This window comes from Ruegeria sp. BI11, from assembly GCF_056538005.1.
In genome coordinates, this window is the sequence record NZ_JBQFSM010000011.1 from 55,999 (window position 1) to 110,711 (window position 54,713).

General features: G+C 58.8%; 63 protein-coding genes (2 of these 63 only partly in view). 27 read left to right on the forward strand and 36 right to left on the reverse strand.

Going from position 1 to position 54,713, the window contains the following annotated elements; all coding sequences use genetic code 11:
- The 7 genes from ACR0DT_RS19610 to ACR0DT_RS19640 form a co-directional block, all read left to right on the forward strand.
- Positions 1-139: the 3' end of a helix-turn-helix domain-containing protein gene (locus ACR0DT_RS19610; protein WP_480712373.1), read on the forward strand. The gene continues 428 nt to the left of window position 1, outside the view; only the last 139 of its 567 coding nucleotides appear in the window; the start codon falls outside the window, past its left edge; its stop codon occupies positions 137-139.
- A gap of 78 nt (positions 140-217) precedes the next feature.
- Positions 218-868, forward strand: coding sequence for a sulfotransferase family protein (locus ACR0DT_RS19615; RefSeq protein ID WP_480712374.1), 651 nt, complete (start codon positions 218-220; stop codon positions 866-868).
- A gap of 123 nt (positions 869-991) precedes the next feature.
- Entirely contained in the window at positions 992-2,176 is a 1,185-nt protein-coding gene (locus tag ACR0DT_RS19620) for a glycine C-acetyltransferase (RefSeq protein WP_480712375.1), read from the forward strand.
- Between the two features lie 14 nt (positions 2,177-2,190).
- Positions 2,191-3,219 (forward strand): L-threonine 3-dehydrogenase, encoded by a 1,029-nt coding sequence (tdh, locus tag ACR0DT_RS19625; protein ID WP_480712471.1) that lies wholly within the window; start codon positions 2,191-2,193, stop codon positions 3,217-3,219.
- Between the two features lie 63 nt (positions 3,220-3,282).
- Positions 3,283-4,164, forward strand: coding sequence for a tryptophan 2,3-dioxygenase (locus ACR0DT_RS19630; RefSeq protein WP_480712376.1), 882 nt, complete (start codon positions 3,283-3,285; stop codon positions 4,162-4,164).
- Between the two features lie 3 nt (positions 4,165-4,167).
- On the forward strand, positions 4,168-4,995 hold the full coding sequence (locus tag ACR0DT_RS19635; RefSeq protein ID WP_480712377.1) for an alpha/beta hydrolase: 828 nt from the start codon (positions 4,168-4,170) through the stop codon (positions 4,993-4,995).
- A 454-nt stretch (positions 4,996-5,449) separates the two neighbouring features.
- On the forward strand, positions 5,450-5,854 hold the full coding sequence (locus ACR0DT_RS19640; protein ID WP_480712378.1) for a hypothetical protein: 405 nt from the start codon (positions 5,450-5,452) through the stop codon (positions 5,852-5,854).
- 160 nt (positions 5,855-6,014) lie between these two features.
- Here ACR0DT_RS19640 and infB read toward each other — a convergent pair whose 3' ends face one another.
- The 6 genes from infB to pip form a co-directional block, all read right to left on the reverse strand.
- On the reverse strand, positions 6,015-8,489 hold the full coding sequence (infB, locus tag ACR0DT_RS19645; RefSeq protein WP_480712379.1) for a translation initiation factor IF-2: 2,475 nt from the start codon (positions 8,487-8,489) through the stop codon (positions 6,015-6,017).
- 8 nt (positions 8,490-8,497) lie between these two features.
- Complete coding sequence (locus ACR0DT_RS19650) at positions 8,498-9,121, reverse strand: RNA-binding protein (protein WP_480712380.1); 624 nt, start codon at positions 9,119-9,121, stop codon at positions 8,498-8,500.
- Positions 9,122-9,144: 23 nt separating this feature from the next.
- The gene (gene nusA / locus ACR0DT_RS19655; RefSeq protein WP_480712381.1) at positions 9,145-10,758 is read right to left on the reverse strand and encodes a transcription termination factor NusA; all 1,614 of its coding nucleotides are present in this window, start codon (positions 10,756-10,758) and stop codon (positions 9,145-9,147) included.
- Positions 10,758-11,348 (reverse strand): ribosome maturation factor RimP, encoded by a 591-nt coding sequence (gene rimP, locus ACR0DT_RS19660; protein ID WP_480712382.1) that lies wholly within the window; start codon positions 11,346-11,348, stop codon positions 10,758-10,760. Before rimP ends, nusA begins: the two co-directional genes overlap by 1 nt.
- A gap of 158 nt (positions 11,349-11,506) precedes the next feature.
- On the reverse strand, positions 11,507-12,328 hold the full coding sequence (locus ACR0DT_RS19665) for an ABC transporter substrate-binding protein (RefSeq protein ID WP_480712383.1): 822 nt from the start codon (positions 12,326-12,328) through the stop codon (positions 11,507-11,509).
- The gene (gene pip, locus ACR0DT_RS19670) at positions 12,325-13,302 is read right to left on the reverse strand and encodes a prolyl aminopeptidase (RefSeq protein WP_480712384.1); all 978 of its coding nucleotides are present in this window, start codon (positions 13,300-13,302) and stop codon (positions 12,325-12,327) included. The genes ACR0DT_RS19665 and pip overlap by 4 nt, the downstream gene beginning before the upstream one ends.
- Before the next feature lie 48 nt (positions 13,303-13,350).
- On the opposite strand from pip, the gene ubiG reads away from it, so the two are divergent.
- Positions 13,351-14,097 carry a bifunctional 2-polyprenyl-6-hydroxyphenol methylase/3-demethylubiquinol 3-O-methyltransferase UbiG gene (ubiG, locus tag ACR0DT_RS19675; RefSeq protein WP_480712385.1) on the forward strand — a complete coding sequence of 249 codons (747 nt, stop codon included), beginning with the start codon at positions 13,351-13,353 and terminating at the stop codon, positions 14,095-14,097.
- A gap of 128 nt (positions 14,098-14,225) precedes the next feature.
- Positions 14,226-14,396, forward strand: a complete 171-nt coding sequence (locus ACR0DT_RS19680; protein ID WP_480712386.1) for a YciI family protein — start codon at positions 14,226-14,228, stop codon at positions 14,394-14,396.
- Position 14,397: 1 nt separating this feature from the next.
- Here the strand turns inward: ACR0DT_RS19680 and ACR0DT_RS19685 are convergent, their stop codons facing one another.
- The 4 genes from ACR0DT_RS19685 to ACR0DT_RS19700 are packed head-to-tail and all read right to left on the reverse strand — an operon-like array spanning position 14,398 to position 16,706.
- On the reverse strand, positions 14,398-14,838 hold the full coding sequence (locus tag ACR0DT_RS19685; RefSeq protein WP_480712387.1) for a MarR family winged helix-turn-helix transcriptional regulator: 441 nt from the start codon (positions 14,836-14,838) through the stop codon (positions 14,398-14,400).
- Positions 14,839-14,852: 14 nt separating this feature from the next.
- The gene (locus tag ACR0DT_RS19690) at positions 14,853-15,683 is read right to left on the reverse strand and encodes a carbon-nitrogen hydrolase family protein (RefSeq protein WP_480712388.1); all 831 of its coding nucleotides are present in this window, start codon (positions 15,681-15,683) and stop codon (positions 14,853-14,855) included.
- Entirely contained in the window at positions 15,683-15,940 is a 258-nt protein-coding gene (gene grxC, locus ACR0DT_RS19695; protein WP_480712389.1) for a glutaredoxin 3, read from the reverse strand. The genes ACR0DT_RS19690 and grxC overlap by 1 nt, the downstream gene beginning before the upstream one ends.
- Positions 15,941-15,977: 37 nt before the next feature.
- Entirely contained in the window at positions 15,978-16,706 is a 729-nt protein-coding gene (locus tag ACR0DT_RS19700) for a double zinc ribbon domain-containing protein (protein ID WP_480712390.1), read from the reverse strand.
- A 16-nt stretch (positions 16,707-16,722) separates the two neighbouring features.
- On the opposite strand from ACR0DT_RS19700, the gene ACR0DT_RS19705 reads away from it, so the two are divergent.
- Both ACR0DT_RS19705 and hemH read left to right on the forward strand, forming a co-directional pair.
- Complete coding sequence (locus ACR0DT_RS19705) at positions 16,723-17,553, forward strand: methyltransferase domain-containing protein (RefSeq protein ID WP_480712391.1); 831 nt, start codon at positions 16,723-16,725, stop codon at positions 17,551-17,553.
- 57 nt (positions 17,554-17,610) lie between these two features.
- Positions 17,611-18,660, forward strand: a complete 1,050-nt coding sequence (gene hemH, locus ACR0DT_RS19710; RefSeq protein WP_480712392.1) for a ferrochelatase — start codon at positions 17,611-17,613, stop codon at positions 18,658-18,660.
- Between the two features lie 76 nt (positions 18,661-18,736).
- Here hemH and ACR0DT_RS19715 read toward each other — a convergent pair whose 3' ends face one another.
- Both ACR0DT_RS19715 and ACR0DT_RS19720 read right to left on the reverse strand, forming a co-directional pair.
- A complete protein-coding gene (locus ACR0DT_RS19715) occupies positions 18,737-18,919 on the reverse strand; it encodes a hypothetical protein (RefSeq protein WP_010442520.1) in 183 nt (60 codons plus the stop codon).
- 139 nt (positions 18,920-19,058) lie between these two features.
- Positions 19,059-19,658 carry a L,D-transpeptidase gene (locus ACR0DT_RS19720; protein WP_480712393.1) on the reverse strand — a complete coding sequence of 200 codons (600 nt, stop codon included), beginning with the start codon at positions 19,656-19,658 and terminating at the stop codon, positions 19,059-19,061.
- Between the two features lie 169 nt (positions 19,659-19,827).
- On the opposite strand from ACR0DT_RS19720, the gene dalA reads away from it, so the two are divergent.
- On the forward strand, positions 19,828-20,343 hold the full coding sequence (gene dalA / locus ACR0DT_RS19725; protein WP_480712394.1) for a divisome-associated lipoprotein DalA: 516 nt from the start codon (positions 19,828-19,830) through the stop codon (positions 20,341-20,343).
- Positions 20,344-20,409: 66 nt separating this feature from the next.
- Here the strand turns inward: dalA and ACR0DT_RS19730 are convergent, their stop codons facing one another.
- The 7 genes from ACR0DT_RS19730 to ACR0DT_RS19760 form a co-directional block, all read right to left on the reverse strand.
- Positions 20,410-20,874 (reverse strand): PTS sugar transporter subunit IIA, encoded by a 465-nt coding sequence (locus ACR0DT_RS19730; protein WP_480712395.1) that lies wholly within the window; start codon positions 20,872-20,874, stop codon positions 20,410-20,412.
- A gap of 62 nt (positions 20,875-20,936) precedes the next feature.
- Positions 20,937-21,500 (reverse strand): ribosome hibernation-promoting factor, HPF/YfiA family, encoded by a 564-nt coding sequence (hpf, locus tag ACR0DT_RS19735; protein WP_366553769.1) that lies wholly within the window; start codon positions 21,498-21,500, stop codon positions 20,937-20,939.
- 256 nt (positions 21,501-21,756) lie between these two features.
- A complete protein-coding gene (gene lptB, locus ACR0DT_RS19740) occupies positions 21,757-22,515 on the reverse strand; it encodes an LPS export ABC transporter ATP-binding protein (protein WP_480712396.1) in 759 nt (252 codons plus the stop codon).
- Entirely contained in the window at positions 22,515-23,006 is a 492-nt protein-coding gene (locus tag ACR0DT_RS19745) for an LptA/OstA family protein (RefSeq protein WP_480712397.1), read from the reverse strand. The genes lptB and ACR0DT_RS19745 overlap by 1 nt, the downstream gene beginning before the upstream one ends.
- 3 nt (positions 23,007-23,009) lie before the next feature.
- Positions 23,010-23,591, reverse strand: a complete 582-nt coding sequence (gene lptC / locus ACR0DT_RS19750) for an LPS export ABC transporter periplasmic protein LptC (protein WP_480712398.1) — start codon at positions 23,589-23,591, stop codon at positions 23,010-23,012.
- A 33-nt stretch (positions 23,592-23,624) separates the two neighbouring features.
- Entirely contained in the window at positions 23,625-24,587 is a 963-nt protein-coding gene (locus tag ACR0DT_RS19755; protein ID WP_480712399.1) for a KpsF/GutQ family sugar-phosphate isomerase, read from the reverse strand.
- Positions 24,584-25,198, reverse strand: coding sequence for a ribonuclease D (locus ACR0DT_RS19760; RefSeq protein ID WP_480712400.1), 615 nt, complete (start codon positions 25,196-25,198; stop codon positions 24,584-24,586). The genes ACR0DT_RS19755 and ACR0DT_RS19760 overlap by 4 nt, the downstream gene beginning before the upstream one ends.
- Before the next feature lie 198 nt (positions 25,199-25,396).
- Between ACR0DT_RS19760 and ACR0DT_RS19765 the strand changes: the two genes are divergently transcribed.
- The 7 genes from ACR0DT_RS19765 (at position 25,397) to ACR0DT_RS19795 (ending at position 32,197) form a co-directional block, all read left to right on the forward strand.
- Entirely contained in the window at positions 25,397-26,629 is a 1,233-nt protein-coding gene (locus ACR0DT_RS19765) for an MFS transporter (protein WP_480712401.1), read from the forward strand.
- Complete coding sequence (locus ACR0DT_RS19770; RefSeq protein ID WP_480712402.1) at positions 26,626-27,093, forward strand: Lrp/AsnC family transcriptional regulator; 468 nt, start codon at positions 26,626-26,628, stop codon at positions 27,091-27,093. The genes ACR0DT_RS19765 and ACR0DT_RS19770 overlap by 4 nt, the downstream gene beginning before the upstream one ends.
- A 73-nt stretch (positions 27,094-27,166) precedes the next feature.
- A complete protein-coding gene (locus tag ACR0DT_RS19775) occupies positions 27,167-27,862 on the forward strand; it encodes a lytic transglycosylase domain-containing protein (RefSeq protein ID WP_480712403.1) in 696 nt (231 codons plus the stop codon).
- A 69-nt stretch (positions 27,863-27,931) separates the two neighbouring features.
- Complete coding sequence (flhA, locus tag ACR0DT_RS19780; protein ID WP_480712472.1) at positions 27,932-29,959, forward strand: flagellar biosynthesis protein FlhA; 2,028 nt, start codon at positions 27,932-27,934, stop codon at positions 29,957-29,959.
- Positions 29,956-30,729 (forward strand): flagellar biosynthetic protein FliR, encoded by a 774-nt coding sequence (locus ACR0DT_RS19785; protein ID WP_480712404.1) that lies wholly within the window; start codon positions 29,956-29,958, stop codon positions 30,727-30,729. The genes flhA and ACR0DT_RS19785 overlap by 4 nt, the downstream gene beginning before the upstream one ends.
- Complete coding sequence (gene flhB, locus ACR0DT_RS19790) at positions 30,726-31,814, forward strand: flagellar type III secretion system protein FlhB (protein WP_480712405.1); 1,089 nt, start codon at positions 30,726-30,728, stop codon at positions 31,812-31,814. The genes ACR0DT_RS19785 and flhB overlap by 4 nt, the downstream gene beginning before the upstream one ends.
- Positions 31,811-32,197, forward strand: a complete 387-nt coding sequence (locus ACR0DT_RS19795) for a hypothetical protein (protein WP_480712406.1) — start codon at positions 31,811-31,813, stop codon at positions 32,195-32,197. The genes flhB and ACR0DT_RS19795 overlap by 4 nt, the downstream gene beginning before the upstream one ends.
- Before the next feature lie 21 nt (positions 32,198-32,218).
- On the opposite strand, the gene ACR0DT_RS19800 is transcribed toward ACR0DT_RS19795, so the two are convergent.
- From ACR0DT_RS19800 to ACR0DT_RS19840, 9 genes are read right to left on the reverse strand one after another with little or no spacing between them, the layout of a single operon-like run.
- Complete coding sequence (locus ACR0DT_RS19800; protein ID WP_480712407.1) at positions 32,219-32,734, reverse strand: flagellar basal body-associated protein FliL; 516 nt, start codon at positions 32,732-32,734, stop codon at positions 32,219-32,221.
- A gap of 12 nt (positions 32,735-32,746) precedes the next feature.
- Positions 32,747-33,478 (reverse strand): flagellar basal body L-ring protein FlgH, encoded by a 732-nt coding sequence (flgH, locus tag ACR0DT_RS19805; protein WP_480712473.1) that lies wholly within the window; start codon positions 33,476-33,478, stop codon positions 32,747-32,749.
- Positions 33,478-33,894 carry a flagellar basal body P-ring formation chaperone FlgA gene (gene flgA / locus ACR0DT_RS19810; RefSeq protein ID WP_480712408.1) on the reverse strand — a complete coding sequence of 139 codons (417 nt, stop codon included), beginning with the start codon at positions 33,892-33,894 and terminating at the stop codon, positions 33,478-33,480. The genes flgH and flgA overlap by 1 nt, the downstream gene beginning before the upstream one ends.
- Entirely contained in the window at positions 33,894-34,679 is a 786-nt protein-coding gene (flgG, locus tag ACR0DT_RS19815; protein ID WP_480712409.1) for a flagellar basal-body rod protein FlgG, read from the reverse strand. Before flgG ends, flgA begins: the two co-directional genes overlap by 1 nt.
- Positions 34,680-34,701: 22 nt before the next feature.
- Positions 34,702-35,412 (reverse strand): flagellar hook-basal body complex protein, encoded by a 711-nt coding sequence (locus tag ACR0DT_RS19820; RefSeq protein ID WP_480712410.1) that lies wholly within the window; start codon positions 35,410-35,412, stop codon positions 34,702-34,704.
- Positions 35,412-35,684: a flagellar biosynthetic protein FliQ gene (locus ACR0DT_RS19825; RefSeq protein ID WP_480712411.1), complete on the reverse strand. Its 273-nt coding sequence runs from the start codon at positions 35,682-35,684 to the stop codon at positions 35,412-35,414. The genes ACR0DT_RS19820 and ACR0DT_RS19825 overlap by 1 nt, the downstream gene beginning before the upstream one ends.
- 4 nt (positions 35,685-35,688) lie before the next feature.
- Positions 35,689-35,979 (reverse strand): flagellar hook-basal body complex protein FliE, encoded by a 291-nt coding sequence (gene fliE / locus ACR0DT_RS19830; RefSeq protein ID WP_480712412.1) that lies wholly within the window; start codon positions 35,977-35,979, stop codon positions 35,689-35,691.
- 11 nt (positions 35,980-35,990) lie between these two features.
- The gene (gene flgC, locus ACR0DT_RS19835) at positions 35,991-36,377 is read right to left on the reverse strand and encodes a flagellar basal body rod protein FlgC (RefSeq protein ID WP_480712413.1); all 387 of its coding nucleotides are present in this window, start codon (positions 36,375-36,377) and stop codon (positions 35,991-35,993) included.
- Positions 36,378-36,389: 12 nt separating this feature from the next.
- A complete protein-coding gene (locus tag ACR0DT_RS19840; RefSeq protein ID WP_480712414.1) occupies positions 36,390-36,776 on the reverse strand; it encodes a FlgB family protein in 387 nt (128 codons plus the stop codon).
- A 105-nt stretch (positions 36,777-36,881) separates the two neighbouring features.
- On the opposite strand from ACR0DT_RS19840, the gene ACR0DT_RS19845 reads away from it, so the two are divergent.
- From ACR0DT_RS19845 to ACR0DT_RS19870, 6 genes are all read left to right on the forward strand, one after another.
- Positions 36,882-38,201 carry a FliI/YscN family ATPase gene (locus tag ACR0DT_RS19845; RefSeq protein WP_480712474.1) on the forward strand — a complete coding sequence of 440 codons (1,320 nt, stop codon included), beginning with the start codon at positions 36,882-36,884 and terminating at the stop codon, positions 38,199-38,201.
- Between the two features lie 85 nt (positions 38,202-38,286).
- Positions 38,287-39,123, forward strand: a complete 837-nt coding sequence (locus tag ACR0DT_RS19850) for a flagellar motor protein MotB (RefSeq protein ID WP_480712415.1) — start codon at positions 38,287-38,289, stop codon at positions 39,121-39,123.
- A 98-nt stretch (positions 39,124-39,221) separates the two neighbouring features.
- On the forward strand, positions 39,222-40,517 hold the full coding sequence (locus tag ACR0DT_RS19855; protein ID WP_480712416.1) for a flagellar hook protein FlgE: 1,296 nt from the start codon (positions 39,222-39,224) through the stop codon (positions 40,515-40,517).
- A 33-nt stretch (positions 40,518-40,550) separates the two neighbouring features.
- The gene (flgK, locus tag ACR0DT_RS19860; protein ID WP_480712417.1) at positions 40,551-42,002 is read left to right on the forward strand and encodes a flagellar hook-associated protein FlgK; all 1,452 of its coding nucleotides are present in this window, start codon (positions 40,551-40,553) and stop codon (positions 42,000-42,002) included.
- Positions 42,002-43,012, forward strand: coding sequence for a flagellin (locus tag ACR0DT_RS19865; protein ID WP_480712418.1), 1,011 nt, complete (start codon positions 42,002-42,004; stop codon positions 43,010-43,012). Before flgK ends, ACR0DT_RS19865 begins: the two co-directional genes overlap by 1 nt.
- Positions 43,009-44,103: a flagellar basal body P-ring protein FlgI gene (locus tag ACR0DT_RS19870; RefSeq protein ID WP_480712419.1), complete on the forward strand. Its 1,095-nt coding sequence runs from the start codon at positions 43,009-43,011 to the stop codon at positions 44,101-44,103. Before ACR0DT_RS19865 ends, ACR0DT_RS19870 begins: the two co-directional genes overlap by 4 nt.
- A 44-nt stretch (positions 44,104-44,147) precedes the next feature.
- On the opposite strand, the gene ACR0DT_RS19875 is transcribed toward ACR0DT_RS19870, so the two are convergent.
- The 8 genes from ACR0DT_RS19875 to ACR0DT_RS19910 are packed head-to-tail and all read right to left on the reverse strand — an operon-like array spanning position 44,148 to position 51,862.
- Complete coding sequence (locus tag ACR0DT_RS19875; RefSeq protein ID WP_480712420.1) at positions 44,148-44,795, reverse strand: DUF1523 family protein; 648 nt, start codon at positions 44,793-44,795, stop codon at positions 44,148-44,150.
- Positions 44,796-44,806: 11 nt separating this feature from the next.
- The gene (locus ACR0DT_RS19880; RefSeq protein WP_480712421.1) at positions 44,807-45,073 is read right to left on the reverse strand and encodes a hypothetical protein; all 267 of its coding nucleotides are present in this window, start codon (positions 45,071-45,073) and stop codon (positions 44,807-44,809) included.
- A complete protein-coding gene (locus tag ACR0DT_RS19885) occupies positions 45,074-46,411 on the reverse strand; it encodes a DUF6638 family protein (RefSeq protein WP_480712422.1) in 1,338 nt (445 codons plus the stop codon).
- A 30-nt stretch (positions 46,412-46,441) separates the two neighbouring features.
- Positions 46,442-47,362, reverse strand: a complete 921-nt coding sequence (locus ACR0DT_RS19890) for a restriction endonuclease (RefSeq protein WP_480712423.1) — start codon at positions 47,360-47,362, stop codon at positions 46,442-46,444.
- Entirely contained in the window at positions 47,355-49,292 is a 1,938-nt protein-coding gene (locus ACR0DT_RS19895) for an AAA family ATPase (RefSeq protein ID WP_480712424.1), read from the reverse strand. Before ACR0DT_RS19895 ends, ACR0DT_RS19890 begins: the two co-directional genes overlap by 8 nt.
- Before the next feature lie 22 nt (positions 49,293-49,314).
- Positions 49,315-50,439, reverse strand: a complete 1,125-nt coding sequence (locus ACR0DT_RS19900) for a hypothetical protein (protein ID WP_480712425.1) — start codon at positions 50,437-50,439, stop codon at positions 49,315-49,317.
- Positions 50,426-50,782 carry a hypothetical protein gene (locus tag ACR0DT_RS19905; protein WP_480712426.1) on the reverse strand — a complete coding sequence of 119 codons (357 nt, stop codon included), beginning with the start codon at positions 50,780-50,782 and terminating at the stop codon, positions 50,426-50,428. The genes ACR0DT_RS19900 and ACR0DT_RS19905 overlap by 14 nt, the downstream gene beginning before the upstream one ends.
- Complete coding sequence (locus tag ACR0DT_RS19910) at positions 50,783-51,862, reverse strand: hypothetical protein (protein ID WP_480712427.1); 1,080 nt, start codon at positions 51,860-51,862, stop codon at positions 50,783-50,785.
- A 249-nt stretch (positions 51,863-52,111) separates the two neighbouring features.
- Between ACR0DT_RS19910 and ACR0DT_RS19915 the strand changes: the two genes are divergently transcribed.
- Positions 52,112-53,587: an NAD-dependent succinate-semialdehyde dehydrogenase gene (locus ACR0DT_RS19915; protein ID WP_480712428.1), complete on the forward strand. Its 1,476-nt coding sequence runs from the start codon at positions 52,112-52,114 to the stop codon at positions 53,585-53,587.
- Between the two features lie 101 nt (positions 53,588-53,688).
- Positions 53,689-54,713, forward strand: partial view of an Hsp70 family protein gene (locus ACR0DT_RS19920; RefSeq protein ID WP_480712429.1) — the 5' portion only. The gene runs 226 nt beyond the window's last position; the window shows 1,025 of its 1,251 coding nt (coding positions 1-1,025); it begins with the start codon at positions 53,689-53,691; its stop codon lies beyond the right edge, outside the window.

The window sequence follows — 54,713 nt, forward strand, 5'->3', positions numbered from 1 at the left end:
GTCGGTTCACGTCACATCGGGATCAGCTTCAATGGACCTAAACCAAGGCGATACAGCGCGGTATCCGGCAGACGTTTTGCACTCGATCGCATCGCCCAATGGTCCTGCCCGGGTCTTCCTGATTGTTAAAAACGCCTGATCCCGCCTGGGTGCTGTTTGGGGGATACCCGAGTGTTGTGCTAAATTATGGCATTTACACGAATTGGAGTTACCCAAAATGGCTTTAGAAGTGATTGGGGCCGGATTTGGCCGTACAGGGACGAATTCGCTGAAACTTGCTTTGGAAAAGCTGAATTTCGGGCCCTGTCACCACATGTTCGAAGTACGTGATAATCCCGAACAACTGCCAGCATGGGAGCGCGCCGCGAACGGTGAACCTGCCGACTGGGATGCAATGTTTCAAGGCTATCGTGCGCAAGTCGACTGGCCGGGGGCCGCGTTTTGGCGCCAACTATCCGAACATTTCCCTGAGGCCAAAGTCATTCTGAGCGTGCGCGATCCCGATGCCTGGTTCGACAGCGTATGGGCCACAATCGGGCCCTATATGACCACGATGCGTGGAAAGCATGATTCCGATCATGCGAACGCGATTGCCGAGATGTGCAGCAAGTTTATCGTTCAGGAAATCTTCAACGGTCGGATGGATGACAGGAAGCACGCCACCAGCGTGTTCCAGAAACATATTGACCAGGTGCGCGATACCGTCACGAAGGAACGGTTGCTCGTCTACGAAACCGGAAGTGGATGGGAACCGTTGTGCACCTTTCTTGGCGTGGACGTTCCTGACGAGCCCTATCCGCGCACAAATTCAACCAAGTCGTTTCAAGAAAGAGTGGCAAATCCAGAAATTGCGCAACCAAATCAGTAAACGGCGTTTTGGAATTGCCCGATGATCCGTTATTGTGGATTTTTTTCTGTAATATTGAATTCCCCTATTTGGGAACCATATCCGTTATGTTAGAAACGCGACTCATATAAACCGGAGACCGCTATGGCCGATGCATTCTTGTCCTATATCACGGACACCCTTGCGCAGATCGAATCTGAGGGTCTGTATAAACGCGAACGAATGATCACCTCGCCTCAGGGCGGTGAGATCACTGTGGGCGACAAACAGGTGATCAACCTGTGCGCCAACAACTATCTGGGACTGGCCGATCACCCTGCGTTGATTGACGCCGCCAAGGGCGCGATGCGCCCCAAGGGGTTCGGCATGGCCTCGGTCCGGTTTATCTGCGGCACGCAGGACATTCACCGTGAGTTAGAGCAGAAGCTGGCGCAATTCCTGAACAAGGACGACGCGATCCTGTTTGCGGCCTGCTTCGATGCCAATGGTGGGCTCTTTGAGCCTTTGTTAGGGCCTGAAGACGCCATCATTTCGGACAGCCTCAACCACGCTTCGATCATCGACGGGGTGCGGTTGTGTAAGGCCAAGCGCTATCGTTACATGAACAACGACATGAACGACCTTGAAGCTTGGCTGAAACAGGCGCGTGCGGACGGCGCACGGCACATCATGATCGCGACCGACGGAGTGTTCTCGATGGATGGCTATCTGGCCAACCTTCCGAAAATTCGCGAACTGGCAGACAAATATGACGCCATTGTTATGGTCGATGACTGCCACGCCACCGGCTTCATGGGGCCAAACGGCGCAGGTACACCGGATCATTTCGGTGTCGACGTCGATATTCTGACAGGAACTTTGGGCAAAGCACTTGGGGGCGCAATCGGCGGTTACATCGCCGGGCCGCAGCCGGTGATTGATCTACTACGGCAGCGGGCGCGGCCCTATCTGTTCTCGAACTCGCTACCACCCTCGATTGTCGCCGCAGGGCTTGAGGCGATCCGTCTGGTCGAAGAAGGCGAAATGCTGCGGGCCCAGCTGTTCGGTAATGCGAAGTACTGGCGTGCGGGGCTGGAAAAGCTGGGCTTTGACCTGCTGCCCGGCGAACACCCGATCATTCCGGTGATGCTGGGTGAGGCCACATTGGCGCAAGACTTTGCATCGCGTCTGTTTGATGAGGGCGTCTATGTCTCGGGCTTCTTCTTCCCCGTCGTCCCGCGCGGACAGGCGCGGATCAGAACACAAATGAATGCGGCTCTGACTAAGGACGAACTGGACCGTGCACTGGCTGCCTTTGGCAAGGTTGGTAAGGAATTGGGAGTGATCTGATGCGACCCAACACGATGAAAGCACTTGAGAAATCCAAACCCGAGGAAGGTTTGTGGATGGTACAGGCCCCGGTACCTGAGATTGACGCGGACGAAGTTCTGATCCGCGTCAATAAAACTGGCATTTGCGGCACCGACATCCACATCTGGAACTGGGATGATTGGGCCGCTGCCACAGTGCCGATTCCAATGATCACCGGTCACGAGTTTGCAGGTGAGATCGTTGAGTTGGGGCGCAATGTCACCGGGCTTGAGATCGGTCAACGTTGCTCGGGTGAGGGGCACCTGATCACCACCGACAGCCGCCAAAGCAGGGCAGGCAAATTCCACCTCGACCCAGGCACACGCGGGATCGGCGTGAATGAACAGGGGGCCTTTGCCCAATATCTGAAATTGCCCGCCTTCAACGTGGTGCCCCTGCCCGAGGATGTTCCGGATGAAATCGGCGCTATCCTCGATCCTTTGGGCAATGCGGTTCACACTGCACTCAGCTTTGATTTGCTGGGTGAGGATGTTCTGATCACCGGCGCTGGCCCCATCGGCATCATGGCCGCCGCTGTTGCCCGCCATGCCGGCGCGCGGCATGTGGTAATCACTGATATCAACCCGGATCGTCTGAAACTGGCGGAACATGTAGTGCAGACCGTGCGCACTGTCGATGTGACTAAAGAAGACCTGCAGGACGTCATCACGGAACTGGGCATGAAAGAAGGGTTCGATGTGGGGCTCGAAATGTCCGGCTCACAAATCGCATTGGATCAAATGGTCGAGGCGCTGGTGATGGGTGGCAAGATAGCGCTGCTGGGAATTCCGCCCGGCAAATCCCCCGTGGATTGGTCGCGCATCGTGTTCAAGGCCATCACTATCAAGGGCGTGTATGGACGCGAGATGTTCGAGACCTGGTACAAGATGATCGCCATGTTGCAAAACGGTCTGGATGTCAGCCGCGTCATCACACACGAGATGAAAGTCGACGATTTCGCCGACGGTTTTGCCGCGATGAAGTCGGGCCGGTCGGGCAAGGTGGTGCTGGACTGGACCTAACGCTCTGGCACTGCGCGGGTTCAGCCCCTAAACAGGGGTGAACCCTGTCGTTTGGAGGAGCACATGGGCGATAAGAATGATCGGTATCTGGAACGCGGAATCGAGGACTCTCTGGTCACCGATTTCGCGCAGACCCATCGCAAGAGCTACGGCGATTTCCTGCAGCTCAAAACCCTGCTGAACCTGCAAAAAACCTTTCAGGACCCCGCACAACCAGATGAGATGCTGTTTATCATCATTCATCAGGTCAGCGAGCTGTGGCTGAAATTAATGCATCATCAACTGGTCGAAGTGCGCCACTTCCTGCAACAGGATGAATTCGGTCCGGCGGTGAAAAATCTCGACCGGGTCAAAGCCATACAGCGACAACTGATCTCCGCCTGGGAGACGTTGCTGACCATGACCCCCGCGGATTACATGACCTTTCGCGAGGCATTGGGCAGTTCGTCCGGCTTCCAAAGCTATGGTTACCGCCAGATCGAATTCATTCTAGGCAACAAGGACGCCTCGACTCTGAAAGTCCATGAACATGACGCCCAAGTCATGGAACTGCTGAACGCCGCACTGACCAAGCCGTCTTTGTACGACGAGGTGCTGTTCATGCTGGCCCGCCAAGGGTTTGACGTACCGCAGGACCTGCTGGAGCGCGACTATGCACAGCCGTATTCCGGCGATCCGCGCGTGGTGAAAATCTGGGTGCAGGTATACCGCGACACGGACAAACACTGGGACCTCTACGCACTGGCGGAGAAACTGATGGACGTGGAGTCCCTGTTCCAGCGCTGGCGCTTCGATCACGTCACGGCGGTAGAGCGGGTGATCGGCAACCAGCCGGGCACCGGCGGGTCCAGCGGCGTCGCCTTCTTGCGGAAAGCCTTGGATTTGCGGTTCTTCCATGATCTCTACGATATGCGCACCGAACTGATGTATACCGAGCAGGAGTAAGCGATGCTGTACCGGGGGTTTTCTCAGGAAGAGTTAGAGCAGGAATATTCACCCCGGTCGATGATCGGCGGCGACCTGACACCCTATCTCGCAAGCTACGCCGCGCTCAGCGCGCAACACCGGGCGCAGATGGAAGTCATCGGGAACGTCTCTTACGGTGAGGGTACGGCTCAGGTTTTGGATTTCTTTCCCGCGAAGGGGACAGGTGCGCCGCTGCACGTCTTTATACACGGCGGTTATTGGCAGGCGCTGAGCCAAAACGAGTCTGCAATGATGGCCCCAGCCTTGGTTGAGGCCGAACAGTCCTTTGCCACACTGAACTACACTCTAGCCCCGGAGGCGCGGATTGGCGACATGATCAAGGAATGCCGTGACGCCCTGTTGTGGATGGCCGTAAATGCGCCTGATTTGGGTTTCGATCCGTCGCGGATTACCCTGTCCGGGCACAGCGCCGGGGCGCAGTTGGCGGCTATGGTCATGGCAACCTCGGCCGATGACCTAGCCCGCGCTGGGTTACGCGTACGCGATGTGATCCTGATCAGCGGCGTCTATGATCTGGAACCGATCAGCCTGACAACGGTGAACGACCCGCTGCAATTGACGCCAGTCGAGGTACATGATCTGTCCCCCATCCTGCACCTGCCCGCCCCCGGCCCGCGCTATCACGTAACGGTGGCCGAACGAGACACACCTGAATTTATTCGACAAAGCCGGGATTATGCTGAATTGCTGCGCAAAGCCGGACATTCGGTCAACTTTAATCTGCAAAAGGGGATGCAGCATTTCGATATAATCATGCATCCGGGGACGTTTTTGGCTACGTGCCGATAACCAAGGGCTTTGACGCAGCATCCCAGCTTTACACACCGGTCATTCACCCCTTGCGTGAGCTTGATTCACTTGTTTCGCGCCGATACTCATGCACCGAATGGACGTGAGGATGAGCATTGAAAAAACAAGACTGGCTTGAAGCCAACAGGCCCGACGTTTGGCGTGACGTCATAAAAGCAACCCACGCCTCGCTTTTTGACCATGATTACCTTTTCGAAATGGGTGAAATCTACCGGCGCGAATTTGCAGGTGAGAGCTTTGATTCGGAGGTCACTATCCCCGTTATCCCATTGAGTGCCTGCCGGTTTTCCCAGGCCCCGATATCAGTGCCGTCCAATCCGGTTTCGACCTTCCCTTGTTGGTCACGCCAAAGGAAAACTGGAATCGCAGAGTGGTTGCGTTTGTGTCCCAAGACCCGCTTCGGAAGAGAGGTCGTTGGCCCAAAGGATTTTCGATGTCCACCCCATGGGGGTTTTCCGCGCACAATGTCACCAGCCCCGGTGGGAAGAAGGTATGGCCTGCAGTCGAATGGCTTTGCCGCAATGGGTACGGGGTCTACTTCACTGATGTCTGGAAGATCTATGTAAAACCGGACGCGGTGGTTACGCGGGACGCAAGCACGAAACAGATGGAACACAGTGTGTTTCTAAGTGAAGTTCGCGAACTCAAACCCAAATTGTTGATAACCTTTGGCAACGCAGCATTCTTCGCTTTGTCTGGCGCTGGGCTCCCCCCAATTGATCGGCACCCCCACCCGACTGCTTACGGTGCACTGAAGAAGCACTATGATACGCCTGACGAGAAGTTCTCGACCATCCAGAACGCGATTATTGAGCAGATTGCGAGCAAGCTTCTTTGAAACGACGTGACCGTCAACCGGTACCTTCCTCGCCTGACTGTTCTGCTGTCTGCACGCTGAGCGATTTCAGAACCCCCCCACACACGATTGAAAACTCGCGACTTTCCAAAAAAAAGCGGCCCGAAGGGGCCGCTGTTTTCTATTCCTCTGCGGAACCGGATCAGTCCAGCGTGCGGGTGACCTCTTCGCGCTCGAAGATTTCGATCACGTCGCCGGCGCGGATATCGTCGTAGTTTTCGAACGCCATACCGCATTCCTGACCCGACTGAACCTCGGACACTTCGTCCTTGAAGCGTTTCAGCGTCTTCAGCGTGCCTTCGTGGATCACCACGTTGTCGCGCAGCAGGCGGACACCCGCAGAACGACGCGCCACACCTTCGGTAACCAGACAGCCTGCTACCTTGCCAACGCCGGTGACTTTGAAGACTTCGCGGATCTCGGCGTAACCGATGAACTTTTCGCGGATCTCGGCGCTCAGCAGGCCCGAAGCGGCGGCTTTCACGTCGTCAACCAGATCGTAGATCACCGAGTAATAACGGATTTCCACGCCCTTCTGGTTCGCCGTATTCCGGGCCGACGCATTGGCACGCACGTTGAACCCGAAGATCGGAGCACCTGACGCTTCGGCCAGGCCGACATCCGTTTCGGTAATCGCACCCACGCCCGAGTGCAGCACGCGCACGCGCACTTCGTCGTTGCCGATCTTTTCCATCGCCTGAACGATAGCCTCGGCCGAACCCTGCACGTCCGCTTTCATCAGAATCGGCAGCTCGGTGACATTTTCGTCTTCCTTGGCCTTCTGCATTAGCTGCTCAAGGGTGGTCGCGGCACCGGCGGCGGCGCGTTTGTCCTTGGCGGCTTGCTCGCGGTATTCAGCGATCTCGCGGGCTTGTGCTTCGGTCTCGGTCACGTTCAGAACGTCACCAGCCTCGGGCGTACCGTTGAGACCCAGAACTTCGACCGGAACCGATGGGCCAGCTTCCTTGACGCGTTCACCCTTGTCGTTGATCAGCGCCCGGACCTTACCGTACTGCTCACCCACAACGAAGATGTCGCCCTGATGCAACGTGCCGTTCTGAACCAGAACGGTGGCAACGGGGCCGCGACCCACATCCAGCTGCGCCTCGATCACAGCACCTTGGGCGGCGCGATCGGGGTTGGCTTTCAGTTCCAGAATCTCGGCCTGCAGTGCGATGGCTTCCAGCAGCTCGTCCAGACCCTGACCGGTGATGGCGGACACTTCGACGTCCTGAACTTCACCCGACATTTTCTCAACGATCACTTCGTGCTGCAGCAGATCGGTGCGGACCTTGTCCGGGTTAGCATCCGGCTTGTCGACCTTGTTGATCGCCACAATCATCGGCACTCCGGCCGCCTTGGCGTGGTTGATCGCCTCAATGGTCTGCGGCATCACCGCGTCGTCGGCGGCAACAACCAGAACCACGATATCCGTGACCTGAGCACCGCGCGAGCGCATCGAGGTAAAGGCCGCGTGGCCCGGCGTGTCCAGGAAGGTCAGCGTGGTGCCGCCATCGGTTTTCACCTGATAGGCACCAATGTGCTGGGTAATACCACCCGCCTCACCGGCCACAACACGCGCATCGCGAATCGCATCCAGCAACGAGGTCTTACCATGGTCGACGTGACCCATGATGGTGATGACCGGCGGGCGCGGCTGCAGATCTTCTTCGCTGTCTTCGACCTCTTTGATGACGTCTTCAACATCCGAATCAGATACGCGGGTAACCTTGTGGCCAAATTCTTCGATGATCAGCTCGGCGGTGTCAGCGTCGATAGTCTGGTTCTGCGTGACCATCATGCCCATCTGCATCAGCGATTTGACAACATCAGCCACACGTTCGGCCATACGGTTGGCCAGTTCCGAGACCATGATCGCCTCGGGCAGCTGAACGTCGCGGATTACCTTTTCCCGCTCGACCGGGCCGCCCATGGCTTTTTGACGCGCACGCTCTTGTTTGCGCTTCATCGACGCCATCGAGCGTTGACGGCTACCTTCGCCACCGGTGGCCTGACCCAGTGTCAGCTTGCCGGAACGACGGTTGTCATCACGACCCTTGCCACGGCCACGCTGTTCGCGTTCGCGATCCTGCTTGCGCGGCGTTGCAGCCGGCGCAGGCTTGCTGGCCGGGGCGCGGGCCGCTTTGGGTTCTTCGGCAGCCGGAGCTGCAGCAGCGCGTTTGGCGGCTTCTTCTGCCTCTTTGCGCTTGCGCTCTTCCTCTTCGGCCTTGGCTTTTGCGCGTTCTTCCGCCTCACGCTGTTCGCGTTCCTTGGCCTCTTGTTCGGCACGGCGACGGGCGCGCTCTTCCTCGCGCGCTTTTTCAGCAGCTTCGCGGGCGGCGGCCTCTTCGGCCTCGCGGGCCTTGGCGGCCTGCAATGCCTTCATCCGGCGCGCCATTTCGGCGTCAGAGATACCTGCAGGGCGACGCGACGGATCACCCGACGGCGTTGCTCCGCCACCCGGCTTGCCGGCGCCCGGCTTGGGAACCACCACGCGCTTGCGTTTGGTTTCCACCACGACATTCTTGGTGCGTCCGTGGCTGAAACTCTGTTTCACATTTCCGGGGCGTGCCCCGCCACGAAGACCCAATGTCTTTTTGCCGTCATTCTCGCTCATAAAGCTTTTTACCCTTCCGCGCGGCCCCTGCCGCCGTCATCCGTTTCGCGCAAGCCACGCAGGCGCTGCGCTTCCTCTACAACACGTTTGGCGAGTCCGCCAGAGGCCAGCGCCGCATGAATCACGGTTTGGCGCCCAAATGCCTGTCCTAACTCGTCCGCGGTCAGCCAACCGATGTATTTTCCGAAGTGCGGCGTGCTGAGTTTCGACTTGCCGCGCCCCGATCCATCAGCGGCCTGAATCAGCACTTGTGCCTCTTCCCGGTCCAGCCACGTTTTGACCTTTTCGTACCCGGCGACTGCGTCACCGGACTTACGCGCCAGGCTCAGCAGTTCGATCACCCGGCGCGAAACCTGTTTTTCGACCTCATCGGTCAGGTCCTGCGGCACGCTTACCTGCGCCTTGAAGCCGCGGGCGAACAGTTTCTTGCCCGCGGCCTTGTCCAGCGCGGCGCGATCCGCCGCCACATAAACCCCGCGCCCCGGCAATTTCGCCGCGACATCCGGATAGACCTGCCTGTCCGGCCCCATCACAAAGCGTATCAACCCATATTTAGGTTGAACCTCGCCCGTGGCGATACACTTGCGTTCGGGTCCTTCGGACCGATCTTTATGGACGCCACCGCGACCCATACGCGCACCCCGAGGCCCTGAGATCAGGCCTCGGCCTCCTCGTCTACTGCTTCGCCATCTTCTTCGGCTTGTTCCAGCTCGGCCGGATCGACCCAGCCCAGCATGATGCGTGCTGTCATGACCAGATCCTGTGCCTCTTCCAGCGTAACGCCGAAAGGCTCCAGCACACCGTCGTCCTTGATACGCTCACCATCGACTGTGGTCCAGCCGCCGGCCAGTTCCCAGTCTGCGCAGGTGGCGAAGTCTTCCAGGTTCTTCACGTCGTCCTTGGCCAGCGCTTCTACCATCTGGGGTGTCAGGCCTTCGAATTCAATAAGGCTGTCCTCAGCGCCCAGTGCGCGCGCCGCATCCAGTGCAGCTTTCGCCTGCGCTTCCAGGAATTCGCGGGCACGAGTCTGCAGTTCCTGCGCGGTGCCTTCGTCGACTCCGTCGATAACCAGCAGTTCTTCCAGTTCGACATAGGCCACCTCTTCGAGGTTGGTGAAGCCTTCCGAAACCAACAACTGAGCGAAGAATTCGTCCAGATCTAGGCTGTCCATGAACAGCTGGGTGCGGGCTTCGAATTCTTTCTGACGACGCGCCGATTCTTCAGCCTCGGTCATGATGTCGATGTCCAGACCGGTCAGTTGGCTGGCCAGACGCACGTTCTGACCACGGCGGCCGATGGCCAGCGACAGTTGTTCTTCCGGAACCACAACTTCGATCTTGCCGGCTTCTTCGTCCAAAACCACCTTGGAAACCTCAGCAGGCTGCAGAGCGTTCACCAGGAAGGTCGGCTGATCTTCGTTCCACGGGATGATGTCGATTTTCTCGCCCTGTAGTTCGTTCACAACAGCCTGCACGCGGCTGCCACGCATACCAACGCAGGCACCGACCGGATCAATCGAACCGTCATAGGAAATCACGGCAATCTTGGCGCGCGAACCAGGGTCACGGGCCACGGCCTTGACCTCGATGATGCCGTCATAGATCTCAGGCACTTCCATCTTGAACAGCTCGGCCATGAATTCCGGCGCGGTGCGCGACAGGAAGATTTGGTGGCCACGGACTTCGCGGCGAACTTCCTTGATATAGGCACGCACACGGTCATTCGGGCGATAGCTTTCGCGGCCGATCTTGTCGTTGCGGCGCAGAACGGCCTCGGCACCACCCAGATCGACGATGACATTGCCGAATTCCTCGCGCTTGACCGCACCGTTGATGATGGTGCCTGCGCGATCCTTGAATTCTTCGTACTGACGGTCGCGTTCAGCTTCGCGCACCTTCTGCAGGATCACTTGCTTGGCAGATTGAGCGGCAATACGACCCATTTCAACCGGGGGCACTTCTTCGACGAAGACGTCGCCAACTTCGGGCGATTCCATGTACTGGCGCGCCTGTTCGACAGTCATCTCAGCCTGATAGTTCTCAAGCTCCTCATCCTCGACCACGGTGCGGACGCGGGTGAAGGTCGCCTTGCCGGTCTTACGGTCGATGCTGACGCGGATGTCCATCTCGGCGCCGTAGCGGCTCTTGGCGGCACGGGCGAGCGATTCTTCCATCGCTTCGACAACCAGACCGGGGTCGATCATCTTTTCGCGGGCCACGGCCTCGGCGGTCTGCAGCAGCTCCAGCTGGTTGGCTGAGGTGATTGCCATCAGTTCGTCTCCTCTTCGGACCCTTCGGTCTCAATCTCGTCGAAAGCGTTTTCGTTCAGGGCGCCGGCGTCTTTGCGCTGGCGCAGCATTTCCTTGATCAGATCATCCGTCAGGACCAGCTTGGCGTCGCTCAGCCAGTCGAATTGCAGACCGATGGTGATCGTCTCAGCCCCCTCGGGGATGTTGATCAGAACCTCATCCCCTTCGATCCCGGCCAGCTCTCCCTTGAAGCGGCGGCGGCCGTCGATCAGCTCGGCGGTTTCGATCTTGGCCTCATACCCTTCGAACATCTCAAAATCCTTGAGACGGGTCAGAGGGCGGTCGATACCGGGACTAGATACTTCTAGCGTGTAGGCGTCAAGAATCGGGTCCTCTACGTCCAGCGTGGCGCTGACCGCGTTCGAGATTTCGGCGCAATCATCCACTTCGATGCCGCCATCGGGCTTGTCAGCCATAATCTGCAGCGTGGTCTGCTTGCCGCTCATCAGGCGGATACGGACCAGCTCATACCCCAGATCCTCGATTACGGGGGAGATGATCTCGGCCAGTCGCCGATCAATCGCCGCTTTGGCTATCAGGTCGTTTGTCATCTGGTGCTCTACCCTTCGAACGGGCACAAAAAAACGGGCGCGCGGCCCGTCGAATTTTCCGGTGGAGCCCCGGACCGAAGCCCGACACGCCGCTGTTGCAACTGCATATACGCAGGGTTTCCCGAATCTGCAACCCCCGGAGCGAGTCGCGGTCGGATTTACACCATCCACCACCGTTCGGCGATGCGGCCATCGTCCAGCGCACGGCCTGCTCCAATCTGGCGCGGCATGCCGACATGCGGGGCCACGGCCAGCGCCATATCCGATTCGCTTGGGTAATACCGCAGCCCGCGCTGGCCTTTCAGTTCGCCACCCGCAGGCAAGGCTGCCACATCCACAAACCCGTCGCGTAGGGCCTCAGCCCGGACGCGGGCGTCAGGGATGACGATGATTTCGAAGGTCTCTGCCCACCCGGCCTTACTGTCCTTATAGTGCCCGCCCACCCTGCGGCCCAGAAAATTCCGATCATCTTCGGCCCGCTCCACGCGATAGCACCCCGTGCCATTGGCCGCGTGCAAAGGCGTCACGCCTTGGCCATTTCGGGTGATGACAAAGCGGCTGTCGGCCAGCAGGAAAGGCAGGCCCGGGTTCGCTTCGGCCAGTTCAAGTCGTACGTGGTTGGGCGACACGGCTTCGGCCTGTCCGACATCACTAAGAACCGCTATTACATCCGCAAAATCCAGCGCCATGCCGTCGTGAAAGGTGACACCCTCGCGCAGATCAAACCGCCAGACCTGTGCATTCGCGTCGGTGTGCCACCCAGACGCCAGTTCACCGCGTAACGTGCCATCGGGGGCAATCTCGGTCAGTGTGTCAAACACCGCCCCGCGGGCCGCCTGTTCCAAACTATCGTCACGCGGCACAGCCAACCGCAACGCACCGCCAGCCTTGGGCGTATCCGCCAGCGACGCCCCCGTGGCGGCCAGCAACGCGGCAGCAGCACCCGAAGCAAACAGAGCACGGCGGTCAATCCGGGTCATGCAACCCCCTCGGCCACGCGGTCCATGATCCGAACCAGCTCGGCGCTGATACCAGGCTCGGACAGGGCGTGGCCTGCATTGCGAACCATCTTCAGCTCGGCATTGGGCCAGCGTTCAGCCAGATTCCACGCAGCCTGCGGCGGGCAGATCATGTCATAGCGGCCCTGCACGATATGGCCGGGGATATGGGCGATCTTGTCCACCTGATCCAGAATCTGGCCGTCTTTCTCAAGGAAAGCGCCATTGATGAAATAATGATTCTCAAGCCGCGCAAAGGCGCGGGCATATTCGCCGGGACTTTCACCCGCTCCGCCTTGCGCATGGATCGACGCCAGCGCGTTTTCCCACGCTGACCAGGCCCGCCCATACAGAATTTCCGTGGCGCGATCGCCCGAGAACAGGCGTTTGTTATAAGCGCCGATCGTGTCGGTCAGTTCGGCCTCGGTCAGCAGAGCGGTGAATTTCGCCCATTGCTCGGGCCAGAACTTGCCCGCACCACCGCCGTAGAACCAATCAAGCTCGGCCTGCGTGGCCAGAAACACACCGCGCAGCACCAGCCGGTTCACCCGGTCCGGGTGCGCCTGCGCATAGATCAATGCCAAGGTCGCGCCCCAACTACCCCCGAACACAGTCCAATCGTCGATATCCAGCAGGGTGCGCAGCCGCTCAATATCGGCCACCAGATGCCAGGTGGTGTTGTCGGTCACCGACGCATGAGGCCGCGACCGGCCACAGCCGCGCTGATCGAACAGAATCACCCGGTACACGCTCGGATCGAAATAACGCCGCATCGCCGGGCTGCAGCCGCCACCCGGTCCACCATGCAGCACCACAACCGGCATTCCCTTGGGATTGCCGCATTGTTCCATATAAATGCGATGCCCTTCGCCCATATCCACCATGCGCTGATCGAACGGGTCGATCGGCGGGTACAGATATTGCACTGCGCGCTTTTGGTCCGGGTACTTGTCCATTATGCCCCTATATAGTCCTTAAACGTAAAAGAGCATACGGAGACAGGAATGCAAGCGCATCCGAACACTGTGGACCCGTCCGAGATCGCAAAATTCGAAGCGATGGCCGCAGAATGGTGGGATCCTCACGGAAAATTCAAACCGCTGCACATGATGAATCCGTGCCGTCTGGATTATATCACACAGCAAATCGCGGGCGAATTTGACCGGGATTTGAAGACTCCGAACCCGTTTGAAGGCCTGCGCTTGCTGGATATCGGCTGCGGTGGCGGGCTGCTGAGCGAACCCATGGCGCGTCTAGGGGCCGAGGTCGTGGGCGCCGACGCCGCCGAGGGCAACCTGCCCGTCGCGCGCATTCACGCGGAACAATCCGGGTTAGAGATCGACTATCGCCACACCACCGCTGAGGCATTGGCCGAAGCGGGAGAGCAGTTCGATGTGGTTCTGAATATGGAAGTGGTCGAGCATGTGGCCGATCCGCTGTCCTACCTGACTGCCACGCGGCAATTGCTGAAACCCGGCGGGCTAGAGATTTGTTCCACCATCAACCGTAACCCGAAATCCTATGCGATGGCGATATTCGGGGCCGAGGTAGTCATGCGCTGGCTGCCACGCGGCACCCATGAGTGGAACAAGTTCATCACGCCTGATGAGCTGTTCGACCTTCTGCGCCAGGCTGGGCTGGAGCCGGTGGACCGCAAGGGGTTTGTGTTCAACCCGATTCTCTGGAGCTGGTCGATCTCGGACCGGGATCTGAGCGTCAATTACGTCACGGCAAGCATTCGGCCAGAATAAGGGTTTTCCATGTCAAAAATCCCCGAAGGCGGCAGCCTGTTCGTCGTCGACATCGAATACATCGCACCAATGGATCAGGTGGCAGCCGTGATCGATCCGCATATGGATTTTGTCCGCGCCGGTTTCTGATGTCCGGGCCAAAGGTACCACGTACTGGCGGCCTGATCGTTATGACGGCCGACAATCGTGAAGATGCTGAAAGCTATCTGGAACAAGACCCGTTCGCGCAGGAAAAGGTTGCAAAATTTCGCGTGACCGAATTCCGGGCCTCAAACCTGCATCCAACCCTGAAGGCCTGACTCACTCGTCCTCGAGTCGAATCCTCAAATCGCGCAGCACGGGCAGTGTGCTGCGCACACGCTCCAGCCCCAGCTCTCCGACCACGCGGTTGATCAGCGGTGCGATGGAAGAGATTGCCTGATCCCGTGCGCGGCGACCGGCAGGGCTGATCGCCACCATCTTGCGGCGGGCGTCGTCCCAATCCGGACGGATGTGGATATACCCCGCCCATTCCAGCTTGGCCAAAGTGTTGGTCATCGCACCGCGTGTGACGTGAAACGTATTGGCCAGTTGCGCCGGGGTGCGTTCGTCGCCGACAAAGACCAAATGGTTCAGCACCGAGAAATGCGAGATTTCCATGCCCTTGGGCAGCACCCGGCTAAGTCGGTTGCGCAATAGCTGATCGGCGGTCAGGATCTCGCTGAAAAGCGTGACCGCAAGGGCATTATGTTCGTCAGTCATGGTCCGGTTCTGGGTCAGGGCCCGTCGAAAGGCCGCACGTGAGTCAACGAGGGCACCCGACGGCGCGCCTCTGACACAGAACTATCATCCAAATCGAAAAAGTGAATGCCCGGATCGGTCCCTGCATCGAGAATAACTTCTCCCCACGGGGCCACGACCATGCTGTGACCATAGGTGTGGCGCGTTCTGCCCCGGGTTTTCGGGTGCTCTCCGGTCTGTGCGGGGGCCAGAACCCAACAGCCGTTTTCAATCGCCCGCGCGCGCAGCAGCGATTCCCAATGGGCGGCGCCGGTCACAGGCGAAAACGCTGAGGGAATGGTGAGTATCCGTGCCCCTGCCTGCGCCAAAGCCGCATAGAGATGCGGGAAGCGGACATCGTAGCAGATGCTCAGGCCAACCGTCCCGAAATCGGTTTGAGCCAACACCGCCCTCTCGCCGGGGCGGTAGTTTTTGGATTCACGGAAGGTCTCGCTTTCCGACACCTGCACGTCGAACATGTGAATCTTGTCATACCGCGCCACGATCTGCCCCTGAGGGTCGATCATGAAAGACCGGTTGGCAAAACGCCCATCGGCATCATGGGTTTTAATTGCCAATGAGCCGATCAGCAGCCAGACGCCCAGCGCTGCGGCCTGATCCCGCAAACCGGCCAGCGACTGGTCATCTTCTTCGTGCTGCAGTATTTCGCGCTGCCGCGTCGTACTGGTGGCCACACAATTCGTCACCTCAGGCGTGAGGATGAACCGCGCGCCCTGCCCGGCGGCCTTGACCATCAGGGCGCGCACAGTCCCCAGATTCCCGACCGGATCATCCGACGAGCAAAGCTGCAACAGCGCGGATTTCATCAGGCCGCCAGCAGGCGGTCCAACTTGCCCTGACGCTCAAGCTCATACAGGTCATCGCAGCCGCCCACATGCTGCGTGCCGATGAAAATTTGCGGCACGGTGCGTTTGCCACCGGCACGTTTGATCATCTCGGGCTTGCGCTTGGGGTGCGTCAGCACGTTGATCTCTTTGAACTCGACGCCTTTTTGGTTCAGCAGGCGTTTGGCCGCGTGGCAAAAGCCGCACAGCGGCGAGGTGTACATTTCAACCGGTTTCATATTCCGTCCCTTCGGGTTTCGCACAATCTTGAGCGAATTAGGCATCCTTGGCAACGCGTGCCAGTGCCAACACGAAAATATGATTTGCCCCCGCAGCAAGGCAGACACAAGCACAGGCAGCCAGCGTCGCCCCCGAGGTCATGACGTCATCCACCAACAAGACATCCCGCCCTCGCAGATGGTGCAATCGCTTGGGATGCGCGGCAATTGCATCCGAAAGGGTTTCGTTCCGCTCGGTCGCCGTTTTGCCATCCAACACCGGTGTCCGTATCCGCCGCACCAACAGGTCCGGGCAGACATCCAACCCGGTCTGCCGCCCCAATTGCTGCGCCAGCAAGGCAGACTGGTTGTAGCGCCGCTTGAGCAGCCGTGACCAATGCAAGGGCACTGGCGCGATCAGCATGTTTTCGCGAAACAGATCCTGCCCCGCCTGTGCCATCCACCGGGCCGCCGGCTTTGCCAGTTCCGGTCTGTCGCCGTGTTTCAAGGCCAGAATCAGCGCGCGCGCCTTGCCATCGTAAAGCAGCGCTGCCCGCCCATCCTGCCAGGCGCGGGGCGTTTTCATGCAATCATCGCATTCAATCCGGTGGCTGTCCGCCTCACCCGGCAAAGGCACACCGCAGCTTTCACACACCACGCCGCCAATAAAGGGTGTGTCACGCCAGCACGCGCCGCAAAGACCAAAATCCGACTCAGTCAGTTCACCACATCCCAAACAGCGTGGCGGGTAAATCAACTCGACAGCGGTTTGAATCCGCTGCCACATGCGATACTTCCGCCCTATGAAACTGCCTGAGTCCAATGCACCCTCTCTGTTCGACCGTCTGGCCCTGACCCGGCATCGCGCCCGTGCGCGGGACGAGGCGCTGTTTCTGCATCACGCCACCGTGGATGAGGTGCAGGATCGGCTGTCCATGGTTAACAAAACCTTTACGTCCCCGGCGATTGTGACGCCCTATGCGCATATCTGGCAGGATGTACTGCCTAGCGCACAGATCGTATCGGATGACGAGTTTCTGACCCTAACACCCGGCGCGCATGATCTGGTGATTCACGCCATGGCATTGCATTGGGCCAATGATCCGGTAGGGCAACTGATCCAGTGCCATCGCGCCCTGCGGCCGGATGGGTTGCTGTTGGTGGTGTGCCTGGGCGGTGAAACCCTGCACGAACTGCGCGCCGCGCTTGGGCAGGCCGAGATCGAGGTCTCCGGCGGCCTCAGCCCCCGCATCGCACCCATGGCCGAATTGCGCGATTTGGGCGGATTGCTACAACGCGCAGGTCTTGCGCTGCCGGTCGCCGACACCGCCCGCCTGACGGCGGAATATCGCGACCTGACCCATTTGATGCACGACTTGCGAGCGATGGGTGAGACCAACAGCCTGTCCGGGCGCATGAAACGTCCTACAAACCGGCAGGTCTTTGCGCGGGCGCAGCAGATATACGCCGACCATTTCCTGACCCCTGCAGGTCGGCTTTCGGCCACTTATGAGCTGATTTGTCTGACCGGTTGGTCGCCCGACGACAGTCAGCAGAAACCGCTGCGCCCGGGATCAGCTCAGGCAAGCCTAGCCGAAGCGCTGGGGACAAAAGAAGGCAAACTGTCCAATTGACGACCGGAGATTTCCGGTTATCTCAACCCGGTACAAAGAAATCTCAGGAAGCTCGAAATGTTTGACGCCACTCGCCCCGATCATGCCCCCACGGACCATCCCAAGGTCAAAATGGGCCGCGTCGGCATCCTGCTGGCCAATCTGGGGACGCCGGACGACTACAGCTATTGGCCAATGCGTCGCTATCTGAATGAGTTTCTGTCGGACCAGCGCGTGATCGACTATCCCAAGTGGAAATGGCAACCGATCCTGCAGGGGATCATCTTGACCAAACGCCCGTTCAGCTCGGGCGAGGCGTACAAATCGATCTGGAACCATGACAAAGGCGAAAGCCCGCTGATGACGATCACCAAGGATCAGACCGCCAAGTTGCGCGATGCGATGCAGGCGCGTTACGGCGACCGGGTTCTGGTCGAATTCTGCATGCGCTACGGCAACCCGTCGACCAAATCGAAAGTGCGCGAGATGGTGGCCGCAGGCTGCGATCGCATCCTGTTCTTTCCGCTCTATCCGCAATATGCTGGCGCGACGACGGCCACGGCCAATGATCAGTTTTTCCGCGCACTGATGGAAGAAGCATGGCAACCGGCCTCTCGCACCGTCCCCGCCTATTTCGATGAACCCGCCTATATCGACACGTTGGCCGGATCGGTGGAACAGGCCTATGCGGCGATGGAGACCAAGCCGGATATTCTGGTCTGCTCTTATCACGGCATGCCGGAGCGGTATTTACTGCAGGGCGATCCCTATCACTGCCAATGCGCGAAAACGACTCGGTTGCTGAAAGAACGGCTGGGTTGGTCAGACGATCAACTTGTCTCAACCTTCCAGTCGCGATTCGGTCCCGAGGAATGGCTGAAGCCCTATACGGTCGACCACGTGGCCGAGCTGGCGCGGCAGGGCAAGAAAAACATCGCGGTCATCGCACCGGCATTTTCCGCCGATTGCATCGAAACGCTGGAAGAAATCAACGAAGAGATCAAGGAAAGCTTCGAAGAGGCGGGCGGTGAGAACTTTACCTACATCCCCTGCCTCAACGACGATGATTCGCATATCGCGGCATTGGGCAAAGTAGTCGAAGACAATCTGAAGGGATGGCTGGACTAAGCAGTTCCCATAAATCGGGCATGAAAAAAGGCGGTGGAGAGATCCACCGCCTTTTCTCTAGATTACGCTCGTCAAATTAGCTTGCTGCAACAGCTGCGGCAACTACGACCAGCAGGATCAGCGGCAGGATGATGCCCTGCGACGAACCTTGAGTTTCCTCAACAACAACCGGTGCTTCAACAACCGGCTCTTCCAGGTTACCGGCATAAGCGGTCGAAGCAGCAGCAGTCAGTGCAGCGGCGAGAACGAGTTTCTTCATATTAACCTCCAGAATTTGCACGGTTCCGAATAATGAAACCGCACACCCAAGACTTACCTCGTGTTTTTTTCTAACCAGCTATCCGACTGGAATGCAATTGCAACTTGCGCCGCAAGCGGGTTCGTGCGCGAAAATGTCGTCAAATTAGCAACACTTGCGTGCCAACGTTCGCCATTGAAAACAATTCTGCGATGTCCTCGTTGAACAGACCGATGCAACCATTCGACGAACGGCGGCCGATTTTGCGCGTATCATGCGTTCCATGGATGCGGTAATATTTCCAGCTGAGATACAAAGCGTGCGTTCCCAATGGGTTATCGGGACCCGGCGGAATATAATCCGGCCACTCGGGGTTGCGCTTTTTCATCGACGGCGTTGGCGACCAGCTTGGCCCTTCAACCTTGCGGATCACACTTGTGCGACCACGGCGGGTCAGTTCCTCGGTCAGGGGTACAGATGATGGGTAAAGTTTGTACACCCGCTGATCGTCGGACCAGTAATGCAACGCGCGCGAGACGGTATCGACCAGAATGGCCCCGTTTTTCGTGTTTGAGAAATAGGGCTGCCAGTCCAATGCACGGAAGCCCGAGATATTACGGCGCACTTCGGGTTCCGGTTCCGGCGCGGGGCGCAGCGGGTCACCAGGAATGTATTGCGCAATCGCGGGTGAGGCCAGCAGAGCTGAAGCTCCGGCCAGGAATCCGCGGCGGGAGGATACATGAATGTGTTTCTTGACCATGACGGGCGGTCCTTTGCTAAGGCCAATCTAAAATTCTGACGTATATTATTGCCAGAATGCTTCAGTCGCAAATCAAACCGGCAGAATCACGCAGAACAGGGCCATTGTGCGTTTGCCCAAGAGGGTCTGTCGCGCTATGCCGTAAGCTGACACAACCATCAGGTCGATCATGACGCGTATTATTTCATTACTGTTTGCATGCTTTATTGCGCTGGCCGCATGTACGCCCAGCAGCACCCCGACATACGGATCGGATGGTCGGCCGCTGCCGACAGTCTATAAAATTAGGGGCAATCCCGAAAAGCTGCAGTTCCGCATGCTTGATTCGGTCAACGCGCTGCGTCAGGCGCAAGGGCTGCAGGCTGTGCAGTTAAATTCGCAACTCAACGCTGCGGCGGCCACGCATTCCAAGGACATGGCACGGCAAAACCGCCCATGGCACTTTGGATCGGACGGATCATCGCCGATCGACCGGGCGCAGCGCGTGGGCTATTTCGGCACGTTCCTGGGAGAAGCCATCTCTGAAACCTATGAGACCGAGACAGAAACGCTGGCCGCCTGGATGCAGGAACCCGGTCCACGCTCGGTGATTCTGGACCCCAAGGCCACGCAGATGGGCTTTGCATGGCATCAGGAAGGCGGCGGTAAGATCTGGTGGACGCTGGAAATGGGCGCTGGCGGGTAATCGCAGACACATCCAAAAACAAAAAGCCCCCGGAAAACCGGGGGCTTTTTTTATATCCTCAAACGCTTAAGCCGCTTGCATCGACTGCGCTTCGGTTAGAATGGCATAGAGCTTGACCGGATCCGGATTGGCTCGAAGCTTTGCGCAGACCGAAGTGTCACGAAGGGTGCGCGACACCAGCGCCAGCGCTTTCAGGTGATCCACCCCGGCCTCCTCGGGCGCAAAAAGAGCAAAAGCGATATCGACCGGCTGACGGTCCACCGATCCAAAATCAATCGGCTTTTCCAGCATCACGAATACGCCTGATACGCTTTCCAGCTCGGCCATTCGGGCATGCGGCAGTGCTACGCCATGGCCGACGCCGGTCGGTCCCAGGCTTTCCCGTTCCAGCAGCCCGTCGACAACGATCTGGGAATCCAAACCCAATGCCGCCTCGGCCACATCCGCAATCTCCTGAAACAACCGCTTCTTGCTGGAAGCGGCGGACAGTACGCGGACTGCTTCGGGCTTTAATATGCTCGAAAGCTCCATGATCACGCTCCACGGCAATGCCCCCGCGATCTGCAGGGGCCTGCCTTTACTATTCTTGCCTGTTACGGATCGATCCAGCCAATGTTACCGTCCTCTCGACGGTACACGACGTTCAATCCGTCCTTGTTTTCATTCCGGAACACCAGCACCGGAGCACCAGCCAGTTCCATCTGCATAACGGCTTCACCCACACTCAGCGATGGGATCTTGGTTTCCATCTCAGCCACGATCATCGGCTGCAGAGAATCGGGTTCGGCTGCCGAGTCAGATTCGTCAGAGGCGAGGATATAAGACGACGCTCCAAAGAGTTCAACAGGCTCAGAACGATCCTTGTGATGGTCTTTCAACCGCCGCTTATACCGGCGAAGTTGTGTTTCCATCTTGTCGCAGCAGCCTTCGAACGCTGCATAAATTTCGGTTGCATGAGCCTTGGCCTGCGCCGTCAGACCCGTGGAAAGATGCACGGTGGTTTCGCATACATATTCATGCGCTGAACGGGAAAAGACGACGTTGGCATCTGTCGGACGTTGGGCATACTTGCCCACAACCTCGCCCAGTTCGGTCTGCACGTGAGTTTGCAGCGCCGCGCCGATGTCGATCTGTTTTCCGCTGATTTGGTAACGCATGTGATCTCCTTCACAATTCACACCCATTCTTACTTACGTCACGTTACGCGACGCACGTGTTTTTATCGGGTGGGGGATAGAGACAAATCCTGCGGTAGCCGTACCGTTTGCCCTTCTAGGAAGGGGCATCGTGATCCAGACGGAAACCGAAGAAATGCCATGCCCCAATTGAGGCAAGAGACGGCGGAAGAGTCAATCAAAACAGACGTGTATATACGTGATTTCCGCCATGCAGTCGGCGCATTTCTGCGCAAGCTCATGATATCCGGAAATTTTCACCCAAATAGACGCGGCGGACGTTTTCGTTTTCGACCACTTCGTCCGGGGTGCCGGACATCAAAACCTGACCGTCATGCAGGATATAAGCGCGATCCACAATTTCCAGTGTTTCCCGCACGTTATGATCAGTGATCAGAACGCCAATGCCGCGCTTTTTCAGGTCTGCAACCAGATGGCGGATATCGCCCACACTGATCGGGTCGACACCTGCAAAAGGCTCATCCAGCAGCAGATATTTCGGATCGGCGGCAAGACAGCGCGCAATCTCGACCCGGCGACGTTCACCACCCGACAAGGCCAGCGCGGGTGCCCGGCGCAGATGTTCGATCGAGAAATCCGACAGCAACTCTTCCAGCCGCTCTTTGCGGCGATGAGCATGGCGGACGGTGATGTCCAGAACCGAAGCGATGTTGTCCTCGACGCTCATACCGCGAAAGATCGACATCTCCTGCGGCAAATAGCCAATACCCAGACGCGCACGGCGGTACATCGGTAGGGTCGTCACGGTCTGACCGTCGATCGTGACCGTGCCTGCCTCGGGAAAGACCAGCCCGGCAACCGAGTAGAACGTGGTAGTTTTACCCGACCCGTTTGGCCCAAGCAAAGCCACAACCTCGGACCGGTCGAGCGTCATGGACACATCCCGGATCACGGTCTTCTTGCGATAGGATTTCCGCAGCTTTTCGATTCTGAGACCGGATTCCCCCTCGGCCACGGTCAATTCGGGCCGCGCCATCAGTTATTGCCCTGCTGCAGAATGGTTTTGACATTGCCGGTCATCGTGGCCGTGCCGGTGGTCAGATTGGCGTTCATCTGATTGCCGCTGATAGTACTAGGGCCTTGCGTCAGCAGCACATTGCCCTTCATAACGATCACGCCTGAATCAATGGTGTATTCGGCCCAATCGCCCTCGGCCGCGTCGGGAGGGCTGACCAGAACCACATCCTCGGTCGCCTCCATCCGCTCGATACCGGAACGGTCCTCGTTGTAAATCACCAGCACCCGTTCAGCAGTCAGGCGCATTTCGCCCTGTATGACGATTACATTGCCCAGAAACTCAGCCGAGCCGTCCTCTTGATTGACGTTTAAGGTTTCCGAAGTCACCTCGACCGGCAAGGAAGGGTCAGCCTTGACCGCGCCAAACGCAACCTGCGTCTCCTGCGCTGTCGCAGAAAAAGCACCAAGTGTAAGTACAAGGCAAAGTGGAACAAATCGAAAATCAAACACAGGTTATCTTTCTGCTTTTTCAGGCTCGTATATCAGCTTCACGCCGTCTGTAAAAATAATATGGACCGGCCCGTCCTTTTTTTCCGTTCCAAAGGTCATTCCGCCCGCCCAAATGTTGCCGAGAATCCCTGTGCCGTGGACATTACCCGGTGCGTCACCACGAATTTCATCCAGCGCAGTGTTCAGCAGATCGGTTGTGATTTCGGTGCCATCGGTCGAGGTGATGACCACATCGCCGACAAAAGTTGCAGTGTTCTTGTCAGGGCGGATCATGCCAGAATTGGAATCCAGCGTGATGACACCGCCGCCTGACAGACCCAGACGGCCCCGGAACTCGGCCGCCGTTGGGGTAGATGCTTCGGTCCCCTGCGTGGCCCGTATCGCCTGAATCTGAACTTCTTCACCCTTACGCGTAGTGCCCCGGTAATTCGGTTGCGTCACCACCTGATCGGCCAACCGTTCATCGATATCCTGTTGGGAAAAGGGCACGGACACATTGGTTTCAATGCTGCGCGACAGCAAAAACACGGTGGACAGCATCAGGATGGCCACCAATGGCAGCACCACCTTGAAAAACTGAACCATACGTGAGTGTCCGTCCAATTCTCAGCCCTCCGCCTAGCCCAGCCCGACGCGCAGGCAGTCGTGGATGTGCAGCAGCCCCTCAGCCTGCCCTTCTGCTTCGGGGTCGACCACGAACAGAGAGGTGATCTTGCGGTCATTCATGATCGCAACCGCCTCTTCCGCCATGGCATTAGGAGCGATGGTCAGGGGATTGCGGGTCATCACCTCTTCGGTGGTCTTGTTCAACAGCCCGTCCATGTTCCGGCGCAAGTCGCCATCTGTTACGATGCCCATCAGGCGGCCCGCCTCGTCGATCACGCCGACGACACCAAAGCTTTTCTGGCTCATAACCAGCAATGCCTCGCTCATCGGAGTGCCTGCGGGCACCACGGGCAGATCGGCATGCATCAGGTCGCGCACCCTAGACAACTGCGCCCCCAGCTTGCCGCCGGGGTGGAAGGCGCGAAAATCTTCGGGCTTGAAGTCACGGTATTTCATCAGCGCAATCGCCAGCGCGTCGCCCATCGCTAGCGTCAGAGTGGTCGAGATCGAAGGCACCATGCCGAACCCACAGGCCTCACCCAACGACGGGATCAGCAAATGCACGTCGGCCTGTTTCATCAGCGTGCTTTCCGGCTTGCTGGACAGGCCGATCAGCGGGATGCCAAAGCGGCGGGTAAAGGCCAGCAGGTTTGCCAATTCCGGCGCTTCCCCTGAATTCGAGATCGCCAGAACCACATCGCCTTTCGACACCATGCCCAGATCCCCATGGCTGGCCTCAGCCGGGTGCACGAAATAGGCAGGCGTGCCGGTGCTGGCCAGCGTGGCGGCAATCTTGTGACCAATATGGCCCGACTTGCCGATACCGCTGATGATGATGCGGCCCGGCGCCTGCAGGATCATCTGCACGGCCTCGGCAAAGTCTGCGTTCAGACTATCGGCCAGCACGTCCAGCGCACGGGCCTCGTCGGTGACAACCTGTTTGGCGGTCTTCAGGAAGGACTCGTTATCGGTCATGAGTGTGCAAAAATATCCGTTTCGGGCCAGCCTGCGAGATCGAGTTTCGCACGCATCGGCAGGAAGTCAAAACAAGCCTGCGCCATCTCGGTACGGCCTTCACGGGCCAGTCGACCGTCCAACGCCTCGCGCAATTGGTGCAGGTACAGAACGTCCGAGGCCGCGTAGTCCAGCTGCGCGTCGGTCAAGGTTTCGGCACCCCAATCGCTCATCTGTTGCTGCTTCGAGATATCGACGCCGATCAGTTCCTGGCACAGGTTTTTCAGCCCATGCCGATCCGTATAGGTGCGCACCAGACGGCTGGCGATCTTGGTGCAATAAACCGGCGCGGCCAGTGCACCAAAGGTGTGATACATCGCGGCGATGTCAAACCGGCCGAAATGGAACAGCTTGAGCACGTCAGGGTCTTCCAGCATGGCGCACAGGTTCGGGGCCTCGGTCTGGCCCTTTTCCACCTGCACGATATGGCTGTTGCCGTCACCGCCCGACATCTGGATCACGCACAGGCGGTCGCGATGCGGGTTCAACCCCATGGTTTCGCAGTCAATGGCCACAACAGGGCCCATGTCCAACCCGTCCGGCAGGTCATTTTTGTAGAGGTGGTTCGCCACGGGGTCTTCCTTTATACGATATCGCCCCCGAGATAGGAGGTTTGGCGCGCAAACTCAACGCCATCCATAGAATGCGTTAAAGATGCGCGGATTTCTTGACCCAGACCAATTTGACAGGAAAATGGAACCGGACGCATCGCGCCGGGTACCACATGAGTACCGGGGCGGCTCCAATTGGTCAAAAGGTCCCAACCGCCGATGCTGAGTGTCCTGCAAAACCGCGTATATCGCCATTTGCTGGGTGCTCAGGTGGTAGCGTTGACCGGCACTGGTCTGGCAACCGTTGCGCTGGGATTGTTTGCCTACGACCTGGCCGGAGACGCAGCCGGCCTGGTGCTGGGCACCGCGCTGACGATTAAAATGGTGGCCTATGTGGTCATCGCCCCTATCGCCGCAGCTTTTGCCGCGCGACTTGACCGCCGCTGGATGTTGGTGGTGCTGGATTTGGTACGCGCAGTGGTCGCCATCTGCCTGCCCTTCGTGACCGAGATCTGGCAAATCTATGTGCTGATATTCGCGCTGCAATCGGCGTCGGCAGGGTTTACCCCGACGTTTCAGGCCACCATTCCAGACGTGCTGACAGACGAGCAGGATTATACCAAGGCTCTTTCCCTGTCGCGGCTGGCCTATGATCTGGAAAGCCTGCTGAGCCCGATGCTGGCCGCCGCACTGTTGCTGGTCGTCAGTTTTGACAGCTTGTTCTGGGGCACTGGACTGGGCTTTGCCGCCTCGGCCCTGCTGGTGGTATCGGTCGTTTTGCCTACTCCCAAACCGACTGAACGGAGGGGGATATATGATCGAACCACACGCGGAATTCGCATCTACCTCGGTACACCCCGTCTACGTGGATTGCTGGCCCTGACATGGACGGCGGCAGCGCTGAGTGCGATGGTCATCGTCAACACGGTTGTCATAGTGCGTGCCGACCTTGGTCAATCAGAAAGCGCGGTTGCCATCGCGCTGGCCGGGTTTGGCGGCGGTTCGATGCTGGCCGCGTTTGCCCTGCCCCGCTTGCTGAACATCTACAAGGATCGCACCATCATGCTGTCCGGAGCCGCCTTCGGCACCCTCGCCATGGCTCTTGCCGCCGGCTTGTTCGCGCTTGCGCCCGTCTCGCTGACTGGCCTCGCTATCCTTTGGGCCTGTATCGGGTTCGGATATTCCGCAACGCTGACACCGTCTGGTCGGTTGCTGACCCGCACCGCTCGCCCCGAGGATCGGCCAGCGGTATTTGCTGCGCAGTTTACCCTGTCACATGCCTGCTGGCTGGTGCTCTATCCGTTGGCCGGTTGGCTCATGACCACAACCAGCACAGCAGCAACACTAGGCTGGATGACGCTGGCTGCCATTCCCGGACCAATAGCCGCGCTTATGATCTGGCCGCGCCCGGACCGGAAAGCCGTTTCAAAAGAACGCGCTGACATGTCTTGAGCCCCCCTGCCTCTCTGCATTACATCTTGGCTATCATGGATCAGCTAGACCGTCGCATCATCGCTGCCCTGCAGCACAACGCCCGCGAGTCGACCTCGAAAATCGCGGCTAAACTGGGCGTTGCCCGGACCACGGTGCATGAACGTATCCGCAGGATGGAAGAGACGGGCGTGATCTCCGGGTACTCGGTGGTTTTGAACTCATCGGAAGACGCACCGCGCGTGCAGGTGGTTGTGCTGCTGGAAGTGCAGCAAAAAGAAACCAGGCGCATCATCAAACGCCTTGAAGCCTATCCCGAGGTCAAACTCTGCCTTTCGATCAATGGTGAATTTGACCTGTTACTGTCAGCCGAAGCACCAAGGATCGAGGATCTGGATATTTTGGTCGACGATCTAGCCAAGATCCCCGGTGTTCTGCGCACCAATACCAGCGTTGTCTTCGGCCGCCGGATTGATCGAATCTGAGTGGCTGATAACCCTCTGTAAACCGTAGCAGGACTAGCTTGACCGGGACTGATCAGAATCCCGGAACGGCAGAATGCCCCATCGTTTGATCTTTGCCCTGAGTTTGCTTGTGCTGTGTACGGCGCAACAGGGCTATGCCATGCCCGATGCCCGCGTGGCGGCAATTTGCGACGCAGCCGCGCGACGCGCTGCCCATTCCGAAGGCGTTCCTCTGGAGGTATTGCGTGCGATTGCGCGAGTGGAAACCGGGCGTATTCAGGACGGGCGGCTGGAGCCCTGGCCCTGGACCATCAATGTCGAAGGCCAGGGGTACTGGTTCACCTCGGAGTTTGAGGCAAAATCTTACGTCTTCGACATTTTCAAGGCTGGCAAGCGCAGCTTTGACATCGGCTGTTTCCAGATCAATTACCGCTGGCATGGCAAGGCGTTCCGGTCAATCGACGCCATGTTCGACCCGGATGAAAACGCCACTTATGCCGCCCGGTTCCTCAATGAATTAAATGCCGAGCTTGGATCATGGCCCGCAGCCGTAGGGGCCTATCATTCTCGCACGCCATCGCTGGCCAATGCCTATTCAAGCCGGTTTCAGATCGTGCTGGCGCAATTGGACCAAACACTGCCCGACACCCCCGCACGGGTGGCACGCGATCCCTTCACCACCGCCGCAACCCCTCTGATCCCGGTCGACCTGCCGCAACCAGGCGGCGGCGCACTGGGGTCACTGGTTCCGCCCTCGGGCACTGCCACCGCCTTTATCTCGTTCAACTAGGAGGCACGCGTGCCCAAGATCGACGCCCGTTCCCTGTTTTCTCCGACCGTGCTGCTGGCGCTGGCGCTGATGACGGTCATCGTGATGATGATCCTGCCGATGCCCGCCTGGGTGCTGGATGTCGGGCTGGCCGCCTCGTTCGCACTGGCAATCCTGATCTTTACACTGACGTTGTTTATCGAACGGCCACTAGATTTTTCGTCTTTCCCGACGATCCTGCTGGCCTCACTGATGTTGCGGCTGTCGCTGAACGTGTCCTCGACCAAGCTGATCATCGGCCAGGGTCATACCGGACCAAACGCCGCCGGGGACGTGATCGAAGGCTTTGCCGATTTCGTCATGGGCGGTAGCATCTTTCTGGGTTTGGTGGTGTTCGGGGTACTGCTGATCGTGAACTTCATGGTCATCACCAAGGGTGCCGCCCGCATGGCCGAGGTCGGCGCACGGTTCGCCTTGGACGGCATGCCCGGCAAACAGCTGGCCATCGACAGCGACATGTCGGCCGGAGCCATCGACCACCAACAGGCCAAGGAGCGTCGTGAGCGCGAGCAGCAAGAGACGACGTTCTTCGGCTCGCTCGATGGCGCGTCGAAATTTGTCAAAGGCGATGCGGTTGCTGGGCTGCTGATCACCTTGCTGAACCTTGTTATGGGGCTGATCATGGGCGTGATCGTGCACGGCATGCCGATCTCATCCGCGTTCGAAACCTATGCCATCCTGACTGTCGGCGACGGGCTGGTGTCGCAAATTCCAGCGGTGATCATCTCGATCGCGTCGGCCCTGTTGCTGGCACGCGGCGGCACCCAAGGGGCAACCGACAACGCGATTTTCTCGCAACTGGGCCGGCACCCAGCCGCGCTTGGAACGGTGGCCATGCTGATGGTGCTGTTCGCGCTAGTGCCCGGCCTGCCCTTTTTACCGTTCATTCTGGGGGCGGGTGTGCTGGGCTATGCGGCCTTCAACGTCCATCGCAAACAAAAGGCCGAAGAAGATGAGGCGCTGACTCCAGCGCCTCAGGACGACACGCCGGTTTCACAGGCCATCGGCGACATTCTGGATTTGGACGACGTGCATCTGGAATTCGCGCCCGATCTGGTCAGCATGGTCCTGAACCCGGGCACTGGGCTGGACGCGCGCATCGCCAATATGCGCACCTACGTCGCCTCTACCTTTGGTCTGATCCTGCCTGATATCCGCCTGACCGACCGCGCCGATCTGCCCATGGGTACCTATGTGGTCAAAGTTCAGGGAGTGGAACAGGCGCGCGGTGAGTTGAACCCCGATCTGGTGCTGGCGCTGGTGCAGGACGACCGCGACATGCTGCCCGAGGGCACCGACGTGACCGAACCCGTCTATGGTGCCCCGGCCCGCTGGATCTTGCCCAAGGATCAGGAGGCCGCCGCGATGAGCGGGGCAACCATCGTCTCTCCGCCCGAGATTTTGGCCACGCATCTGCTGGAAATCATCAAACAGAACTTCTCGCGCCTGCTGACGCTGAAATCCTTGCGCCGCCTGCTGTCAGAGATGACGCGGCTCAGCGATCCGGTGCGGGCCGAGGCCAACCGCAAGCTGCTGGACGAGTTGATCCCCGACAAGGTCCCGATCGACACCCTGCACGCGGTGCTACGGCTGTTGCTAGACGAACGGGTCTCGATCCGCAACATGGCATTGATCCTGGAAAGTGTGGCCGAGGCGCGCCTGACCACCACCCAGCCCGAGGGCATTTGCGAACTGGTTCGGCAGCGATTGGGTTTCCAGCTGGTGGCCGAGATGAAACGCGAAGACGGCTCGATCCCACTGATCCAGCTGGCCCCGGAATGGGAGGATACTTTCGCGACCTACCAGATCGACGCGCCTGCATCGGGTCTGGATGTAGCGCTGCCGCCAAACTTGTTTAACAAGCTGGCCGATGGCGTAGTCGACAGTGTCGCGCAATCCGCCGATCACGGGCTGTTTCCGGCGGTGGTCACTTCGACCCGCCGCCGCCGGTTGTTGCGCACGATCATGCACGCGCGCGGGATAGCCAACCCGGTGCTGTCCTTTGAGGAAATCGGGCTCGAAGCGCGGCCCTCGCTGGTTGGAACGGTGCCCGCGTGATCGCGCTGCCGCCCGAGCTTTTGCCTCAACTGGGCGATGGTCTGTGGCATCTCTTTACCGTCTTCCTGCGTGTCTCGGCCATGGTGTCGCTGCTGCCCGCCTTTGGCGAGCGGAGCATCCCAACCCGGGTTAAGTTTGGCATCGCGGCGGCCTTTACCTTGATTGTTACGCCAGCGATTGCGGCGCCTGTTGCCCCACCCAGCCTGTCGCCAATGGCAGGATTGGTTCTGACCGAAGTGCTGATCGGGATGGCCTTAGGTATGTCACTGCGACTGTTCGTGCTGGCTCTGCAAACAGCAGGGTCGATCGCAGCCCAGGCAACATCACTGTCTCAGATTCTGGGGCCGGCGGCGGTGGATCCTGTTCCCGCGATGGGGTATCTGCTGACGCTGGCCGGGCTGACACTGGCGGTGCTGCTAGGCCTACACATCCGCGTCGCTCAGTTTCTTATCCACAGCTACACGCTATTTCCAATGGGCACACCGCCCTTAGCCCCGGATCTGTCGCAATGGGGGGTACAGCAAATCGCACGCAACTTTGGGTTAGCTTTTGCGCTGGCCATGCCCTTCGTCATTGCTTCGCTGATCTATAACCTTGCGCTTGGCGTCATCAACCGTGCGATGCCGCAGTTGATGGTGGCGTTTGTCGGTGCCCCCGCCATCACATTCGCAGGTCTGTTCTTGTTGTTTGCGGGCACACCTCTGATCTTGTCGGTCTGGTCCGACGCCCTGTTTGCCTTCATGCTGAACCCGCTTGAGGACCCAAGATGAGTGGGTCGGACGACGACAGCGACAAGTCCTACGAGCCGACACCGCAGAAACTTCTGAAAGCGCGCGAAAAGGGTGAAGTTGCTAAGTCCAATGACCTGTCCGTGGTCGCCGCCTACGCCGGGTTTCTCATCGCGCTGTTTGTGGCCGGACAATTTAGCGTTCACCATATGGGCAGCCTGTTTGTCGTGCTGATCGACCAAGCCGATAAGATCGCGCCCTTGCTCACCGACGGGCCGGCCGTCAACCCGGTTGGTGGGATGGTGAAAGCGGCGCTGATGTCGGTCACGATCCTGTTCGCTCTACCAGCCGCTGCGGTTCTCCTCAGCCTGATCGCCCAGCGCGCGCTGATCTTCGCGCCCAGCAAATTGAAACCCAAATTATCTCGCATCTCGATCATCTCGAACGCAAAAAACAAATTCGGGCGTGGCGGCTTGTTCGAATTCGCCAAGTGCTTTGTGAAACTGGTGATCTACGGCACCTGCCTGGCGTTGTTCCTGCGATCCAACCTAAGCGAGATCCTGTCTGCCAGTGCTGCACCGGAACGGTCATCGGTCATGCTAATGATGAATTTTCTTTTCCGCTTCCTGTTCATCGTCATCGCCGTGGCGCTTGCCATCGGGGTGGTGGACTATCTGTGGCAATATGCCGAACACATGCGCAAGAACCGGATGTCCCGCAAGGAAATACAGGACGAAACCAAGGACGCTGAGGGCGACCCCCATGTCAAACAACAACGCCGCCAACGAGCGCAGGACATCGCCACAAACCAGATGATGTCGGACGTGCCCTCGGCTGATGTGGTGATCGTCAACCCGACCCACTTCGCGGTGGCATTGAAATGGGCCAGAACGGCGGACTCGGCTCCGGTCTGCGTGGCCAAAGGCGTGGACGAAGTGGCTGCAGCAATCCGTGCGCGCGCCGTCGAAGCCGCTGTTCCGATCCATTCTGACCCACCTACCGCCCGTGCCCTGCATGCCGCGGTCGAGATCGGGCAGGAAATCGCGGAAGCGCACTATCGCCCCGTGGCTGCCGCGATCCGGTTCGCCGAAGCGATGCGGAAAAAGGCCAAAGGGCAGATCAGATGAAACAAGTCGGATTGTTAGACCTGAAGAACGTCACCGAAGCCGTGTTCCAAAAAGAATACAACGCCCTGCGCCCCCTGCTCGAGGCCGAGGCTCGCGTGCAACAGCAACTGGCGCGGCTAGACGCGCAGGTCCGGCAGTCGCGTCAGGACAGTGGCTCGACCGAGGGGTACCGCGTCACCGGTACCGATGTGTTGTGGAACGGTTGGGAGTCGGCCACGCGCCGCCAGCTGAATATGGAACTTGCGCGGCTTCGGGCGCAAAAGCTATCGGCGATGGATGCGTTGCGCACAGCCTTTGGTCGCAAGCAGGCCGTCACCAACCTGTCAGCGGCTCAGAAAGAGGCGCGCAAACACGCCCAGCGCAAGAAATCGTCACCCCTCTAGGCGGTATGCAAACCGTCAGGATCAAACGTCCTGACGGTTAACGCTCATGATCAGAACCTGGAACACGTCATCGCCCAGATCCTTGCGCGCCGTCTCCAGCAACGCTTTGCGCAGAACGGTCATGTTGTCCGATTCCGTAAACGCGCCGTCGAAACCACCAGTATTGGCGTGATCGAACATGACCTGCAAAAAGCCGTCACGCAGCTTAGGTTCAAGCGCATAGAAGACCTCGGTCATACCGGGCGTGATTTCGAGGCTCAGCGACATGGTAACCAGCGCTGCGATACGATCCGCATTAACGACAGGCACCACGAATTGCTTGGTTAGTTTCAGGTACTCAAAGTCGCTTTGCGTGTCCTTTTTCCCAACCTTGTCCTTTTTCTTGGCGGATTTCTCTTTGGGTTCTTCCGCCTTGGCCTTGGGGTTTTCCTGGCTTGCAGCCTCTTTCGGCTCACCAGATGGGTCAAACACAACGCCTGCACCAATACCGGCGCCAAGACCGATCAGCAAGAAAACAACGGGTAGCAGTTTTTTCATGACATCGGCTCCTTAGTACGGCAGCACGGCATCCAGGACCTGCTGGCCATAGCGCGGCTGTTGCACATCGGTGATCTGTCCGCGTCCGCCATAAGACACGCGGGCCGAGGCGATTTTGTCATAGGTGATTTCGTTCTTGCGCGAGATATCCTGAGGGCGCACATAGCCGGTAACCAAAAGCTCTCTCAGTTCGAAATTAACGCGCAGTTCCTGTGAACCCGATATAGACAGTACCCCATTCGGCAACACGTCGATCACGGTCGCTGCCACGCGCAAAGTTAGTTTCTCCTTGCGCTTCACTGACCCCTCACCCGTGCTTTCCGAGGCGGAATCGATCTCAACGGCGTCCGCCAGAGATGCACCGTCCGGCAGATGATCCGCCGCACGTTGCGGCAGGCCGAACAAGCCGACGATGCCAAGGCTTTCCGAGGCAGATCGAGAGCGTTCCGTGTCATTCGAAAACTCGGCCTTTTCATCCAGTTCAACCACGACCGTCAGGATATCTCCCTTTTTGATCGCCCGCTGGTCGCCCAGCAACGAATGCTGCCCGCCGCTCCATAGTGAGGACCGGTCGACATTGCGCTGCGGTTGGGTGTGCAATGGCAGGCCGGGCCACAGCATGGCGACATGTTCTGGGGAATCTTCGTTCGGAGTAAAGCTTGGTGGTTTGCCCAAATGATCCAAGCGCCCGCAGGCTGACACCGCCAGAACGGCGAACAACAGAGATTTCGAAAGTCGCAACATCATTTTACCTCAATTTGGCCGTCGGGCCGGATAAGGCCCGTCACGGTGGTACGGGAGGACAGGTTCATGACCCGGATACGTTCCCCGGCGGCCCCACGACCTAGCGCGCGACCTTCTGCGGTGATCGACAGCGGTTTGCGGTCAAAGATCAGGACAACCAGATCGTTGCGATCCACCAGGGCCGGTGGACCCACATCGCCCTCCCGGATCGGGCGTCCGGGGTAAAGCGCGATGCGGGCTTCTTGCCCGATCAGATACTCAGGGGCGCTCACCGCGCCGGGCACCTGCTGGGCCTTAAGCTCCAAATCAGTCGCCGAGATGATTTCCTTGGCGCGAATGGTGCGAGTCGGCACGACGATATCAGCCAGCACCGAGGCCGGCGCTAAGAGCGCCAATATCAGGAATAGATCCCGCATCACCGCACCTGCGTGGTTGCGCCCATCATTTGGTCCACGGCGGAAATGACCTTGGCGTTCATTTCATATCCCCGCTGCGCCTCGATCAACTCGGTCACTTCGCGCACCGCATCGACCGAGCTGTCTTCAAGATACCCTTGCCGCAAGGTACCCAGACCATCCTCGCCCGGTGTGCCGACAACCGGTGCGCCCGAGGCCTCAGTTTCCTTGAACAGGTTGCTGCCAATTGCCTCAAGCCCCTTGGCGTTCGAGAAACTGGCCAACGTCAGCTCGCCCAGCAGCTGCCCGTCCGCCGTGTCGTCAAAATAGGCGTAAACCTCGCCCGCAGCGTTGATCGAGATCGACCGAGCATCATCGGGAATGGTGATTTCGGGTGCAACGGCGAATCCATCCGACGTGACAATCAGCCCTTCGGCAGAACGTTTTAGACTGCCGTCACGGGTATAGCCGGACTGGCCGTTGGCCAGCGTCACCTCTAGATAGCCACGCCCTTCGATGGCAACATCCAGATCGTTACCGGTGGCCGACAACCCACCCTGCGCCAACTGCACCGTGACCGCCGCTGGCCGCACACCCAGCCCCAGCTGAATACCAGTGGGCAGGACCGTCCCGTCATTTGCGTTCACTGCCCCTGCCCGCGCCATTTGTTGATAGTGCAGGTCCGCGAACTCGGCCCGGCGCGCGTTATAGCCGGTGGTGTTCGTGTTCGCCAGATTGTTCGAGATCGTCTCGACCCGCATCTGCTGCGCCGTCATGCCCGTCGCTGCAATTTTCAAAGCCCGCATGTTCAAATCTCCTTTTCACAAGTCAGCGCATCAGCGCTTTGAGCGCGCCGCGCAGACGTTCGTCTTCGGTTTCCAGAAAGCTTTGGCCCAACTCATAGGCACGCTGGATTTCCACCAGCCGGGTCACCTGCTCGACCGCGTTGACGTTGGATCCTTCGAGGAAGCGATGCAGGACGACGGGGTTTTCGACCGGATCAATCTCACCCTCGGCGCGGAACTGCGTACTGCCCTCACGTACCAACGTTTTGAGGTCGGCGACGCGGTAAACACCAATCTGTCCTAGAAGCTGCCCTTCGATACTCAGCGAGCCATCGCTGCCCACATCGATCGAGGCTGCATCCGGCGGGATGAAAACCGGCGCGCCATTGCTGTCCAACACGCGGCGGCCATCCATCGTGACCAGATCGCCCTCGGCGCTGGGTGAGAACGCCCCGGCGCGCGTCAGCCGGTTGCCCGAGGGCGTTTCGATCATGAAAAACCCATCGCCTTCGATGGCGAAATCAAACTGGCCTCCGGTTTCCGTCAGCAAGCCCTGCTGCAGCGAAGTATTCCGCACCTCAGCACGCGCCATAGACAAAGACGGGTTGCCCGGCATGTCACGGACAAACTCGGAAAACACCAGACCCTGCGCGCGATATCCGGTGGTGTTGGCATTGGCGATATTATTCGCCACCAGCCGCATTTCATTCATCAAACCCGATTGGCGGGACAAGGTGGTATAGTCGGTGTCCATCAGCGACCTCCGGCGATCAGTGGGATGAGGGTTGTGGTGAAAAAGGTCACTAGCGTCTGCGTCATGAACCCCATCGAGATCCAGAACACGATGACGATGGCGATCAGCTTGGGCACAAAGGTCAGTGTCATCTCCTGCACCGAGGTCAGCGCCTGGAACAGGCCGACGATCAGACCCGAGACCAGCGCCACCGACAGAATCGGGACCGAGGTGATGACCGCGACCCACAGCGCCTGGCGCACGATGTCATAGAAAAGACCTTCGCTGAGCATCGGATCAGACCGGCATCCGCAGGATTTCCTGATAGGCCTCAACCACCTTGTTGCGTACGATCACTGCTGTTTCCACGGCCAGCTCGGTCTGCGCCAGCGCCTGCACCAGAGCGTGCGGGTCGGCCTGCCCGGTCATCGCAGCTTCGGACATTTGTTCCGAGTGTTTCAGCGTCGCGGTAAAGTCCTGAAACGTGCTGCGCAGCCCTTGCGCCATTCCGGCGTGATCGGGATCGGCCTGCGTGGCCGGGCGGGCGACGGCATAATTCTGTGCTGCGGTCAGGGATCGGATATCCATTCTGGTGTCCTTTATTTTCTAAGAAGTTCCATAAGGCTCGACGACATCTGGCGTGACTGGTCGAACATTTTGAGATTGGCTTCGTAGCTGCGCTGCGCTTCGCGTGCGTCGGCGATTTCGATCATCAGATCGACATTCGAGCCGCGATAATGGCCGGTATCATCGGCCATCGGGTGACCGGGATCATAAATGCGCGAACCGTCCCGGCGATCCAGCTTGACGCGCCCGGCCTGCACCACCTCTTGCCCGTTCTTCTGCACTGTCTCGAACGGGACAGTCTTGCGACGATAACCCGGCGTGTCGGCGTTCGAGATATTCTCGGACACATGCCGCAGCCGTGCGGATTGCGCGCGCAGGGCACTGGTGGAGGCCGCGAGGGAACGGGAAAAATCGCTCATGTCCTGCGCTCCTTATGACCGGCCAAGGCTGCTGCGCAGAATGTTCATTGAGGATTTGTAGATGGTCAGCGCGCGATCATGCTGGCGCTTGACCTCGACCGCTTTGAACATCTCTTCCTCAACCGACACGCCGTTGCCGTTGGGGTCGCCCGAGGGCGCGACCTCAAACTCGGCCCAGGGCTGCGGGCCAGTGGCGCCGTTCAAATGACCTGCGCGGGTGGCGGCCATCGACACCTCGCGGCCTGAGTTTTCAAAAGCTTTTTGAAAACCCTCGATATCGCTGGGCTGGTAGCCGGGCGTATCCGCATTGGCCATGTTGCGCGCAATCACCGCCTGCCGTTGCCCGGCATGGGTTGCCATTGCGTAAGCGGTCTTAAAGACGTTCAGGTCATAGAACATCGGGGCTTCTCCCTCGATCAATTTCAATCAAGGCTTAACCCCGATTCCTTTAGAAAGCGTTTTCAGAAACCCGTTGGAGAACCCACGATGTCCGATCTCGACCCGATGCTTCTGAAATGCGAATTCGACCGCCTGTCTGCTGTGCGCCATATGGGTCGTGTTACCGGTGTGGCGCGCGGAGTCATTGAAATACAAGGGCTTGAGGGGCAAGCGCGGATCGGTGACCATCTGACTTTGCGGCGACGAAATGGCCCGGATTTGCCTGGCGAGGTGCTGCATGTCGAGGCCGACGGGATTCACATGATGCCAACCGCCGCGCCGGATGGAGTGTGCTTGGGTGATCAGGTGATTCTGGACCAGACGCCGGTTTTCGCGCCCGGCATGCACTGGCTGGGGCGCGTGGTTGACCCGTTTGGCAAACCGCTGGACGGCAAACCTCTGCTATCAGGCGCGCAGGAACAGAACATCATGCGAGCCCCGCCTCCCGCTGTGGCGCGCAAGCCGCTGGGCGCGCGAATGGAAACCGGGTTAGCCATACTCAACACCATGCTGCCGGTGGTTCAGGGCCAGCGCATCGGTCTGTTCGCCGGATCGGGCGTGGGCAAATCAACCCTGCTGGCAACGCTGGCGAAATCGATGCAGGCGGATGCCGTTGTCGTGGCGTTGGTGGGCGAGCGCGGGCGCGAGGTGAACGAGTTTGTCCAACATGCGTTAGGGGCCGAAGGGATGGAACGCTCAGTCGTGGTGGCCGCGACCTCGGATCAATCGGCGCTGGCTCGCAGGCGCTGCGCCTGGTCGGCCATGTCGGTGGCCGAGCACCTGCGCGATCAGGGGTTGAACGTTCTGTTTCTGGCCGATTCGGTGACGCGATTTGCCGAGGCCCATCGCGAAATCGCCGTAGCAATGGGCGAAGCGCCTTCGTTGCGGAGCTTCCCACCTTCGGTCACGCCGCTGATTGCTGGGTTGTGCGAACGCGCCGGCCCCGGCACGGCGGAACAAGGTGATATCACTGCCGTTTTCAGCGTTCTGGTTGCAGGCTCTGATATGGACGAGCCGGTGGCTGATATCCTACGCGGAGTTCTGGACGGGCATATCGTCCTGAACCGCGACATTGCCGAGCGCGGGCGGTTCCCGGCCATTGACCTCAGCCGCTCGGTCTCGCGTAGCCTGCCCAGCGCGGCGACCGAGGAGGAAAACCAAATGATCTCGGAAACCCGCAAACTGGTCGGCAGCTATGAACAGTCCGAAGTGATGATCAAAGCCGGGCTTTACGCCGAGGGCGCAGATCCGCTTTTGGATCAGGCCGTACGCGTGCACGAGGAACTGGATGTCTTTTTTGGCAAGCCCGAGCCAGATGGAATCAAGAACAGCTTCAACCGTCTGCAACTGATCCTGCGGCGGGCCAGCGCCGACCTGCCACGCTAGCGAAATCCGGACAGTTTTAAGTGTTAAGCCCACCTTAAGACCTGCCCGGCTACGCCTGTAGTCGGGTGATAAAAAGGTGGTGGAGATGGGTGCGCAATCCAATGCGGCGCCAATCATCATCAAGAAGAAACGTGTGTCAGGTGGCGATGGTCACCACGGTGGCGCGTGGAAAGTTGCATATGCTGACTTTGTCACGGCCATGATGGCGTTCTTCATGTTGATGTGGCTGCTGAATGCAACGACTGAGAAACAACGCAAAGGGCTGGCGGATTACTTCTCGCCAACGATTCCGGTGAACCCGGTTTCGGGCGGGGGCGATGGGGCCTTTGGCGGCAACAACATGTTTTCCGAAGTGACCATGGTGATGGACGGCTCGGGCGCGACCAAGCGGCACCCGACAATTGCGCGGCAAGCGCGGGGGTCGATCGGCGTGAACCCCGATGGCGGCAAGGAAATGTCCGAAGATTTCTCGACACTTGAGGCGCAGCTTCTGGGGCATACCGGGGAAAGCATGGTGTCGGACAAGGTGTTGAAACATATCGTCACACGCGTCACCGACGAAGGTCTGGTGGTCGAACTGTTCGATACCGAAGACCAACCGCTGTTCGAATCGGGGACGGATGAACCAACCCCGATGATGCGCGCGCTGGCGCTGCTGGTGACGCGATCGTCGGATTTGGTGACAAATGCGGTCTCGGTCGAGGGCCACGTCAGCGCCTCGCCCGTGGTTCTGGCGCAGGACCCGTCCTGGGATGTGTCGACCTCGCGCGCGCAGGTGGTGCGCCAACTGCTTGAGGATAAGGGCTTTGCGGGTTCTCGGCTGGATCGCGTGACCGGTCATGCCGATCGGGAACTGACCGATGAAAACCCGATGGCTGTGCGCAACAACAGGATCGAGATCATCTTTCTGCGCGACACCTGAAGCCACAAGGATAGGCCGCATTTTAACTGTTAGCGCGCTGTTAAGGGGCAGTGCGTTAGCTGTTGCCTCAACGATTGACGCAACAGAAGGGCGTGCCTATGACGATTTCCTCCTCTCTGAATGCCGGTGTGGCCTCATTGAAGGCTAACGCCAACCGGCTGGCGACCATTTCAGACAACATCGCCAACTCGTCGACCTTCGGCTACAAGCGGGTCGAGACGGATTTTCATTCCATGGTCACATCAGGTCAGGGCGGCAGCTACTCGGCGGGAGGGGTCAGAACCACCAGCCAGCGTCTGATCGATCAGCGCGGGTCACTGGTGACGACCAACAATTCAACCGATCTGGCCGTGCGCGGCCGGGGCATGCTGCCGGTACGCCCAAGCTCGCAAATCGCAGGTGGCTCGAATGAGATGCAACTGACCACGACCGGTTCTTTCCGCACCAATGAAGAGGGGTATTTGGTCACCGAATCCGGCCTGGTTCTGCTGGGCTGGCGCGCCAACCCGGATGGTTCGATCCCAGCGGTGCCGCGGGACACTCCGGCAGCGTTGGAGCCCGTGCAGCTGAGCGTCAATCAACTGTCCGGCGCGCCGACCACACAGATGAACCTACGCATGAACCTGCCCGCGACGGCCACCGAAGCCGGGTCGCCGGGCGACACCCAGCCCCTGTCAGTCGAGTATTTTGACAACCTGGGCAAATCCGAAAGCGTGGATATCGAGCTTGTGCCAACTGTTCCCGGCACCGGTACCAGCAATGAATGGACAATGGTGCTGCGCGATTCAGCTTCGGGTGGGGCGGTGATCGGGGAATACACGCTGACCTTCACCGACAGCCGCACTGCAGGCGGAACACTGGCCAGCGTCGCCACCGTGTCGGGCGGAGCTTATGACCCGGCAACCGGTAGCCTTGTAGTCAACGTCGCGGGCGGTCCGATGGAGATTAATATCGGCCAGATCGGCGATGCGGACGGCATTACACAGTTGTCCGACACCTTCGCGCCCGTTTCGATCACACGCGACGGGTCAGCCGTGGGCACGATGACCAGCGTTCAGGTCGATGAAAATGGCTATGTCTATGCGTTCTATGACACCGGTGTCAGCCGCCGCATGTTCCAGATCCCGCTGGCGGATGTGCCCAACCCCAATGGCCTGACCGCGCTGGACAGCCAGACTTATGCGCCATCACGGGAAAGCGGCACATATTTTCTCTGGAACGCAGGGGAAGGTCCAACGGGTGAGCTTGTGTCCTTCGCGCGTGAGGAATCGACAACCGATATCGCGACCGAGCTGACCTCGCTGATCCAAACCCAACGCGCCTATTCCTCGGCCGCTACGGTGATTCAGACCGTTGATGAGATGCTGCAGGAAACCACCAATATCAAACGCTGATTTGGGTTTTGACCCGGAAAGGGGGCCTGTCTGATGAATTTGTCGACAGCATTCAACAACGCCGTCAGCGGTCTGACGGCCTCAAGCCGCGGCACCTCGGTCGTGTCGGACAATATCGCCAACGCGCGGACGCCCAGTTATGCCCGCAGGTCGCTGGAACTGACAACGAACGTGATTTCGGGCACCGGGGTGCGCACGGTCGGTGTCGTCCGCAATCAGGACCCGGTTCTGACCGCCAACCGTCGCACCACCGATGCGGAACTGGCGTATCAATTTGCGGTTTCCAACTTTCACACCAGTGTCGAGGGCGTCGTTGGCACGGTTGACGATCCCACATCGCTTGCCAATCGGTTGGCTGAGTTCGACAGCAGCCTGATCACGGCTGCCAGCCTGCCCGATTCCTCGGAGCGGCTGGATCAGGTGGCCCGCGCCGGGCGCGATCTGGCCAACGCGCTCAATTCTGCATCTGAAGGTGTTCGCCAACTGCGTTCGGACGCCGACCGCAGCATTGGCAAGCAGGTGGAAAGGCTGAACCAGACCCTCAAGGAAATCGAGAAGCTGAACGCCAGAATCCCCGCTGTCAAACATGCGGGTGGCGATATTGGTGCCCTGCTGGACCAGCGGCAAGTGTTGATAGATCAGGTAAATGAGTTGGTGCCGGTGAACGCGGTTCCGCGGGCGAATGATCAGGTGTCGTTATACTCAGACGGCGGCCTGATCCTGCTGGAAGGCACGGCGGTCGAGTTTTCCTTTACCACCACAGGCGACACCAAACCCCATATGACGGTGGGAAACGGGCTGTTGTCCGGTTTGGAGATGAACGGAAACCCAGTGCGCACCAGCGGCGACAACGCCCAGATACGTGGCGGTGCGCTAACGGCGCAGTTTGAAATTCGCGATGAGCTGGCGGTTGAAGCGCAGGCCAATCTCGACTCGGTCGCACGGGATTTGATCGAACGGTTCGAGACACCCGGTCTGGACCCCACCGCATTGCCCACAGACTCCGGCCTGTTCACAGATGCCGGCAACCGGTTTGATGCCACCGCGCCCGAGGGGCTGGCTTCACGCGTCAGCCTGAACGCGGTTGTCGATCCAGACTATGGTGGCGACAGCTGGCGTCTGCGCGACGGGCTTGGTTCAATCGCTCCCGGCGATCCGGGCGATGCGACGCAATTGCAGGCTTTTGGCGCTGTTCTCAGCGATGCACGACCCGTCGCAGGATCACCCTTTGGCACCGGCAATATGCGCGCCTCGGACCTGACCGAGGGGTTGATGTCCAGAACAGGGTCGAACGCCCATACCGCCAGCCAACGCCTGACATTTGCCAACAGCGCAAAGCTGAAAATGGCCCGGATCGAGGCGGAACAGGGCGTGGATACCGACCAGGAATTACAAAACCTGATGGAGATCGAGCAGGCCTATGCCGCGAATGCGCGGGTCATCTCGGTGGTGGATGAATTGATGCAAACCTTGTTGAGGCTCTGATGATGAATTTGACGTCTATTGGCGATCTGGCGCGGGGCATGACTTTGCGGACCCGCTCGAGCGAACTCAGAAACGAAATCGAAACCCTGTCTTACGAGATGTCCACCGGCAAGGTTCAAGACGTGTCCGGGCGGCTGGATGGCGACTATTCCCATCTGCTGGATCTGGACCGCAGCCTGTCGCGCCTGAACGCCTATCAGGTATCCACGGCCGAGGCCGGGCTGTTCACCGACGCCATGCAGCTAAGCCTGACCACGATCAACGAGTCCGTGACCGAGTTCACCTCATCCCTTCTGTCCTTCGGCACGTCGAACCAAGCGGTGAGCCATGAAAACGCATCGGTTCAGGCCCGGAATGAGCTGGATACGATCATTTCGGCGCTGAACACGCGCGCGGGGGGTCGCAGCTTGTATTCCGGTGCAGCCACGGATGTCTCCCCCCTGCCTTCAACCGACACGTTGCTAACTGCGCTTGAAGCGGAATTGAGCGGATACACGACAACGGCAGATATCCGGCAGGCTGCGGAAGATTGGTTCAACGACCCCGCCGGGTTTGACGCGGTGATCTATCAGGGCTCCAGCAATGCGCTGGCACCGATGCAGATATCCGAGAATGAAAGCGTCAGGATACCAATCACGGCCACCGATCCCGCGATCAAGGATGCGATACGGGATATTGCCGTGACGGCGCTGGTGTCTGACGATGCCCTGAACCTGCCGCGCGATCAGCGCACCGCCCTGTTTACGCAACTTGGGGTCGATCTGGCGAATACCCAGAACGATGTGGTGAATCTGCGCGCTCAGGTCGGGTCGGCAGAGGCGCGGATCGAACAGTCGGCCACCCGCAACAGTGCGGCGCAGACCAGCCTGGAGTTCAGCCGGAACAAGTTGATCGCTGCGGACCCTTATGAAACCGCCGCCCAACTGCAGACCGTCCAGTTCCAGTTGGAGAGCCTGTATTCCGTCACCGTTCGCAATGCGAACCTGTCGCTGGTGAGTTTCCTGAGATGAAGCTGCTTATTTTCCTGTTGATGTTGCTGCCCGGGATTGTATCCGCCGGTGCGATCCGCCTGAAGGACCTTGTGGATTTTGACGGGGTGCGGGGTAATGACCTGGTCGGCTATGGCCTGGTCGTCGGGCTGAACGGAACCGGTGATGGGCTGCGCAATTCACCCTTCACCGAAGAGATCATGTCGAACATCCTGGAACGGCTGGGCGTCAACGTGAATGGTGAGGATTTTCGGCCCAAAAACGTGGCGGCTGTGTTGGTGACCGCCAGCCTGCCGCCTTTTGCCCGGGTTGGTGGGCAGATCGACGTGACGGTTTCGGCCATTGGCGATTCTAAAGGCCTTCTGGGCGGTACCCTGATCATGACGCCACTCAACGCGGCAGACGGGCAAATCTATGCCGTGGCCCAAGGTACAGTTCTGGCCGGAGGTGCCGTGGCCGAGGGTGAGGCAGCCTCGGTCGTGCAAGGCGTGCCAACCTCGGGCGTGATTCCCACGGGCGCACGGGTCGAGCGTGAGATCGACTTTGACCTGTCGACCCTGACGCAAATGCGCCTTGCCCTGCGCGAGCCGGACTTCACCACTGCCAGCCGAATTGAAACTGCGATCAACACAGAGTTTAACCGAGCGGTGGCGATCATGCGGGATTCCGGCACGGTTGAGCTTAACATCGCGGCAACCCAGTCGATTTCGACTGCGCATGCACTGGGTCGGATCGAAAACATTCTGGTGGAGCCGGAAACCAAGGCGCGTGTCGTGGTCGATCAGCGCTCGGGCACCATTGTCATGGGGCAGGAAGTTCGGATTTCACGGGTCGCAGTATCTCAAGGCAACCTGACTCTCACGGTCGAGGAAGCGCCCATCGCGGTTCAGCCAAACCCCTTTGCCCGTGGGGAAACGGTTGTGGTTCCCCGCACCTTTGCCGGTATCGAAGAGGAAGAAGGCACCGGTCTGGCCGAAATCCCCGAAGCCACCACTCTGTCCGAGGTCGTGGCCGGACTGAACGCGCTGGGCGTGTCTCCCCGGGACATGATCGACATCCTGAAAACCATCAAAGCCGCCGGGGCGTTGCACGCTGAATTCGTAGTCCGATAAAGGACCAACACCAGCCAAACGGCGGGATCAGATGATCCTCGCCATCACTTGGACTTCCAACTGTCCAGCCAGCGGCGGAACCCGTTGCGTTTCTCTTCGATTGCATCACCGGCGGCATAGAGTCCGTCTTCCATATTCTCAAGCATCGGATCGATGCGGCGTTGCCGAAACCGACGCCAGCGCACCCAGATCGCCCAGACGATGGCAAAGAACACGGTCAGAAAGATGATGTTGAACCATGGGATCAGCCGGACATCCGGGCTGTCCACCGGACGTACCGAGACCACATTGGGGAAGATCGACATAAGCTGATTACGCCAGCCATAATGGCGCAAGACCACCCATTGCGGGTTATCTGCAGTCGATACGAGGTTGGTCAGTTCGGCCTGCAGGTTCGAGCTGTCGAGTTTGAAATAGGGCGGCCAGCCCCAGCCAGTATCCTCGTTACGATAGACGCGCGGTTTTCCGTTGGGGCGGAAGGTTTCGACAAAACGCACATCACGATTGGTGGTCTGTGCCCCTTCCTGACCGGTATCCTGCTGTGCCCAGAAGATCGAGTTCTCACCAAAATCGACGCGCCGCACCTCAGTCTTTACGATCCGCACCACATCCTGCTGTGGCAAGGTGTATTCCAGCACCGAGGCAACCAGCCCCCAGAACACGATGATGAGTACCCATTTGACATAGACCATCTATCCGGCCCTCATTTGAAATTTGTAATATAGATCAGCAGGGCAATGGCCCCAAGCGGGATGACGTAGACACCCAGCAGCAGTTTCTTGCGGAACGATTTGTCATATTGCCGCATTCCCCGCGTCAGAAAAGCCTCACGATCACCGTGCAGCCCCTTTTTCTCCCAATGCGCGATCAGCTTGCGGCGGCGGACAAGTCGGGAATAGATCGACAGCCCGACATAGATCACGGTCAGAAAGATCAGTAGAGGGATCAGAAAACGGATTGCGACGAGCATTCAATTCCTCCCTACTGCGCCCCAGGGGCCGACGCGCGCAATGATGTCATCGCTGATCCGGTCCTTACCACTCATGTCCGGCTCATGGCCGAACAGCGCGGCGCGGGCGCCCGCCTTGTCCACCTGATACTCGCGCGCGAGGAAGTCGGCAACATAGGCTTTCTTGGTCTCGGACCAGCCGGCATAGGTGCTGTAAAACAGCTCCTTATGGCAAATGAACATCTGGCGCGGGTCCAGCGGGGCCAATTCGGCCAGCAGCATGTTCACCAGATCGCGGTTCGGCGTATCGGCGGCCCGAAATGTGTAGAAATATGCCGGGTGGTCCGAGGTGATGCGCGGCCACGGTCCGCCATCTTTCGCCCAGCGCAGCAGTTGGGCCAACCCGTGATACGCCTCGGGCAGGCGATCCGCGTGGTTGCGGGCCAGCCGCCGCATATCGCTGCGGTCGAGGCCTTTCAGATCGACACCCGCATCCGCTGCGGCGTCGACGGTCAAAAAGTCCATCTTTTGCTGCAGGATCGCGGCGGAATTCACCCCGCGGGCCTCGATTATCGTTTCGACCAAATTGTTCAGCCCCAGGAATTTGGCAATCCGGTTTCGGTCAGACGCGTCGAACACGTACTTGATCGGCAGATCATCCGGTCGGTCACCCATACAGATCGCCGCCGGATGATCCACATCCGGAAACAGGTAAAGCCCACCAAAATGCGCCGTCCAGAAGTTGCGCTGCTCGAACGCCGTGTGACGCAGGCGGACAGGGTTGCGGGTGACGTCGCCGGTTTCCTTGGCCGTTTCGATCATCTTCGCGATCAGCACATCATCGAACCAGGCGTCTTCTTCAGTCTTGAACTGTTCGACCATGCCCGCCAGTTGCTGCGCCTTGCGCAGGGTGCCGCCTGCGGTGTCAGCCTCGATCTCGATCTTTTTGATGTTCAGCAGGTCGCGTGGCGTGGTGAGTTTGATGACCGAGTTCACCAGCTCTCCGGCCACCGCATCTGTGGCAGTCAGGGCGAACAGCTGCGCCTCGTTCATCTCGATGAATTCGCGCAGGATATCGCGTGAGGTCGAGAATTTGACGTTCAGCAGAGGCGCGCGTTTCTGCTCGGTCGTCAGCAGGATAAACTGCCGGTTGACCCCGTTGGGGTTGAGATAGAGCGGGTCGTCCAGCTCAATCCCTACCTCCGGCGAATAGCCCGATATATCGACATGGAAATCCGTCAGCTCCGTGGTCTTGCCCGCCAGATGCTGCAGCGCGCGGTTATACCGCTCGACCAGAGCCGGGCTGGAGATGTGGACGAGGTTGCCGAACATCAGGCCTTTTTCGATGAGGCGGATCACTAAGCAGACCTTCCTTCCATTTGTTTAATACTAAACGCTGGCAAAGAACTTCTCATCTATTGTGACCGCCTCAATCATTTCTGTCGCAACCCCAAGGTCATTTTCTTTGAGCAGATCACACAGGCGATCTCCATCGATTAGGTCAATCGCTGTCGCACCATCCCTTGTAGCTTCGTCCGAAGCTTGTGCGGTAAAATTGCCAGTCGTTATGAACAGCCCTTTGTCAGCTCGGCCCATCATCGCGCCCCTGAAGTCGCGAATTTCCGAAGACCCAACGCTTCCTTTGTAGCGTTTACACTGAAAGAACACCTGAAAAGAAACGAGGTTCACGCGAAGTACGCCAACGCCATCGATTCCACCATCACCGGATTTTCCTCGAACCTCGACTTTGGTGAAACCTGCTTCTCGAAGCAAACGCTGTGCTAAGCGCTCAAAGGCGTAAGGATCCATTTGCTTCAAAGTAGAGAGCAACCTGGATTTCCAGGTCTCTGTGTCGGGCGTCTCTTCTATCTTGCCAATCTGATCAGTAGGTGAAAACAATTCGGGCTCATCCCCGTTTTGTTGCTTTTTCTTCCGCCGCTCGCGAGCTCTAGCTTTTTCTTCCTCGTTCACCTGGTCGATTATTTTCTGAGTATCGCCAATCGTCTCAATCGTGCTCCCGAACTCAGTTAACGCCCAAATACCACGAGCGGAATTCTCGAGGGCCCCACCCTTCTTCAAGAAGGTTCGAGCCCAAGCCAGATAATAGTTCAATCGTGGTTGTCCCTGATTGGTTCCCGTCATCATGAAGGATTGTTCTTCCTCAGAAACACCTTCGATTTCGGCGACCTTCTCATCCAGTTCATAAATACTTGCTGAGCCACCTATCTGTTTCATGGCTTCGACGGTTACCAACATCATCCCGGACATTTCCGGGTAACCTTCGGCCTCAATAACAAATTTTCTATCCAATGTTCTTTCCTTCAATATACCGCCGCTTGGCCTCTTCCATCCGGCCCATCTCACGCACCGCGTTTTCGATGGCGACCTCATCGCTCTTGTCGGCATAGCGGAACTCGCTGTCGGCGTAGCGGTTGATCTCTTGCATCACCATCTCGACCGTGATCGGCTGGCGCAGGTCCTCGATCATCGCTTTCTTGGTGTCGTAGTCGCGGAACAGGAACAGGTCGGGGTTCTCCATCCACTCGTCGGGCAGCTCGAAATCCATCGCGCGGACCTTGACCGCGTCGGTGATGTTCTTGATCGCGCGGCCGGTGAACCGCTCATCCGCCTGCTGGATCGCCTTGAGGTAGGTGCCCAGCTTGGCAATCGTATCCATCTGGCCGATGTCGCCGGAGACCCGGTCGTAAACCTGCAGCAAGGCGTCCTCATGCGGGCGGGAATGACTTTCGAATCTGGCGGCGACGGCCTTCTTGATCTCTTGCGCGGCATAGGCGTCGTGCTCGCCCAGAGGGATATCGTGGTTGCGGCCCATCAGCAGATGCAGGATGTCGATGTAATCCTCGCGCGTCTGCGGCCCGTCCACCAGGAACCGCGCACCCGCCCGCTGGCGCAGGGCGTCGTCCACATTCTCGGGATAGTTCGAGAACATGCCAAAGGTGCAGTTGCCGCGCACGACGGTGTTGGCACCGGCAAAGCTCTCCATCAGAACGGCGGTAATTTCCAACTGCCCGGCCGAGGACTGCCGGTCGCCGCGTTTGCCCGCCAGTTGATCGATATCGTCGATGGTGCCGAAGCCGATGACCGAGGGGTCGACGATCGTGTTGATAAAGGCCTTGGCGTTCTGGCCGGACTTGCCCTGATAGCTGTCGATATTGTCGGTGCTCAGGTTCTGATAGCGGAACGGGTATCCCGCGTTCTGACAATAGTCGTTGATCAGCCCGGCCATCATCTGGATCAGGGTGGTTTTGCCGGTGCCCGGCTTGCCGTCGCCCATGAAGGTGAAGATGAACCCGCCGAGTTCGGCAAACGGATTCAGGCGACGGTCGAAGTCATAGGCCATCAGCATCTTGGCCAACTTCATCGCCTGATACTTGGCGATGTGGTTTCCCACCACTTCGTTCGGTTTCTTGAACGTCATGGTCAGGGTAGTGGACTTGGCTTTTGAGGCCGGCTCAAACCCACGGATCGTCAGGTCGTCCGCCTCGATATGCCAGGCGGCGTTCTGGAACGGGGCCAGATGACCTGCGGATTGGGCACGCAGGGCGGCCTTCTCCATCAGTTGCTCGGCATAGGCGCTGGTGGCCGCGATCAGATGGGCATCGTCGGGGGCGTGTTTAGCCAGTATCTGGTCCAGTTCCCACAGCGCGCCATGCAGGGCGAGTTGGCCGTTGTCGGTCAGAACTTCTTCAATCTCACCGATATCGACCGTGGTCTCGCCTAGATGAGAGGACATCAGATAGGCCAGCGCGTTGCCGAAGGTGTGGGATGTGATCAGGGCCTCAGCCGTCAGTAGTTCCGAAAACTCGGTTTTGCGGGCAGCGGGCAGGTCCCCGGCCAGATTGGCGCGCTTCAAATCGGCCAGCGGGGTCTGTTCCGCGTAGGCCTCGGCCACAGCGAGAGCGATGGCAATGGCGCGGCGAATGGCCTGCTGCGTGGTGGCCTGCGGTGGTGACACCAGCGCATCGCCATCATCCGAGGCCTCGATCCGTTCGACCAAATGCACGCCATCCGCACGCACGGTGCGTCGCGTGACCAGCCCCGGCGTGGTCGACCGGAACCGCCGTCCGGTCGACACACCCGGTGACCGTTCGATGGCGGCCTCAACAGGTTTGGCAATCCGCGGCGCGTGTTCGAACCCGTTCAGCAAGGCGGTCGCCGCCGGATAGTACTTACGAATGTCGTCTTCGCGCAATTCCATCTGATCTGACGTCAAACTCATTTCAAAATCGCCTTTGCTGTCTTCAATATCTCAAGACCTGTCCGGTCTTGCTGACCACGAACTTGCGCACATCGGCAAAGCCCGGCGGGTTGCGTTCGGCCAAAACCTGAAACGGGCGCTGGGGCAGGATGATCGATCTCTGGGTGCGCGTGGCACCGGTCTCGGCCCCTTGCCCGCCGAACGGGTCCAAAGCGAAGACCTCGCGTTCGACGGTAGAAAACCAGCCTGCGCGCTCCTCGATCACCTCTTCGCTTTCCAGCTCTTCGGTGGTCCAGGCCAGTGCCCAGTCCTGACCTTCGGGCGCCTGCGCGTCTTCCAGCACTTGCCGCAGAGGGCCGGATTGCTCGGTATAGGCCGAGGAATACATCGGGCCTACATGGATGCGGCGCAGGTGTTTGGGGTGCAGGTCGTCGAAATCCTGATCGAAGCCCTTGGCAATGGTCACCAGTTTCAACCCGCCCAGAGACTGCGCCATCAGATGCGCCTGTACTTCGGGCCAGCGGCGTTGGTCCTTGGGCAGGGCGGTTTTGCCGCTATCCTCCAACTGCATCAGGTAGATGACCGGCAGGTTGATCTGGCTGTCATAGACTGCCCAGTGGATCATGAACCTGCGCCGCTCGCCCTCATTTCCGATCCAGTGGCATTCGGGGTCGTTGCGGACCCAAAACAGCTGACCTTTCAGCAATTCCTCGTAATAGAGCCTTTGGGACAACGCGAATTGCAACTTGGTGGGGATTTCCCGGTCGCCAATGATCGTCCGCACCATGTCTGTCTTCAGGTCGTCTTCCGAGGGCATATTCGCCAGATGCACCTGCGCCTGCTGCGCGTCATTGGCCATGGTCAGCAACTCGGCCGCCACCGGAAACCCGCTGTCGCGCTTGTCCATGGCGAGGCTGCCAAAAAACCGTCCCGTATCGCGCCCGACCAGCAGGTATTTCATGGAAAGCGCGCGGAAGGTGTAGAGCAGCCCCGAGAGGTAGCGCGACACGATCCGTACCTCTTGTTTCGAGATCGCGCCCTCAGCCTCCATCGTCGCGGCCACGCGCAGGAGGTGGACGGTGATCACCTCGAATTTGCGGAAGTAACGGCGCGAGGCGAAGGTGTCGGTCAGGCCGACATGGTCTTGGGTGGGGTTAATTTCGGCCACGCATGAACTTTCTATATCTGGTCCAATCTTGCGCAAAGTATCCAAAACGACCTCGTACTACGCGTATCGCTTGAGTCATCGACATGCCGTTGTTTCGAAGGATCGCTTCATTCAAGTTGACCAACGCCAACCAAATAGCTGGAAGCCAAATTCGGACAATGAAATAGACGTAAGCCGGAAGCAGCACAGCGCCGAACAATACAGCTAAACCTTCAACGATCCCGTCATCAGGTAAACCCAAAAAAGCGAGCGCCCACAAAGTCAACATGAAGACGGCCAGCACGACTCCCAATGCCCCAAGGAAAACGAACATTGGGCCAAACATCAGAATGAAAGAGGCCATTTAACCCCCATACAGGTTCTTATCATGCTTCTCGACAATCGAGGCAAACCGGCGGGCAAAACGCTCATCCGCCTTCGCCTTTTTCTCCAGCACGTCGCGGGCAAAGACCATGTGGTCCTCATGCGCCTCAAGCATGTCGGCCATTTTCTGGTTGGTCGCGGTGCCGATGGCGGCCATGGCGGTTTGCGCTTCTTGGTCAGTCTGCACGCCGATCTCGTTGATGCGGTGGGCCACGTCCTGCTGCTGCGCTGTTTTCAGCGATTTGGTCAGGGCGTCATAGAGCACGACGCGCTGTTGCGTGTCTGTCTGCAACTTGTTGATCAGCACCATCTGCGTCGCCGCCTGATTCTGGAGTGAATCGACCCAGGTCTTGCCCTTTTCGATATAGCGTTCCAGCGTCTGGGATTTGGCCAGCTTGACTTGCTCTTCCTGAACCTTGGCGTTGTATTGCTTGTTCAGCTCGGCCAGTTCGGTTTCTAGCTGCGTCCGTGCGGCGGCGTCCTGTTCGACGCTGATCTTGTTTTCCAGCGTGATGATGGCCGGGTCCATGCCCTGAATCTCGGTCCGCAGCGCTTCCAGTTCGGCCACGGTGGCCTCACGGTCGTCCAGCGTGCCGCTCAGGTTGTCTTCGACCTTCACGCGCTGTTCTTCCAGAACAGACAGCTGCCCTTCCAGCAGTTTCACGATCACGTCGGATTTGGCGATCAGGTCCTGCAGCTTGTCATCGATGTTGGCGGTGCGCATCCGCTCCTGCCGCATCGATTCCGATTTGCCGCGCGAGAAGATGCCGACAAAGCTCTCCCACCCGGTTTTCGAGCGCATCTCGTCGAAATCCTTGGAAAACGCGTTGGTGACATCGTCCAGCCCCATGATCAGCTCGGCGATATTGGCGTTCATCACCTCGGTATGGGCGTGCACATCCTCAAGCGTGGCGTTTTCGATGTCGATATCGGCCTCGGCGGTACCAATCTTGGCGCGGGCGGCTTCAATCCGCGAAGTCAGCCCCTCAATCTGTGATTGGCTTTCCCGGACTTTCGCCTGAGTCTCTTCGATCAAGGCGTCAAATTGGTGGTTCGACATCGCTGCTATCCCTTTTTTCTTTATTTACCCAATAAGATAGGAAATGTTACGGGTATTTACATCCCCTTGGGTCCAAAATTCCTGCAGACTTTGGCAAACTCAGCCTGAAAAAGATAGGCGCGATAGATCGAGCTGATCCGTGAATTTTTTGATCAAATCTGGATTGACCCGCTGGCGATAGTGGACATAGACAATCCGGACCCCACCTGATTGGGTGCGTTGAACCAAATTTCTGCCGGAGGCTGACCCATGCTGGACGCGACGACCGATCTGAAATCCATTCTGAAGAACCCTGACCTGCTGGTTACCAAGGCCTATATCGGCGGCCAGTGGGTGGATGGCGACAATGGCACCTTTGCCGTCACCAATCCGGCCCGCGGCGATGTAGTGGCCGAGGTTGCCGATGTCAGCCGCGCGCAGGTAGCGGGCGCCGTTGCACAAGCCGAAGCCGCGCAAAAGGAATGGGCCAAACTGACTGGCAAGGAACGCGCAGTGATCCTGCGCCGCTGGTTCGACCTAATGATGGAAAATGCCGAGGATCTGGGCAAGATCCTGACCGCCGAGCAAGGCAAACCACTGGCCGAGGCTGTGGGCGAGATCGGCTATGGTGCCTCCTTCATCGAGTTCTTCGGCGAAGAGGCCAAGCGTGTATATGGTGAAACCATTCCCGGCCATCAGCGCGACAAGCGGATCACGGTGCTAAAGCAGCCCATCGGCGTGGCAGCTTCGATCACTCCGTGGAATTTCCCGACCGCGATGATCACGCGCAAGGCGGCCCCGGCGCTGGCAGCTGGCTGCGCCTTTGTGGCCCGTCCGGCGACGGAAACCCCGCTGTCGGCGCTGGTGCTGGCGCGGCTGGCGGAACAGGCTGGCGTGCCTGCGGGTGTGTTCAACGTCGTACCGTCGTCCCAGGCCAGCGAGATTGGCAAAGAGTTCTGCGAGAATCCCGGTGTGCGGAAGCTGACCTTTACCGGCTCGACCGAGGTTGGGCGCATCCTGCTGCGTCAGGCGGCCGATCAAGTCATGAAATGCTCGATGGAGCTGGGCGGCAACGCTCCCTTCATCGTATTCGACGACGCCGATCTGGATGCGGCTGTCGAAGGCGCGATGATGTGCAAGTTCCGCAATAATGGTCAGACCTGCGTCTGCGCCAACCGCATCTATGTGCAGGCCGGAGTATATGACGCCTTCGCTGCCAAGCTGAAAGCCGCAACCGAGGCGCTGCAGGTCGGCGATGGCCTCACCCAGGGCACCACCACCGGCCCGCTGATCAGCGACGAGGCTGTGGCCAAGGTGCGCGAACACATTGCCGATGCGACCGAAAAAGGAGGCGTGCTCCTGACAGGTGGCCTGCCGCACGATCTGGGCGGTACCTTTTTCCAGCCCACCATCGTCACCGGCGTCACGCAAGAGATGAAGGTCGCGCAAGAGGAAACCTTTGGCCCGTTGGCCCCTCTGTTCAAATTCGAGGATGAGGATGACGTGATTGCCATGGCCAATGACACGATCTTTGGTCTGGCTTCGTATTTCTATGCCAAGGACCTAAGCCGCGTCTACAAAGTGGCCGAGGCGCTGGAATACGGAATCGTCGGCGTGAACACCGGCATCATTTCAACCGAGCTGGGTCCGTTTGGCGGCGTCAAGCAATCCGGCCTGGGCCGCGAAGGCAGCCATCACGGTATGGAAGACTATCTTGAGATGAAATACATCTGCATGTCGGTCTGATATTCACAGCTTCAAAAGTGCGTCGGGCGTTCTGGCTTGACGCCCTTTTTTCATGCCAATAGACAGCCCCCTTTCGCGAATTTCACCGAAAGGGTTAGGGCATGACAATTCATGGCCCCGTATTGGGCGTTGATTTTGGCACTTCGAATTCGGCAGCAGGCTATCTTGTTGATGGCGAACCCCGTCTGGTCACAATGGACAACGGGCAAACGACTCTGCCGACCACATTCTTCTTCGACTTCGACACCCGCCAAACTCTGATTGGCGAACCGGCAAATGCAGCCCTATTGGATGGGGCCGAAGGGCGTTTTATGCGCGCTCTGAAACGGGTGCTGGGTACCAACCTGATGCACGAAAAACGCCAAATCCTGAATGAACGCGTGACGTTCGTCGACATAATCTCGCGATTTCTGCGTCAGCTGAAAACCCGTGCTGAGGCGCAGGCGGGACAGACGATTGATGCTGTACTTTCAGGCCGCCCTGTCGTTTTTCATGGTTCAAATGATCCACGAGAAGCTCAGGCAGAGGCGGATTTGCGAGCCTGTTATCTGGCGGCGGGATTCAAGCAGGTCGACTTCATGCCCGAGCCAGTGGCAGCGGCGATATCAAGCGGTGCGCTGGATCACCCGGATCAGATCGGCCTGATCGCAGATATTGGCGGCGGTACGTCCGACTTTTCGCTCTTCCGGTCTGGGGTCAGCGGCATCGAGATTCTGGCCAATCATGGCGTTCGGATCGGCGGCACCGATTTTGACCGTTCGATCAGCGTGGATCTGGTTATGCCCCTGTTGGGCAAAGGCACCCAGCTGCGTAAGCTGATTGGACCAGGTACAACCCCTACACCCGCCGCCATTTACAGCGATCTCGCGACCTGGGAAATGATACCGTTTCTGTACACCTCGCAAAATCGCCGCATAGCAGACGAGATGGTGCGCCTGGCTGAGGAACCTAACAAGCTGTCGCGCCTAGCCAGCGTACTCCGGGACGAACTGGGGCACGAACTGGCTTTTGCGGTTGAGCGTGGAAAGATCGAAGCAAATGCCATGCAACAAAGCCCGTCAATAAAATTGGACCAGGTCGAACGAGGATTGTCAGCACCAATTGCACCTGCGGCACTGGCTCAGAT

Excerpts from the sequence above, each read along its gene's own strand:
- ACR0DT_RS19800 (WP_480712407.1), bottom strand. The coding sequence starts at position 32,734 with ATGAAAAAACTGCTACCCGTTGTTTTCTTGCTGATCGGTCTTGGCGCC.
- ACR0DT_RS19915 (WP_480712428.1), top strand. The coding sequence starts at position 52,112 with ATGCTGGACGCGACGACCGATCTGAAATCCATTCTGAAGAACCCTGAC.
- ACR0DT_RS19630 (WP_480712376.1), top strand. The coding sequence starts at position 3,283 with ATGGGCGATAAGAATGATCGGTATCTGGAACGCGGAATCGAGGACTCT.
- dalA (WP_480712394.1), top strand. The coding sequence starts at position 19,828 with ATGACGCGTATTATTTCATTACTGTTTGCATGCTTTATTGCGCTGGCC.
- ACR0DT_RS19870 (WP_480712419.1), top strand. The coding sequence starts at position 43,009 with ATGAAGCTGCTTATTTTCCTGTTGATGTTGCTGCCCGGGATTGTATCC.
- rimP (WP_480712382.1), bottom strand. The coding sequence starts at position 11,348 with ATGACAAACGACCTGATAGCCAAAGCGGCGATTGATCGGCGACTGGCC.
- infB (WP_480712379.1), bottom strand. The coding sequence starts at position 8,489 with ATGAGCGAGAATGACGGCAAAAAGACATTGGGTCTTCGTGGCGGGGCA.
- ACR0DT_RS19690 (WP_480712388.1), bottom strand. The coding sequence starts at position 15,683 with ATGAAATCCGCGCTGTTGCAGCTTTGCTCGTCGGATGATCCGGTCGGG.
- ACR0DT_RS19865 (WP_480712418.1), top strand. The coding sequence starts at position 42,002 with ATGATGAATTTGACGTCTATTGGCGATCTGGCGCGGGGCATGACTTTG.
- ACR0DT_RS19765 (WP_480712401.1), top strand. The coding sequence starts at position 25,397 with ATGCTGAGTGTCCTGCAAAACCGCGTATATCGCCATTTGCTGGGTGCT.
- ACR0DT_RS19775 (WP_480712403.1), top strand. The coding sequence starts at position 27,167 with ATGCCCCATCGTTTGATCTTTGCCCTGAGTTTGCTTGTGCTGTGTACG.
- ACR0DT_RS19640 (WP_480712378.1), top strand. The coding sequence starts at position 5,450 with ATGTCCACCCCATGGGGGTTTTCCGCGCACAATGTCACCAGCCCCGGT.
- ubiG (WP_480712385.1), top strand. The coding sequence starts at position 13,351 with ATGCAAGCGCATCCGAACACTGTGGACCCGTCCGAGATCGCAAAATTC.
- grxC (WP_480712389.1), bottom strand. The coding sequence starts at position 15,940 with ATGAAACCGGTTGAAATGTACACCTCGCCGCTGTGCGGCTTTTGCCAC.
- ACR0DT_RS19650 (WP_480712380.1), bottom strand. The coding sequence starts at position 9,121 with ATGGGTCGCGGTGGCGTCCATAAAGATCGGTCCGAAGGACCCGAACGC.
- flgG (WP_480712409.1), bottom strand. The coding sequence starts at position 34,679 with ATGCGGGCTTTGAAAATTGCAGCGACGGGCATGACGGCGCAGCAGATG.
- ACR0DT_RS19705 (WP_480712391.1), top strand. The coding sequence starts at position 16,723 with ATGAAACTGCCTGAGTCCAATGCACCCTCTCTGTTCGACCGTCTGGCC.
- ACR0DT_RS19700 (WP_480712390.1), bottom strand. The coding sequence starts at position 16,706 with ATGTGGCAGCGGATTCAAACCGCTGTCGAGTTGATTTACCCGCCACGC.
- ACR0DT_RS19895 (WP_480712424.1), bottom strand. The coding sequence starts at position 49,292 with ATGAGTTTGACGTCAGATCAGATGGAATTGCGCGAAGACGACATTCGT.
- ACR0DT_RS19850 (WP_480712415.1), top strand. The coding sequence starts at position 38,287 with ATGGGTGCGCAATCCAATGCGGCGCCAATCATCATCAAGAAGAAACGT.
- flhB (WP_480712405.1), top strand. The coding sequence starts at position 30,726 with ATGAGTGGGTCGGACGACGACAGCGACAAGTCCTACGAGCCGACACCG.
- flgC (WP_480712413.1), bottom strand. The coding sequence starts at position 36,377 with ATGAGCGATTTTTCCCGTTCCCTCGCGGCCTCCACCAGTGCCCTGCGC.
- ACR0DT_RS19840 (WP_480712414.1), bottom strand. The coding sequence starts at position 36,776 with ATGTTCTATGACCTGAACGTCTTTAAGACCGCTTACGCAATGGCAACC.
- flgH (WP_480712473.1), bottom strand. The coding sequence starts at position 33,478 with ATGTTGCGACTTTCGAAATCTCTGTTGTTCGCCGTTCTGGCGGTGTCA.
- ACR0DT_RS19635 (WP_480712377.1), top strand. The coding sequence starts at position 4,168 with ATGCTGTACCGGGGGTTTTCTCAGGAAGAGTTAGAGCAGGAATATTCA.
- ACR0DT_RS19845 (WP_480712474.1), top strand. The coding sequence starts at position 36,882 with ATGCTTCTGAAATGCGAATTCGACCGCCTGTCTGCTGTGCGCCATATG.
- pip (WP_480712384.1), bottom strand. The coding sequence starts at position 13,302 with ATGGACAAGTACCCGGACCAAAAGCGCGCAGTGCAATATCTGTACCCG.
- flgA (WP_480712408.1), bottom strand. The coding sequence starts at position 33,894 with ATGCGGGATCTATTCCTGATATTGGCGCTCTTAGCGCCGGCCTCGGTG.
- nusA (WP_480712381.1), bottom strand. The coding sequence starts at position 10,758 with ATGGCAATCACCTCAGCCAACCAGCTGGAGCTGCTGCAGACCGCCGAG.
- ACR0DT_RS19910 (WP_480712427.1), bottom strand. The coding sequence starts at position 51,862 with ATGTCGAACCACCAATTTGACGCCTTGATCGAAGAGACTCAGGCGAAA.
- ACR0DT_RS19680 (WP_480712386.1), top strand. The coding sequence starts at position 14,226 with ATGTCCGGGCCAAAGGTACCACGTACTGGCGGCCTGATCGTTATGACG.
- ACR0DT_RS19795 (WP_480712406.1), top strand. The coding sequence starts at position 31,811 with ATGAAACAAGTCGGATTGTTAGACCTGAAGAACGTCACCGAAGCCGTG.
- flgK (WP_480712417.1), top strand. The coding sequence starts at position 40,551 with ATGAATTTGTCGACAGCATTCAACAACGCCGTCAGCGGTCTGACGGCC.
- ACR0DT_RS19665 (WP_480712383.1), bottom strand. The coding sequence starts at position 12,328 with ATGACCCGGATTGACCGCCGTGCTCTGTTTGCTTCGGGTGCTGCTGCC.
- tdh (WP_480712471.1), top strand. The coding sequence starts at position 2,191 with ATGAAAGCACTTGAGAAATCCAAACCCGAGGAAGGTTTGTGGATGGTA.
- ACR0DT_RS19685 (WP_480712387.1), bottom strand. The coding sequence starts at position 14,838 with ATGACTGACGAACATAATGCCCTTGCGGTCACGCTTTTCAGCGAGATC.
- ACR0DT_RS19825 (WP_480712411.1), bottom strand. The coding sequence starts at position 35,684 with ATGCTCAGCGAAGGTCTTTTCTATGACATCGTGCGCCAGGCGCTGTGG.
- ACR0DT_RS19615 (WP_480712374.1), top strand. The coding sequence starts at position 218 with ATGGCTTTAGAAGTGATTGGGGCCGGATTTGGCCGTACAGGGACGAAT.
- ACR0DT_RS19820 (WP_480712410.1), bottom strand. The coding sequence starts at position 35,412 with ATGGACACCGACTATACCACCTTGTCCCGCCAATCGGGTTTGATGAAT.
- ACR0DT_RS19855 (WP_480712416.1), top strand. The coding sequence starts at position 39,222 with ATGACGATTTCCTCCTCTCTGAATGCCGGTGTGGCCTCATTGAAGGCT.
- ACR0DT_RS19905 (WP_480712426.1), bottom strand. The coding sequence starts at position 50,782 with ATGGCCTCTTTCATTCTGATGTTTGGCCCAATGTTCGTTTTCCTTGGG.
- ACR0DT_RS19755 (WP_480712399.1), bottom strand. The coding sequence starts at position 24,587 with ATGACCGATAACGAGTCCTTCCTGAAGACCGCCAAACAGGTTGTCACC.
- lptB (WP_480712396.1), bottom strand. The coding sequence starts at position 22,515 with ATGGCGCGGCCCGAATTGACCGTGGCCGAGGGGGAATCCGGTCTCAGA.
- flhA (WP_480712472.1), top strand. The coding sequence starts at position 27,932 with ATGACGGTCATCGTGATGATGATCCTGCCGATGCCCGCCTGGGTGCTG.
- fliE (WP_480712412.1), bottom strand. The coding sequence starts at position 35,979 with ATGGATATCCGATCCCTGACCGCAGCACAGAATTATGCCGTCGCCCGC.
- ACR0DT_RS19620 (WP_480712375.1), top strand. The coding sequence starts at position 992 with ATGGCCGATGCATTCTTGTCCTATATCACGGACACCCTTGCGCAGATC.
- hemH (WP_480712392.1), top strand. The coding sequence starts at position 17,611 with ATGTTTGACGCCACTCGCCCCGATCATGCCCCCACGGACCATCCCAAG.
- ACR0DT_RS19715 (WP_010442520.1), bottom strand. The coding sequence starts at position 18,919 with ATGAAGAAACTCGTTCTCGCCGCTGCACTGACTGCTGCTGCTTCGACC.
- ACR0DT_RS19880 (WP_480712421.1), bottom strand. The coding sequence starts at position 45,073 with ATGCTCGTCGCAATCCGTTTTCTGATCCCTCTACTGATCTTTCTGACC.
- ACR0DT_RS19730 (WP_480712395.1), bottom strand. The coding sequence starts at position 20,874 with ATGGAGCTTTCGAGCATATTAAAGCCCGAAGCAGTCCGCGTACTGTCC.
- hpf (WP_366553769.1), bottom strand. The coding sequence starts at position 21,500 with ATGCGTTACCAAATCAGCGGAAAACAGATCGACATCGGCGCGGCGCTG.
- ACR0DT_RS19720 (WP_480712393.1), bottom strand. The coding sequence starts at position 19,658 with ATGGTCAAGAAACACATTCATGTATCCTCCCGCCGCGGATTCCTGGCC.
- lptC (WP_480712398.1), bottom strand. The coding sequence starts at position 23,591 with ATGGTTCAGTTTTTCAAGGTGGTGCTGCCATTGGTGGCCATCCTGATG.
- ACR0DT_RS19875 (WP_480712420.1), bottom strand. The coding sequence starts at position 44,795 with ATGGTCTATGTCAAATGGGTACTCATCATCGTGTTCTGGGGGCTGGTT.